This window comes from Amycolatopsis sp. NPDC051758, from assembly GCF_044453095.1.
Classification (GTDB): Bacteria; Actinomycetota; Actinomycetes; order Mycobacteriales; family Pseudonocardiaceae; genus Amycolatopsis.
The window spans coordinates 109,983-158,199 of sequence record NZ_JBITCJ010000013.1; the positions used below are offsets into that span (position 1 = coordinate 109,983).

Annotated in this window: 50 protein-coding genes; 30 read left to right on the forward strand and 20 right to left on the reverse strand. The window is 72.2% G+C overall.

Going from position 1 to position 48,217, the window contains the following annotated elements:
- Positions 1–160 precede the first annotated feature (160 nt).
- From ACIA5G_RS44090 to ACIA5G_RS44100, 3 genes are all read left to right on the forward strand, one after another.
- Entirely contained in the window at positions 161–1,225 is a 1,065-nt protein-coding gene (locus ACIA5G_RS44090; RefSeq protein ID WP_395934667.1) for a sensor histidine kinase, read from the forward strand.
- 149 nt (positions 1,226–1,374) lie between these two features.
- Positions 1,375–2,502, forward strand: coding sequence for a hypothetical protein (locus ACIA5G_RS44095; protein ID WP_395934669.1), 1,128 nt, complete (start codon positions 1,375–1,377; stop codon positions 2,500–2,502).
- The gene (locus ACIA5G_RS44100) at positions 2,487–3,137 is read left to right on the forward strand and encodes a response regulator (protein ID WP_395934671.1); all 651 of its coding nucleotides are present in this window, start codon (positions 2,487–2,489) and stop codon (positions 3,135–3,137) included. Before ACIA5G_RS44095 ends, ACIA5G_RS44100 begins: the two co-directional genes overlap by 16 nt.
- Before the next feature lie 46 nt (positions 3,138–3,183).
- Here the strand turns inward: ACIA5G_RS44100 and ACIA5G_RS44105 are convergent, their stop codons facing one another.
- Positions 3,184–3,309, reverse strand: a complete 126-nt coding sequence (locus ACIA5G_RS44105; RefSeq protein WP_395934673.1) for a hypothetical protein — start codon at positions 3,307–3,309, stop codon at positions 3,184–3,186.
- Between ACIA5G_RS44105 and ACIA5G_RS44110 the strand changes: the two genes are divergently transcribed.
- The 4 genes from ACIA5G_RS44110 (at position 3,308) to ACIA5G_RS44125 (ending at position 8,158) form a co-directional block, all read left to right on the forward strand.
- Positions 3,308–3,928 (forward strand): hypothetical protein, encoded by a 621-nt coding sequence (locus tag ACIA5G_RS44110; RefSeq protein WP_395934675.1) that lies wholly within the window; start codon positions 3,308–3,310, stop codon positions 3,926–3,928. The two genes, ACIA5G_RS44105 and ACIA5G_RS44110, sit on opposite strands and share 2 nt — an antisense overlap.
- A gap of 50 nt (positions 3,929–3,978) precedes the next feature.
- Positions 3,979–5,433: a phosphatidylserine/phosphatidylglycerophosphate/cardiolipin synthase family protein gene (locus ACIA5G_RS44115; RefSeq protein WP_395934677.1), complete on the forward strand. Its 1,455-nt coding sequence runs from the start codon at positions 3,979–3,981 to the stop codon at positions 5,431–5,433.
- Between the two features lie 131 nt (positions 5,434–5,564).
- A complete protein-coding gene (locus ACIA5G_RS44120) occupies positions 5,565–6,140 on the forward strand; it encodes a TetR/AcrR family transcriptional regulator (protein ID WP_395934679.1) in 576 nt (191 codons plus the stop codon).
- Positions 6,141–6,334: 194 nt separating this feature from the next.
- Positions 6,335–8,158: a glycoside hydrolase family 5 protein gene (locus ACIA5G_RS44125; protein ID WP_395934957.1), complete on the forward strand. Its 1,824-nt coding sequence runs from the start codon at positions 6,335–6,337 to the stop codon at positions 8,156–8,158.
- Here ACIA5G_RS44125 and ACIA5G_RS44130 read toward each other — a convergent pair.
- The gene (locus tag ACIA5G_RS44130) at positions 8,101–9,018 is read right to left on the reverse strand and encodes a LysR family transcriptional regulator (RefSeq protein ID WP_395934681.1); all 918 of its coding nucleotides are present in this window, start codon (positions 9,016–9,018) and stop codon (positions 8,101–8,103) included. The two genes, ACIA5G_RS44125 and ACIA5G_RS44130, sit on opposite strands and share 58 nt — an antisense overlap.
- A 71-nt stretch (positions 9,019–9,089) precedes the next feature.
- On the opposite strand from ACIA5G_RS44130, the gene ACIA5G_RS44135 reads away from it, so the two are divergent.
- Positions 9,090–9,917: an LLM class flavin-dependent oxidoreductase gene (locus ACIA5G_RS44135; protein WP_395934683.1), complete on the forward strand. Its 828-nt coding sequence runs from the start codon at positions 9,090–9,092 to the stop codon at positions 9,915–9,917.
- Here the strand turns inward: ACIA5G_RS44135 and ACIA5G_RS44140 are convergent.
- From ACIA5G_RS44140 to bglX, 5 genes are all read right to left on the reverse strand, one after another.
- Positions 9,892–11,466: a succinic semialdehyde dehydrogenase gene (locus tag ACIA5G_RS44140; protein WP_395934685.1), complete on the reverse strand. Its 1,575-nt coding sequence runs from the start codon at positions 11,464–11,466 to the stop codon at positions 9,892–9,894. The two genes, ACIA5G_RS44135 and ACIA5G_RS44140, sit on opposite strands and share 26 nt — an antisense overlap.
- A 13-nt stretch (positions 11,467–11,479) precedes the next feature.
- Positions 11,480–13,108 (reverse strand): GMC family oxidoreductase, encoded by a 1,629-nt coding sequence (locus ACIA5G_RS44145; protein ID WP_395934687.1) that lies wholly within the window; start codon positions 13,106–13,108, stop codon positions 11,480–11,482.
- A gap of 636 nt (positions 13,109–13,744) precedes the next feature.
- Positions 13,745–14,974 (reverse strand): DUF222 domain-containing protein, encoded by a 1,230-nt coding sequence (locus ACIA5G_RS44150; protein ID WP_395934689.1) that lies wholly within the window; start codon positions 14,972–14,974, stop codon positions 13,745–13,747.
- Between the two features lie 348 nt (positions 14,975–15,322).
- The gene (locus ACIA5G_RS44155) at positions 15,323–15,592 is read right to left on the reverse strand and encodes a hypothetical protein (RefSeq protein ID WP_395934691.1); all 270 of its coding nucleotides are present in this window, start codon (positions 15,590–15,592) and stop codon (positions 15,323–15,325) included.
- Positions 15,593–15,622: 30 nt separating this feature from the next.
- A complete protein-coding gene (bglX, locus tag ACIA5G_RS44160; RefSeq protein WP_395934693.1) occupies positions 15,623–17,893 on the reverse strand; it encodes a beta-glucosidase BglX in 2,271 nt (756 codons plus the stop codon).
- A 528-nt stretch (positions 17,894–18,421) separates the two neighbouring features.
- Here bglX and ACIA5G_RS44165 point away from each other — a divergent pair.
- Positions 18,422–19,807, forward strand: a complete 1,386-nt coding sequence (locus ACIA5G_RS44165) for an alpha/beta hydrolase (protein ID WP_395934695.1) — start codon at positions 18,422–18,424, stop codon at positions 19,805–19,807.
- On the opposite strand, the gene ACIA5G_RS44170 is transcribed toward ACIA5G_RS44165, so the two are convergent.
- A complete protein-coding gene (locus tag ACIA5G_RS44170) occupies positions 19,791–20,249 on the reverse strand; it encodes a hypothetical protein (RefSeq protein WP_395934697.1) in 459 nt (152 codons plus the stop codon). The genes ACIA5G_RS44165 and ACIA5G_RS44170 overlap by 17 nt on opposite strands.
- A 180-nt stretch (positions 20,250–20,429) precedes the next feature.
- Here ACIA5G_RS44170 and ACIA5G_RS44175 point away from each other — a divergent pair, with 180 nt between their 5' ends.
- On the forward strand, positions 20,430–21,599 hold the full coding sequence (locus ACIA5G_RS44175; protein ID WP_395934699.1) for a sensor histidine kinase: 1,170 nt from the start codon (positions 20,430–20,432) through the stop codon (positions 21,597–21,599).
- Positions 21,600–21,631: 32 nt separating this feature from the next.
- The gene (locus ACIA5G_RS44180) at positions 21,632–22,270 is read left to right on the forward strand and encodes a response regulator (RefSeq protein ID WP_395934959.1); all 639 of its coding nucleotides are present in this window, start codon (positions 21,632–21,634) and stop codon (positions 22,268–22,270) included.
- Here ACIA5G_RS44180 and ACIA5G_RS44185 read toward each other — a convergent pair.
- Positions 22,163–22,717 (reverse strand): RDD family protein, encoded by a 555-nt coding sequence (locus ACIA5G_RS44185; RefSeq protein ID WP_395934701.1) that lies wholly within the window; start codon positions 22,715–22,717, stop codon positions 22,163–22,165. The two genes, ACIA5G_RS44180 and ACIA5G_RS44185, sit on opposite strands and share 108 nt — an antisense overlap.
- 156 nt (positions 22,718–22,873) lie before the next feature.
- Between ACIA5G_RS44185 and ACIA5G_RS44190 the strand changes: the two genes are divergently transcribed.
- Positions 22,874–24,547: an alpha/beta fold hydrolase gene (locus ACIA5G_RS44190; RefSeq protein WP_395934703.1), complete on the forward strand. Its 1,674-nt coding sequence runs from the start codon at positions 22,874–22,876 to the stop codon at positions 24,545–24,547.
- On the opposite strand, the gene ACIA5G_RS44195 is transcribed toward ACIA5G_RS44190, so the two are convergent.
- From ACIA5G_RS44195 to ACIA5G_RS44205, 3 genes are all read right to left on the reverse strand, one after another.
- The gene (locus ACIA5G_RS44195; RefSeq protein WP_395934705.1) at positions 24,534–25,379 is read right to left on the reverse strand and encodes a sucrase ferredoxin; all 846 of its coding nucleotides are present in this window, start codon (positions 25,377–25,379) and stop codon (positions 24,534–24,536) included. The two genes, ACIA5G_RS44190 and ACIA5G_RS44195, sit on opposite strands and share 14 nt — an antisense overlap.
- Positions 25,380–25,515: 136 nt before the next feature.
- The gene (locus ACIA5G_RS44200; RefSeq protein WP_395934707.1) at positions 25,516–26,703 is read right to left on the reverse strand and encodes a cupin domain-containing protein; all 1,188 of its coding nucleotides are present in this window, start codon (positions 26,701–26,703) and stop codon (positions 25,516–25,518) included.
- A gap of 13 nt (positions 26,704–26,716) precedes the next feature.
- On the reverse strand, positions 26,717–26,845 hold the full coding sequence (locus ACIA5G_RS44205) for a hypothetical protein (protein ID WP_395934709.1): 129 nt from the start codon (positions 26,843–26,845) through the stop codon (positions 26,717–26,719).
- Between the two features lie 213 nt (positions 26,846–27,058).
- Between ACIA5G_RS44205 and ribB the strand changes: the two genes are divergently transcribed.
- Complete coding sequence (gene ribB / locus ACIA5G_RS44210; RefSeq protein WP_395934711.1) at positions 27,059–27,697, forward strand: 3,4-dihydroxy-2-butanone-4-phosphate synthase; 639 nt, start codon at positions 27,059–27,061, stop codon at positions 27,695–27,697.
- Positions 27,697–28,368 carry an HAD family hydrolase gene (locus ACIA5G_RS44215; protein WP_395934713.1) on the forward strand — a complete coding sequence of 224 codons (672 nt, stop codon included), beginning with the start codon at positions 27,697–27,699 and terminating at the stop codon, positions 28,366–28,368. The genes ribB and ACIA5G_RS44215 overlap by 1 nt, the downstream gene beginning before the upstream one ends.
- Positions 28,369–28,436: 68 nt before the next feature.
- Here ACIA5G_RS44215 and ACIA5G_RS44220 read toward each other — a convergent pair whose 3' ends face one another.
- A complete protein-coding gene (locus ACIA5G_RS44220; protein ID WP_395934715.1) occupies positions 28,437–28,997 on the reverse strand; it encodes a flavin reductase family protein in 561 nt (186 codons plus the stop codon).
- A 174-nt stretch (positions 28,998–29,171) separates the two neighbouring features.
- On the opposite strand from ACIA5G_RS44220, the gene ACIA5G_RS44225 reads away from it, so the two are divergent.
- Positions 29,172–29,327 (forward strand): hypothetical protein, encoded by a 156-nt coding sequence (locus tag ACIA5G_RS44225; protein ID WP_395934717.1) that lies wholly within the window; start codon positions 29,172–29,174, stop codon positions 29,325–29,327.
- Between the two features lie 43 nt (positions 29,328–29,370).
- On the opposite strand, the gene ACIA5G_RS44230 is transcribed toward ACIA5G_RS44225, so the two are convergent.
- Entirely contained in the window at positions 29,371–30,270 is a 900-nt protein-coding gene (locus tag ACIA5G_RS44230) for an aldo/keto reductase (protein ID WP_395934719.1), read from the reverse strand.
- A gap of 83 nt (positions 30,271–30,353) precedes the next feature.
- Between ACIA5G_RS44230 and ACIA5G_RS44235 the strand changes: the two genes are divergently transcribed.
- From ACIA5G_RS44235 to ACIA5G_RS44290, 12 genes are all read left to right on the forward strand, one after another.
- The gene (locus ACIA5G_RS44235; RefSeq protein WP_395934721.1) at positions 30,354–30,944 is read left to right on the forward strand and encodes a TetR/AcrR family transcriptional regulator; all 591 of its coding nucleotides are present in this window, start codon (positions 30,354–30,356) and stop codon (positions 30,942–30,944) included.
- An 82-nt stretch (positions 30,945–31,026) separates the two neighbouring features.
- A complete protein-coding gene (locus ACIA5G_RS44240) occupies positions 31,027–31,884 on the forward strand; it encodes an STAS domain-containing protein (protein WP_395934723.1) in 858 nt (285 codons plus the stop codon).
- The gene (locus ACIA5G_RS44245; protein WP_395934725.1) at positions 31,884–32,294 is read left to right on the forward strand and encodes an STAS domain-containing protein; all 411 of its coding nucleotides are present in this window, start codon (positions 31,884–31,886) and stop codon (positions 32,292–32,294) included. Before ACIA5G_RS44240 ends, ACIA5G_RS44245 begins: the two co-directional genes overlap by 1 nt.
- On the forward strand, positions 32,291–32,704 hold the full coding sequence (locus ACIA5G_RS44250) for an anti-sigma regulatory factor (RefSeq protein ID WP_395934727.1): 414 nt from the start codon (positions 32,291–32,293) through the stop codon (positions 32,702–32,704). Before ACIA5G_RS44245 ends, ACIA5G_RS44250 begins: the two co-directional genes overlap by 4 nt.
- Positions 32,701–33,732, forward strand: coding sequence for a SpoIIE family protein phosphatase (locus tag ACIA5G_RS44255; RefSeq protein WP_395934961.1), 1,032 nt, complete (start codon positions 32,701–32,703; stop codon positions 33,730–33,732). The genes ACIA5G_RS44250 and ACIA5G_RS44255 overlap by 4 nt, the downstream gene beginning before the upstream one ends.
- Positions 33,729–35,486, forward strand: coding sequence for an ATP-binding protein (locus ACIA5G_RS44260; protein ID WP_395934729.1), 1,758 nt, complete (start codon positions 33,729–33,731; stop codon positions 35,484–35,486). Before ACIA5G_RS44255 ends, ACIA5G_RS44260 begins: the two co-directional genes overlap by 4 nt.
- Positions 35,483–37,045, forward strand: a complete 1,563-nt coding sequence (locus ACIA5G_RS44265) for a SpoIIE family protein phosphatase (protein ID WP_395934731.1) — start codon at positions 35,483–35,485, stop codon at positions 37,043–37,045. The genes ACIA5G_RS44260 and ACIA5G_RS44265 overlap by 4 nt, the downstream gene beginning before the upstream one ends.
- A gap of 144 nt (positions 37,046–37,189) precedes the next feature.
- Positions 37,190–37,555, forward strand: a complete 366-nt coding sequence (locus ACIA5G_RS44270) for an STAS domain-containing protein (protein WP_395934733.1) — start codon at positions 37,190–37,192, stop codon at positions 37,553–37,555.
- Between the two features lie 133 nt (positions 37,556–37,688).
- Positions 37,689–38,126 (forward strand): ATP-binding protein, encoded by a 438-nt coding sequence (locus tag ACIA5G_RS44275; RefSeq protein WP_395934735.1) that lies wholly within the window; start codon positions 37,689–37,691, stop codon positions 38,124–38,126.
- Between the two features lie 121 nt (positions 38,127–38,247).
- Positions 38,248–38,676 (forward strand): hypothetical protein, encoded by a 429-nt coding sequence (locus ACIA5G_RS44280; protein WP_395934737.1) that lies wholly within the window; start codon positions 38,248–38,250, stop codon positions 38,674–38,676.
- Between the two features lie 97 nt (positions 38,677–38,773).
- Entirely contained in the window at positions 38,774–39,748 is a 975-nt protein-coding gene (locus ACIA5G_RS44285) for an acyl-CoA desaturase (protein WP_395934739.1), read from the forward strand.
- Positions 39,749–39,757: 9 nt separating this feature from the next.
- Positions 39,758–40,900, forward strand: coding sequence for an AI-2E family transporter (locus ACIA5G_RS44290; RefSeq protein WP_395934741.1), 1,143 nt, complete (start codon positions 39,758–39,760; stop codon positions 40,898–40,900).
- Between the two features lie 14 nt (positions 40,901–40,914).
- On the opposite strand, the gene ACIA5G_RS44295 is transcribed toward ACIA5G_RS44290, so the two are convergent.
- The gene (locus ACIA5G_RS44295; RefSeq protein ID WP_395934743.1) at positions 40,915–41,502 is read right to left on the reverse strand and encodes an NADPH-dependent FMN reductase; all 588 of its coding nucleotides are present in this window, start codon (positions 41,500–41,502) and stop codon (positions 40,915–40,917) included.
- An 87-nt stretch (positions 41,503–41,589) separates the two neighbouring features.
- On the opposite strand from ACIA5G_RS44295, the gene ACIA5G_RS44300 reads away from it, so the two are divergent.
- On the forward strand, positions 41,590–42,060 hold the full coding sequence (locus ACIA5G_RS44300; RefSeq protein ID WP_395934745.1) for a MarR family winged helix-turn-helix transcriptional regulator: 471 nt from the start codon (positions 41,590–41,592) through the stop codon (positions 42,058–42,060).
- A gap of 6 nt (positions 42,061–42,066) precedes the next feature.
- On the opposite strand, the gene ACIA5G_RS44305 is transcribed toward ACIA5G_RS44300, so the two are convergent.
- The gene (locus ACIA5G_RS44305; protein WP_395934747.1) at positions 42,067–42,891 is read right to left on the reverse strand and encodes a SigB/SigF/SigG family RNA polymerase sigma factor; all 825 of its coding nucleotides are present in this window, start codon (positions 42,889–42,891) and stop codon (positions 42,067–42,069) included.
- A 102-nt stretch (positions 42,892–42,993) separates the two neighbouring features.
- On the opposite strand from ACIA5G_RS44305, the gene ACIA5G_RS44310 reads away from it, so the two are divergent.
- The gene (locus tag ACIA5G_RS44310) at positions 42,994–43,371 is read left to right on the forward strand and encodes an STAS domain-containing protein (protein ID WP_395934749.1); all 378 of its coding nucleotides are present in this window, start codon (positions 42,994–42,996) and stop codon (positions 43,369–43,371) included.
- Between the two features lie 57 nt (positions 43,372–43,428).
- On the opposite strand, the gene ACIA5G_RS44315 is transcribed toward ACIA5G_RS44310, so the two are convergent.
- The 4 genes from ACIA5G_RS44315 to ACIA5G_RS44330 are packed head-to-tail and all read right to left on the reverse strand — an operon-like array spanning position 43,429 to position 46,882.
- Positions 43,429–45,117 carry a beta strand repeat-containing protein gene (locus tag ACIA5G_RS44315; RefSeq protein ID WP_395934751.1) on the reverse strand — a complete coding sequence of 563 codons (1,689 nt, stop codon included), beginning with the start codon at positions 45,115–45,117 and terminating at the stop codon, positions 43,429–43,431.
- A gap of 54 nt (positions 45,118–45,171) precedes the next feature.
- Positions 45,172–46,023, reverse strand: a complete 852-nt coding sequence (locus ACIA5G_RS44320; protein ID WP_395934753.1) for a hypothetical protein — start codon at positions 46,021–46,023, stop codon at positions 45,172–45,174.
- A gap of 38 nt (positions 46,024–46,061) precedes the next feature.
- Positions 46,062–46,217 (reverse strand): hypothetical protein, encoded by a 156-nt coding sequence (locus tag ACIA5G_RS44325; RefSeq protein ID WP_395934755.1) that lies wholly within the window; start codon positions 46,215–46,217, stop codon positions 46,062–46,064.
- Positions 46,214–46,882: a TetR family transcriptional regulator gene (locus ACIA5G_RS44330; RefSeq protein WP_395934757.1), complete on the reverse strand. Its 669-nt coding sequence runs from the start codon at positions 46,880–46,882 to the stop codon at positions 46,214–46,216. The genes ACIA5G_RS44325 and ACIA5G_RS44330 overlap by 4 nt, the downstream gene beginning before the upstream one ends.
- A gap of 130 nt (positions 46,883–47,012) precedes the next feature.
- On the opposite strand from ACIA5G_RS44330, the gene ACIA5G_RS44335 reads away from it, so the two are divergent.
- On the forward strand, positions 47,013–47,921 hold the full coding sequence (locus ACIA5G_RS44335; RefSeq protein ID WP_395934759.1) for an SDR family NAD(P)-dependent oxidoreductase: 909 nt from the start codon (positions 47,013–47,015) through the stop codon (positions 47,919–47,921).
- Positions 47,922–48,217: the final 296 nt, after the last annotated feature.

A 48,217-nucleotide genomic window follows, 5' to 3' on the forward strand; every position in this document is an offset into this window, starting at 1 on the left:
GTCGGGGGGGGGGGGGGGGGGGGGGTGGGGGGGGGCCGGGGGGGGGCGGGGGGGGGGGGGGGGCGCGGCGGGCCGCCCCCCCCCCCCCCCCCCCCCCCCCCCCACGGCCCTGGTAGAAACGGTTCGTCCGCTTTTCGCTCGAGGCCGTGCCGGGGGTGTGATGACCGCCGGGCCGGTCGAGGCGCAGTTCCGGGCCGCCGTCACGCGGTTCGCCGGGCCGGCGCGGGCCGTGGCCACCTCGATCGTCGGGATCTTCGGGGTGGTCGCCACGCCCGCGGGCGCGCTGCCGCTGGCTTTCGGGCTGCTCGCGCTCACCCTCGTCGCGAGTGCGGCCGACGTCTTCGCGAAGCGCTCCTTCGTCCTGTCGGTCCTCCGGGCCGGGGCGGTGTGCGTGTGCCAGCCGTGGATCACGTCGGTGCCCGGGGAGGCGAGCCTGTGGGCGCTCAACGTCCTCACGATCACCGCGATCACCTGGCAGTGGGAACATCCGCCGCGGGTGACCGGGCCGGCGCTGGCCGTGCTGCTGGCGGCCGGGATCGCCGCCGGGCCCGGGGAATGGCTGCCGGTCGTGCTGCGGGTGGTCGTGGAGACCGTGCTCGCGCGGCTGGCGTTCGTGCTGCTGATCCGGTCGACCGCGCGGACGGACGCGGTGCGCGCCGAACAGGCGGCCCTCGAGCAGGCCGAGGCCCTGGACCGGGACCGGCGCCGCCGGGAGCGCGAATACCTGGCGTTGCTGCACGACACGGCGTCGTCGACGTTCCTGGCGATCGCGTCCGGCACGGCGACCGACCCCGGCGCGGTGGCCGGCTACGCGGCCCGCGACCTGGCGATCCTCACCGGCGACACGCCGGTCGACCTCGAAGCGGGCCTGCGCGAGGTGCTGGCCAGGCGTGCGCTGCCGGTTTCGGCGGTGTGGGAGCCGGTGCCGCAGGTCCCGGCCTCGGCGGCGCTGGCCCTGGTGCGCGCGGCCGAGGAGGCGCTGCGCAACGCGGAACGCCACTCCGGCGCGGACACCGTTTCGGTGCGCCTGGGTGCGGCTCCGGGCGGAGTGGTGGTGACGGTCTCCGATGACGGCGCGGGCTTCGACCCGGCCCGGGTTCCGCCGGCCCGCCGGGGTGTCCGCGGTTCGGTGGTGGAGCGCATGAGCGCCGCCGGGGGCACGGCGGAGATCAGCTCGGCACCCGGTGCCGGGACGACCGTGACGCTGAGGTGGTCGCGTGACTGACTTCGCGGCAGCCGTCATGCCGATCCTCGCCGCCGGGGCCGTCCGATTCGGACTGGGTTACGCCTGCCCTGCTCCGCCGCGACTCGCTCACTGCTCCCCGCGACCGCCGCACCAAGGCGACCCCAGGACCGCGCCACCCGGGCGGACCCATGACTGAACCCGCCACCGCCGCACCGAGCAGCCCCCGGACCGACCCCGCGGTCCGGCTCGCCGCGGCCATCCGGATCGTGCTGGTCGGGGTCACCGTGACCATCCAGTTCGGACTCAGCCTCGTTCCCCTGCTGCAACACCACTCCGCCTACCGGCCACCACTCGCCGCCGATCTCGCCTTCGCCACCTTTGCCACCGTCACCGGGATCTGCGCGATCTGGCTGTTGCGCCGCAAGCCGCTGCCCACCGCCGTCGCCGCGGGTGGGACCCTGGTGGTGCTCGCCGCCTCCGTTGCCGCGACCGCCGCCCTCCCGCCCGACACCTTCTTCCGTGAAGCGCACTGGTCGTTCGGTCTCGCCGGGTGGCCCCTGCTGGTGCTGCTCGCCGACCGGACGCCGGCCCTGGTCACCGCGCTCGCCGCGCACACCGCCGCCACCGTCACCCAGTTCCTGCTCGACGGCACCCCGACCCGCACCGAGCTCGGCGACGCCGCGATCGTGCTGTTCGGCGTCACCACCTTCCAGCTCGTCATCGCCGGGCTGATCCGGCTGCTCGACCGGCGCGCGGGTGAGGCCGCCGTGGCCGCCGCCGAACGGGAGCGCCTGGCCACGCGCGCCGCCCTCGCCGCGCAAGCGGAGCACGACCTGCGGACCGGGTTCGCCGAACAGCTCGGCGCCACCCTGCCGTTGCTGGCCGGCCTCGCCGACGGCACCGTCGACCCCCGTTCCGCCGAAGCACGCGCCCGCTGTGCCCTCGCCGCCGCGCAGCTGCGGCGGCTGTTCGCGGAGCACGACGACGTGCCCGACCCGCTGGTGCACGAGGTCGGCGCCTGCCTCGACGTGGCCGAGCGGCGCGGGGTCACCGTGGCGCTCGCCGTGAGCGGCGACCCCGTCGACGTCCCGCCGCCGGCCCGCCGCGAGCTGACCGGGCCGGTGCTCACCGCGCTGACCGCCGCCCGCACCCGGGCTCGGGTGAGCGTGCTGCGCACCCCCGGCCTGGTCCGGGTGGCCGTCGTCGCGGACACTGCGGGCGGCGTCCCGGACTTCGCGGGATCCGCGGCGGTTCCCGTCACGTCCCAGTCCCGGGACGGACAGCTCTGGATGGAGGCGCGGTGGCGACCCGAGTGACGGCGGTGGTCGTCGACGACCACCCGGCGGTGCGGGCCGGCGTGGCGTACTGGCTGGCGGCCGGCGCGCCCCCGATCGACGTCGTCGCCGAGGGCGAGGACGTCAAAGCCGCCTGGATCGGCGCGGGCGCCACGGCCGACGTCGTGATCTTCGACCTGCACCTGGGCGGGCCCGCGCCGGCGTTCGGCGACCTACGGCGGCTCGCCGAGGCCGGGCGCCGGGTGGTCGTCTACTCGATGCGCGCCGACGACGACGTCGCCCTGCAGTGCCTCGAGCTCGGCGCGCTGAGCTACCTGACGAAGGCCGAAGGGGGCGAGCACCTCGTCGAGGCGACGCGGGCCGCCGCCGACGACCGGCCCTACACCCCGCCGTCGCTGGCCGGCGCGCTCGCCGGGGACCGGTCGGAGACCCGGCCCGCGCTGTCGGCGCGGGAGGCCGAGGTGCTCGTCGAGTGGTTCCAGTCGGAGTCGAAGGAGTTCGTCGCCCACCGGCTGGGGATCTCCGCGAGCACGGTGAACTCCCACCTCGAGCGCATCCGCGTCAAGTACGCGCGCATCGGCCGCGAAGCGCCGACGAAGGCCGCGCTCGTCGCGCGTGCCATCCAGGACGGCCTGATCGGCGTGGACGACTTGTGATCTCCGTGTGGTGCGAACGGCCCACACCGGTGCCCCGCCGAACGGGTTAGCTTCCGGCGAAGGTGCCGCGCGCGCGGGCGCCCGCGAACACCCTGGGGGTGTGGTCGCGGGGCCGCGGCGCGGTCGTCTCCCCCGCCGGAACTCCTCCGGCGGGCAGCACGAGGAGATCCATGAAGCACGTCCGCACCACCCTGCTCGCCGCCGGCGCCGCCACTTTCCTGCTTTCCGCGTGCGGCAGCGCCGAACCCGGCCAGTCGGTGCCCGCTCCGCCGTCGAGCTCGGCGGCCGCCCCGGCCGAGCCGAGCGCCACCGAGTCCTCGACCGGCGCCGCGCCCGCCGGTGACGTCACCAAGCCCGGCACCGAGCTGAAGCTCGGCGAGCGCGCGGTGGTCCCGTTCAAGTACGGCACGACGAAGAGCGGCACGATCGCGATCACCGTGACCGCGATCGAGAAGGGGGCCAACGCCGATCTCGCGAAGTACGGCGACAAGGCGAAGGGCATCACGCCCTACTACCTGCGCGCGACGATCGAAAACGTCGACGGCGCCGACCTGTCGTACTCGTCGGTGTCGCTGCGGGCCCTCGGCGAGGACGGCCGCTCGACCGGCGTGATCATCACCGGCAGCACCGACCAGTGCAAGTCCGGCACCTCCGGCAAGGACTTCTCCACGCCGGGCGCGAAGTTCGAAAGCTGCACGCTGCAGGGCGCGCGCGAAGGGTCCGCGGTCACGGCCGCGACCTTCGACAAGGGTGACGGTTACGACAAGTCGCCGTTGGTGTGGAAGGGCTGACACAGCGTCACTGCGCGGCGCGCGGCACCGATCTGTAGTGACATGGCAGGGTGACGACATTCCACTCCTTCCTGGACAAGGTGGACGAGCGGCTGGGCGATCGGCTCGAGCACGTCCTGTGCGCCCACCACCGGCGGCGACTGCGCAAGCTCGGCTGGGGTGACGTGCTCGAGCCGCGCGGACCGGAGGACCGGTTCGGCGGCCGTGCCCCGGTCCGCGACGGCAACCGCGTCGAAGTGCTGATCGACGGCGAAGAAGCGCTGCCGGTGATCGAGAACGCCATCCGCGGCGCGAAGTCCCACGTGCACATCGCCAACTGGCACGCGAGCGCGGACTTCCGGCTCACGCGTGAGCCCGGCGCGCCGACGTTGCGGGAGCTGCTGGCCGAGACCGCCGGGCGCGGGGTCGACGTGCGGATGCTGGTGTGGGCGGGGCCGCCGGTCCCGGCGTTCAAGCCGACGCGCGGCCTCGCTCAAGAAGAGCGGCGGAAGTTCACCGAGGGCACGACCGTGCGCTGCGTCCTCGACTCCCGTGAGCGGACCATGCACTGCCACCACGAAAAGCTCGTGGTGGTCGACGACGAGGTCGCGTTCGTCGGCGGGGTGGACTTCACCGCGCTCGAGGGCGACCGGCACGACAGCCCGGACCACCCGCCGCGCACGATCGGCTGGCACGACCTCGTGACCCGGCTCCACGGACCGGTGGTCGCCGACGTCGCGGAACACCTCCGGCGGCGGTGGATCGAGGTGGCGGGTGAGGACCTGCCGGAGCCGAAGGTGCCCGCGCCGGCCGGCAGCACCCGCGTCCAGCTGCTGCGGACCGTGCCGAACAGCACGTACGACTTCCTGCCGAAGGGCGAGTTCACCATCCTCGACGGCTACCTGCGCGCGTTGCGGTCGGCGCGGCGGCTGGTCTACCTGGAGAACCAGTTCCTGTGGTCACCGGAGATCGCCGAGGTGCTGATCGACAAGCTGAAGAACCCGCCGGACGACCGCTTCCGCGTGGTGCTCCTGCTGCCGCGCAAGCCGAGCAACGGCGCCGACACGACCCGCGGCCAGCTCGGCCGGCTGCTCGACGCCGACGACGGCAACCAGCGCCTGCTCGCCACGACGATCAGCGCGCACGACGGGGAATCCGCGTCACCCGTGTACGTCCACGCGAAGCTCGGCATCGTGGACGACGAATGGCTGACCATCGGGTCGGCGAACCTCAACGAGCATTCGCTGTTCAACGACACGGAAGTCAACATCGCGACCGACGATCCCGAGCTGGCCCGTTCCACCAGGCTGCGCCTGTGGGCCGAGCACCTGGGCCGCGACGTCTCGGAGGTGGACGGCGACCCGGCCGACGTCGTTGATCAGCTGTGGCGGCCGCTGGCCGAGGAGCAGGCGGAGCGGGAGCAGCGAGGCGAGCACCGCACGCACCGCCTGGTGCTGTTGCCCGGCGTGTCCCGCCGAGCCGGACGGCTGCAAGGCCCGCTTCGGGGTCTCCTGGTGGACGGCTGACGCCGTAGCGTCAGTTCGCCGGCGTGGCGGCGCGGTGCCGGTACGGGACGAACGCCGCGGCCGATGATCACGCTCACAGCCTGTTTGTGCTGGTCTACACTGCGGACATCCGACCGGGAGGGAGGCCGGTGATGGAAACCGCGGAACCGCGCGCCCGCCGTCGTGACGCGGCCGCGACCCGGGAAGCGCTGCTGGCCGCGGCCCGGACGCTGCTGGCCGAGCACGGCGTCGAAGGAACCAGCACCCGCGACGTCGCGGCGGCGGCCGGGGTGAACCAGGCGCTGGTCTACCGCTACTTCGGGTCGAAGGAGAAGCTGTTCGCGGAGGCGGCGGGCCGTGGCCTCGAGGCGGCGGACTCGATGACGGTGGAGACACCGCTGGCGAACCTCCCCCGGGCGTTGCTGGACCGCGCGCTGGACGTCGGCGCGGACCACCCGAGCCACCTGTCCGGCCTGGTGACGGCGGCAAACGACGACATGATCCGGGCGGTCGTCCGCGAGCGCATCGAGCGCGCGTTCGACGAGCAGCTGGCACCGCGCCTGACGGGCGCGGACCGCGAGCTGCGAGCGGAGCTCCTGGCGGCGGTGATCACCGGAATCGCCGTGCTGCGCGGGAAAGTCGGCACGCGGGCCCTGACCGCGGCGGACCGCGACACGATCGGCGAGTACGTCGACCGCATCGCCGCGGTCCTGCTCACCGGCCGATGACATCCATCCGCACGTCGGTCGACGCTGGAGCGCGTGAGTCCACAGTAGACCGATGAGCGCCAGGACAACGCGGATCAGCAGACCGGACCTTCGGCGGCGGACGGCACTGTCGGTTAACACCCGCATGTCTGTATACAGCGGGCGGAAAGATCAGCTAACTTCCGCGCGTGAAGTTCACGACTGCGCTGCTCACGATGGTGCTCACCGCCGGCGTCCTGGTCCCTCTCGCCCCGGCCGCCGCCCGGGCCGCGGCGGACCCGGCGCCCTGGGCCGGGCCGCTCAGCACGCGTGGCCGGTACATCGTCGACGCGAACGGTGACCGGTTCAAGCTGAAGGCCGCCAACTGGCACGGTGCGAGCGGGACGTGGACCGGCTCGGGTGACTTCGGCGACCCGGCCAATCACCACGCCGGCGAAATCGCCTACCAGACCCCGCTGGGGCTGGACCGCGTGCCGGTCCACACCGTCATCGACGGGCTCGCGCAGCTGGGCCTCAACAGCGTGCGGCTGCAGTTCTCCAACGCGATGATCCACGACCCGGCGCCGGTGCCCGACCTGCCGGCCAACCCGGACCTGCACGGCATGACGCCGTTGCAGGTCTACGACCGTGTGGTCGCCCGGCTGACCGCGCGCGGGTTCGCCGTGATCCTCAACAACCACACCACGACTTCGCGCTGGTGCTGCGGGCTCGACGGCAACGAGCGCTGGAACACCGCGCAGAGCGAGCAGCAGTGGCAGGACGACTGGCTGTTCATGGCCCGCCGTTACGCCGCGAACAAGCGCGTGGTCGGCGCGGACCTGTACAACGAGGTGCGCCGCAACACCTTCGACGACCCGAACTGGGGCTGGGGCAATGACAAGGACTGGCAGCGCGCGAGCCAGCAGGTGGCCGACCGCATCCTCGCCGAGGCCAACCGGGACCTGCTGATCATCGTCGAGGGCATCAACTGGACCGGCCTGCCCATCGACGGCTTCGCGCACGGCCGGCCCACGCTCGAACCGGCCCGCACGCTGTCGCACACGCTCGTCGAGTCCGGGAAGCTGGTTTACGCCGCGCACTTCTACGGCTACACCGGCCCGAACCACTCCGGCGCGACCGGCATCGGCGAGACCCACGACCCGCGTTACCGCGACCTCTCCCCGCAGGAGCTGCGCGACACCCTGTACCGGCAGGCGTTCTTCGTCGAGCAGGACACCGGCAAGCACTACACCGCGCCGCTGTGGATCAGCGAGTTCGGCGAGGGCCGCAACACCACCGACCCGGCGTCGCGCGCGTTCTTCGAGAATTTCGTGAACCACCTCGCCGAGACCGACACCGACTTCGCCTACTGGCCCGCGGTCGGCTTCCAGACCGGCGGCACGGGTGACGGCTGGTCGCTGCTCGCCTACGACAGCGCGGGCCGCCGCATCGACGTCCTGGACGGCACGGACTGGCGCGGCCCCGCCTGGCAGCGGCTGATCGGCGCCCCGTCCCGCACCGGGCAGATCCCGGCGGCCGACCACTGGTCCATGCTCAACCTCGACTACGCCGACTTCCCGGCGTCACGCACGGTCCGCGCGAAGCCGGACTGGGATCCGGGCGCGCGCAAGGGCGCCTGCCCCGACGGCCAGCGGCTCGCCGGTCTCGCGCACACCGGTGGCCGTGGCCTGTGCACCGGCACGCTCCCGGTTCCCGCCGAGTACACCGTCGTCCGTGACGAGTCGCATGTGGACACCGACTGGGCGTCCGGCTACACGAAGGTGCAGTGCCCGGCCGATTTCGCCGTGGTCGGTTACAGCGTCAAGGGTGCGGCGTTCTCCGCCGTGCTGTGCGGGAAGTCCGCCACCCCGTTGGGCCGGAACGGTCGCACGGTCTGGTTCGACCGCGGTGACAACCGGCCGGCCGGCGATCCCGGCGGCGACTTCGCCTCGGGCAACTACAAGGGACAGTGCGCGCCGAACGAGTACGTCGCCGGTGTCGCCTACACCGGCCGGATCGGCTCGAGCCGGACCCCGGACGCGGTGCTCTGCCGCTCCTGAGCCACCTCCTTGCTCAGCGCGAGAGCACGCTCGGCCAAGGGAGACAGCGTCCGGTTCGCCGGCCACGCCAGCCAGATCTCCCGCGGCGCCAGCGCGGGCTCGAGCGGGTGCGTGGCCAGGCCGTCGTCGTCCGGCCGGACGTCCAGCGCCAGCAGCGGCATGACCGCCACCCCGAGGCCCGCGCGCACCATCGCCGGCACACCCTGGTTGTCCGCCGTGCGGAACACGATCAGTGGCGCGACCCCGGACTCGGCGTACACCCGCTCCACCCGCGCCTGGTCGCAGATCGGCGGCTGGGCGACCATCGCCACCCCGTGCAGCGCGGTGAGCGGCACCGGGCCCGGCGGGAACGTCCCGCGGCGGGCGACCACGACGTACGGGTCGTCCAGCACCCGGATCTGCTCCACCTCGCCGCCGACCCTGCCGTCGAAGAACAGCAGGTCCAGCTCCCCGATCCGCGGCTCGTCCGCCTCCTCCTCGAACAGCCGGACGTCGGCCGCCGGGTGCTCGTCGCGCAGCCGCCGGACCACCGCGGGCAGCAGCACGTTCGTGACGCTCTGGAACGTGCCGATGTCCACCCGGCCGTCGCCGGCCTTGAACCGCTCGACCGCGTCTTCGGTGGCCGCGGCGCGCGCGACCAGCTCCCGCCCGTGCGCCAGCACCACCCCGCCGAGCGGGGTCAGGCGCACCGCCTTCGGCCCGCCCGGCCGGTCGAACACCGCGCCGCCCACGGACTTCTCCAGCGCGGCGATCTGCTGGCTGACGGCGGACTGCGTGTACCCGAGGCGCTCGGCGGCCCGGCCGAAGGTGCCTTCGGTCGCTACGGCGTCGAGGGTGACCAGGTGACGGAGATCCAACATCAGCTCAGCTTATCGAATCAGGCAGATTTCATCGCTTTTCTCGATCACCCGGACCACCTAGCGTTCTCTTCATGACCGCACAGCACGCACTCTGGCTCCCGTTGTTCGACGCCCTGGCCGACCCGGCGCTGATCGCCCGCCTCGCCGCCGAAGCGGAGGAAGCGGGCTGGGACGGCTTGTTCGTCTGGGACCACGTCCGCTGGCGCGAGCCGGTGGCCGCCGTCGCCGACCCCTGGATCACCCTGGCCGCCGTCGCCACCGCCACCTCGAAGCTGCGCTTCGGCCCGATGGTCAGCGCGATCACCCGCCGTCGCCCGGTCAAGCTCGCCCGCGAGACCGCCACCCTCGACCGCCTCGGCGACGGCCGCCTCGTCCTCGGTGTCGGCCTCGGCAGCGATCGGTTCGGCGAGGAGTTCTCGCGCACCGGTGAGGAGTGCGACGACCGGGTGCGCGGCCACATGCTGGACGAGGCCCTCGACGTCCTGACCGCGGCCTGGTCCGGCGAGGTCGTGCAGCACCGCGGAGAGCACTACACCGTGGACGGGATCCGGTTCCTGCCCACCCCGGCGAAGCGGATCCCGGTGTGGGCGGCCGGTTTCCCCGGCAAGCTCCGGCCGATGCGCCGGGCCGCGCGGCTCGACGGCTTCTTCCCGGTCAACCTCACCTCACCCGACCAGTTCGCCGAAGTGGTCGCCCAGGTCGACGCGCTGCGCACCACGACCGGGCCGTTCGACCACGTCGCCGAAATCGCCCTCGGCGACGACGGTTCGGCGTACGCGCGGGCGGGCGCGACCTGGCTGCTGACCAACTTCGACCCCGAGTCGCTGTCCGTCGACCACGTGCGCGGGGTGCTGCGGGACGGCCCGGCCCGAGCTACCGGATCCGCAGCTTCCGCATGAGCTTCAGCCCGGAAAGCATGCCCTCGACGTACTTCTCGTAACTCTGCCCGGCCCGCGGTCCCATGACCTGCTTCTTGAGCACGGCCCGGTTCTGCACGTCGGTGTACTTGAGCAGGCCCTGGTCGCCGTGGCGGGCGCCGACCCCGGAGCTCTTCACCCCGCCGGACGGTGTTCCCTTGGCGGCGTAGGCGGTGGCGAGGATGTCGTTGATGTTGACGTTGCCGGACTCGATGCGTGCGGCCACGGCGGACGCCGCGCCGAGGTCGGTGCCCCAGACCGAGGCGTTGAGGCCGTAGTCGGTGTCGTTGGCGAGCGCGACGGCTTCGTCGACGGTGCCGTACTCGTGCAGCGCCACCACGGGACCGAAGGTTTCGGTGACCCCGCAGTCCATCTCCTTCGTGACACCTTCGAGGATCGTCGGCTCGAAGAACGCCGGGCCGAGGTCGGGCCGGGGCTTGCCGCCGCAGAGCACGGTGGCGCCCTTGGCCACGGCGTCGTCGACGTGCGCCTTGACCCGGCGCATGTGGTCGACGGAGACGAGCGAGCCCATCTCGGGCCCGAAGTCGTAGGCGGCGCGGACGTCGAGCGCGTTCGCCTTGGCCACGAACGCGTTCTTGAACTCTTCGTACCGCGCCTCGGGCAGGTAGATCCGCTCGATGTGCATGCAGATCTGGCCGGTGTTGCCGAACGCGCCGAAGACCGCACCCTGCGCGGCCGCCTCGAAGTCGGCGTCCTCGAGCACGATCATCGGGTTCTTGCCGCCGAGCTCCAGGCAGCAGCCGATGAGGTTCCGGCCGGCGCGCTCGCCGATCACCCGGCCGGTGGCGGTGGAGCCGGTGAACATCACGTAGTCGGCGTGGTCGATGAGCGTCGGCCCGACGTCCGGGCCTTCGCCGCAGACCACCTGGAACAGGCCTTCGGGCAGGCCGGCCTCCTCCAGCAGCTGGATGCCGTAGAGCGGCGAGAGTGCCGTCTTGTTGTCAGGCTTCAGCACCACCGCGTTGCCGGCCATCAGCGCCGGGATCGCGTCGGAAATGCCGGTGGCGAACGGGAAGTTCCACGGCGCGATGATGCCGACGACCCCCTTGGGCTGCCGGACCTCGGTCGACGTCGTCAGCAGCGGCACCGGCCCGCCGCGCTTCGTCGGCGCGAGCAGCTTCGCGGCCCGCTTCAGGTAGTGGCTCATCACCATCGCCGGATCGCAGGTCTCTTCGATCGCCATCCGCCGGTTCTTGCCGCTCTCGACCTGGATCAGGTCGGCCACGGCCGGTGCGTTGCCGACGAAGAGCGTGTGCGCCCGCTTGAACACCGCCAGCCGCTGCTTGAGCGGCGTAGCGGCCCACTTCCGCTGCGCCGCGCGCGCGACGGCGAACGCCTGCTCGATGTCGGCCGGCGCCGACTGCGGCAGCTCGACGAGCGTCTCACCGGTGTAGACCTCGGTCAGCGGCCAGGGCGCACCGGACGAGCCCGGCACCCGGGCGACGAGCCGCCGCAGGACCGCGTCGGTCACCGACGCCGGGCGGGTGAGCTGGAGCGGGGTGAGGGTCATGGCCGGCTTCCCGTCAGTGGTCCGCGAGGACGAGGTGCGCGCCCATCTCGCCGATCATGATGCTGGGCGCGTTGGTGTTGCCGCCGGTGATCGACGGCATGATCGAGGCGTCGCAGACCCGCAGCCCGTCGATGCCGCGGACCTTGAGGTCGGGGCCGACGACCGCGAGCTCGTCCACACCCATCCGGCAGGTGCCGACCCCGTGGTAGACCGACGTCGCGCGGTTGAGGATCGCGTCGCGCAGCTCCTGGCCCTTCAGCCGCGTGCCCGGGTGGATCTCTTCCTTGACCGCGCCGTTGAACGCCTTCGACGCGAAGATCTCACGCACCAGCTCCGAGCCCTCGGCGAGCACCTCGAGGTCGGCCGGGTCGGCCAGGTACTGGAAGTCGATGAGCGGCGCCGCCTTCGGATCCGCCGAGGAGAGCCGGAGCGTGCCGCGGCTCTTCGGGTAGATCAGCGTCGACAGCACGGTGAGCGCGGTGCGCTTGTCGACGTCGTGCCGGATCGGCGCGTCTTGGTTGGGCGACACGTACGCCCACGGCAGGAGGTGCAGCTGGAGGTCCGGGACCGCCTCGGCCTGCGACGTCTTCAGGAACGCAACCGCTTCGAAGACCGAGTTCGCCAGGAACGTGGTGCCGGGCCGCATCAGCTCCCGGGCCAGCCCGCGCGCGAAGTAGGACGGCGTGCCCGAGTTCCGGCTCGACGACACGTGGAAGGTCAGCGCGTGGAACATGTGGTCGTGCAGGTTGTCCCCGACCGGCAGGTCCGCGAGCACGGTGATGCCGTGGTCTTTGAGGTGCTCGGCGTGGCCGATCCCGGAGAGCATGAGCAGCTGCGCGGAGCCGACGAACCCGGCGGAGAGGATGACTTCCTTGCCGGCGCGGACGGTGCGCCGCGTGCCGCCGGCGTCGACGACCTCGACCCCGGTCGCCCGGCCGTTCTCGACGACCACCTTCGTCACCAGCACCCCGGACTGCAGCTCGAGCGTCGCGGGCGCGAGGTGGTGGAGGTAACCGCGCGAGGCGCTGTAGCGCAGGCCGTCGGCGGCGTTCTGCTGCATCCGGCTGACGCCCTCTTGCGACTCGGCGTTGTAGTCGTCGAGGATCTTGCAGCCGGCGGCGTCGGCGGTGGCCTGGATGAACTGCAGGGTGCCCTCTTCCGGGCGCTTGTTGCGAGTGACCCGGATCGGCCCGCCCGCGCCCCGGAAGGTGTTCTCCCCGTCTTCGAAGTCCTCCATGCGCTTGTACGCGGCGTTCACGCTGTCGGCGTCCCAGCCGGTGTTGCCCTCGGCGGCCCAGGAGTCGAAGTTGGCACGGTTGCCGCGGACGTAGACCATGCCGTTGATGGAGCTGGAGCCGCCGACCACCTTGCCCCGCGGCACCGGCATCCGGCGATCTAGAACGTGTTTCTGCGGCACCGAGTAGTAGCCCCAGTCAAAGGGCTTCTTGAGCTGCGGCACGGCGTGCATCGGACCGACCAGCCCGGGCTTCTTGATCATCATCTTCTCATCGGACTTGCCGGCCTCGAGCACGATCACGCTGGCCCCCGCCGCAGCCAGCCGACCGGCAACCGCAGCACCCGAACTACCCGACCCGACGACCACGTAGTCGGCTTCATCGCCGCGCGGCGCCCTTTTCGCCATGTCCGCTCCTCGGTCGGCCCACGCCGGAAACTGTAACCTGTTCTAGTTCGGTCAACCGTATAGCGTCCGTGCCTGGTTTCGCAATGGTGTGGCCGGCGTGGGTGTGCGCTGGTTCGGCTCGAGCCGGATGGTGAGCGGTTCACGGCCGGTGCGGTGGGGAGCGCGACCCGGCGGCTGGCGGTTCTCGGCTCAGTCCAGCTGAACAAGGCGGAGACCGGGTGCCGCACGCTGACCCGGATCGGGATGAGCTGGATCGGGATCGGCCGGCGGGTCGCGGACGGTCGCGAACTCGTCGCCGGGCACTGTGGGTGCGGCGGGCCCGTGCGAGCGCGGACGTGGGGGCGGTACGAGCTGGACAGCATCGCAGCGAGACCGCCGGACCAGAGCAGCCGCGGCGCCAGCTCGAGCCGAACGACAGGCGGGTGATCGCGCCGGCCAGGGCTAGCGCGGGCCGGACGAGTCAAACGGTAACTGAGCGAGCGCGGCGGACTCGCGCGAGCGCGGGCCGGGTGCGCACTGGACAGTAGGTGCTCGTGGCCGATCGGGCCCATGATTCGACCCGGCTTGCTGGGGGCATGGGTGTGGGCCCGTAGCCGGTTGGCTGCGGGCCTTTCCCATCTTTGGTTGATTGGTTGATCAGGCCGCGAACGGCAACGGTTGATGCAGGTTGTTACGCCGAGGTTTTCGACGTTTGTCCAGGAAAACCGGCGGAAGGAACTCCGGCAACCCGTCAGGAGCGATGCGGACTTCCCAACCTGACCGGTGCAACAGCCGATGATGGTGGCCGCACATCAACACCAGGTTCCCGAGTTCGGTCGGGCCACCGTCGGCCCAGTGGCGCACGTGGTGACCCTGACAGTGCCGGGGCGGGCGATGACAGCCGGGGAAGGCGCAACCACGGTCACGCAGAAACAAGGCCCGGCGCATGCTCGAGGTGATCAAGCGGCAGCGACGGCCCAGGTCCAGCGGTTCGCTCTTCGTACCGAGGACCGCGGGGATGAGCGTGGCGTCGCAGGCGTGGAGGCGGGCTTCGGCCGCGCTCATCAGGCCGGTGTCGCCGAGGATCGCGGAGCCGAGGCCGGACTGCAGGTCACGCAGCGACACCGCGACCATCACGTGGGCGCGTTCACCGGCCTGGGTGGGTACCTCGGGTGCGTTGAGGGCCAGGTCGAGCACGTCGGAGAAGGCATCGCCGTAGCGTTCCTGCGGGGAGCGGAAGTCGGGGCCCTCGTCGCCGGTGCGGCGTTCGGCGAGAGCGTCGAGCAGGGCGCTGGCCCGGGTGCCGGTCTCGTCGTCGAACCGGCCATGCAATTCCCAAGTGCCGGATCTCTTGCGACGCAGCGAGAGTTCGCGGCTGGGCGTGGTCGGTTCGGTGCTGTCGGGTTCGGAACCGTCGGGGTCGAGGTGAGCCAGAATCCGAGTGCCGAGAGCCGCGACCTGCTTGTGGCCGGCATCGGCGGCGAAGTCGAGCAGGTGCTGCTCAGCCTCCTCCCGCTCTCCAGGCGGAACCTGGGTGAGCACACCAACGATGGTGTCGATCATCGGGTTGCTCAACCGCCCGTTCTGGGCAGCGACCCCGGTCGCGGGCGCGAGCGCGGCAACCGGGCTGCCGTCAAGGGCACGGCCCGGACGCAAAGCCCGGGCCCGCTTCATGACCGTCTCAGCAGCAGACTTCGGAATGTCGGCGAGATGTTCGAGCAGCCGCGCAACAGAGCGGTAGCCGAACAATTCCATGACACCCCGCCCCTCAATTTCCACAAGAAGGGCACCAAGCTCAGCTTCAGCAGACCGCATAGACGCAAGCAGCACACCAACACGGTCGGCGAGTGCCACCGCATCAGCCTGCCAAACCGCGTTGTCGGTCATAACTGAATACTACCGAGATTCGAACACCCGTTCATCACACGATCGGGGCAACTATTCATGTCATTTCGAGGTTTGTTGGCAGCCAAGGGTTTGCGGGCGGTGGAGATGTAGCCGCGGACGCGCAACCACGCGTAGGCGCCGTGCACTCCGGGCGCGCCGGGTTGCTTGCCCGGTTTGCGTCCGGACTTGCCACGCAGCGACTTGGGGCCGTCGCTTGAGCGCAGCAACTTCGGCCCGCAACGCAGTGATCTCCTCCCGCGCACGAGCGAGCTCCACAGCCGACACCGCGAACAAAAGAGGAAACGAAAACGAGCCCGGGCGGGACCACACAGCCCCGCCCGGGCCCGCTCAGCTTCGGGCGTTCGGATCGACTACGTCGCCGGCCAGGCCGGTTGCGGCGTCGCCGAGTGGGCCGGTGGAGTCGAGGATCTCCTGCCCCTGCGTGGTGGCCGTCTCGACGGCGGCCTGCCCGGACTCGGTCACCTGGGTGGCGGACTCCGTGACCTGGTCGGCCGTTTCGCCGATCGGCAGGTCGACGCCGGTCAGCTCGCTGACCTTCTCCCCCGCTCCGCCCAGCAGTTCAGTGGCCTTCTCCTTGATCATGTCGAACAGGCTCATAAAACCACCATACCGGACAAAACGCCACACTCAGCCGACGGTGAAGCTCGACATCAGCGTCGCCGCCGAGCTGTTGCCGACGTAGACCTCGATCTTTCCCGGCTCGACGCGGAACTTGGCGCCGTTGTCGTAGAAGCCGACGTCGTCGGGTGTGAGGGTGAACGAGACCGTCTTCGACGCGCCCGCGTCCAGCGTTACCCGCTGGAAGCCGCACAGCCGCCGGACCGGCTGGACGATCGAGGCGACCGGGTCGCGCAGATACAGCTGGACGACCTCGTCACCCGCGCGGCCGCCGGTGTTGGTCACCTGCACACTCACGTCGACGCGGCCGCCGCGCACCGGCATCCGGGTGCTGGACAGGCGCAGGCCGTCGATGCGGAACGTCGTGTACGACAGGCCGTGGCCGAACTCGTAGAGCGGGCCGGATTCCAGGTCGAGGTACTTGGACGTGTACTTGTTGGCCGGGTCGGCCGGGCGGCCGGTGTTCTCGTGGTTGTAGTAGATCGGGACCTGCCCGACCGCGCGCGGGAAGCTCACCGGCAGCTTGCCGCCCGGGTTCACCGTGCCGAAGAGGACGTCGGCGACCGCGTGCCCGCCCTGCACGCCCGGCGCCCACGCCTCGAGGATCGCCGGGGCGTTGTCGTGCAGGTACGGGATCGTCAGCGGCCGGCCGTTGACCAGGACCACCACGAACGGCTTGCCGGTCGCCTTGATCGCGGCCACCAGCTGCTGCTGCACGCCGGGGAGGTCGATGTTGCTGCGCGCCGCCGCCTCGCCGCTCATCGCGGCGGTCTCGCCGACCACCACGACGGTCACGTCGGCCGCACGAGCCGCCTGCTGCGCGGCGGCGAACCCGCTGGTGTCGGCGCCGTCGACGGTGCAGCCGGCGGTGTAGGTCACCGTGGCTCCGGGCGCCGCGGCCTTGATCCCGTCGACCACGGTCACCGACGGGGTGGTGCCCGCGCCGGTGCCCAGGCCCGACCAGGTGCCGTTGAGGTCGTAGGTCGCGGTGCCGAGCGGGCCGACGACGGCCACCGAGCGCACGGTCTTCGCCAGCGGCAGCACCGGTCCGTCGTTCTTCAGCAGCACCATGCACCGCCCGGCGGCCTGGCGCGACGCCGCGAGCGCGGCCGGGGAAGGCGCTTTCACCTCGCCGGCTTCGTCGACGTACGGGCGCTCGAACAGGCCCAGCTTCACCTTCACCAGCAGGATCCGGCGGACGGCGTCGTCGATCTGGCCGCGGGTGATCCGGCGCGTGTCCAGCAGCCGCTGGCCGAACCGCACGTAGTTGGTGCTGACCATCTCCATGTCGACGCCCGCCGGGAGCGCGGCCGCCGCCGCGTCCGCGCCGTCGCCGGCGAGGCCGTGCAGGATCAGCTCCTCGATGCCCGTGTAGTCGCTGACGACGAAGCCGCGGAAGCCGTAGGCGCCCTTGAGGACGTCGTGCAGGACGTAGCCGTTGCCGTGGGCGGGCACCCCGCTGATGGTGTTGAAGCTGGCCATCACCGTCGCGACGCCGGCCTCGACACTCGCCTTGAACGGCGGGAGGTAGAAGTTGTGCAGCCGCTGCAGCGAGACGTCGACGGTGTTGTAGTCGCGGCCGCCTTCCGCTCCCCCGTAAGCGACGAAGTGCTTGGCGCACGCAGCGAGACGGTCCGGTGACGAGTAGTCGGCACCCTGGTAACCGTGGACCTTCGACACGGCGAATTTCGTGGCGAGGTAAGGGTCTTCGCCGTACCCCTCGGCGATGCGCCCCCAGCGCGGCTCGTGGGTGACGTCCATCATCGGGGCATAGGTCCAGTGGATGCCGCTGCGTCGGGCCTCCTTCGCCGACACCGTCGCGTCGGCGCCCGCCACGGCCGGGTCGAAGCTCGATCCCTGGGCCAGCGGGATCGGGAAGTTGGTGGTGTACCCGTGGATCACGTCCAGGCCGAAGATCAACGGGATCCGCAGCCGCGTCTGCTCCACGGCGATGCGCTGCAGGGCGTTGAGCTTCGCCGCGCCCACCACCGAGAAGACGCCGCCGAGCTGCCCGGTCGCGAGCGCCGCCCGCGCGTCGGTCTCGTTGCCGAGCAGCTGGAGCTGGCCGAGCTTCTCGGCGAGGGTCATCTTCCTGAGCAGCGACTCGACCCGTTCGTCGCGGTCCGGCCGGGCAGCGACGGGGTCCGCGGCCGCGGCGGCCGGGGCGAGCAGGCCCACCCCGCCCGCGGTGATGAGGCCGCCGACGCCGGCGAGCAGGCTCCGCCGGTTGACGCCGTCGGCGGGGGGTTGATCGGCTGCGTGGCTCTCGGGCTGTGCCATGGCGGGGACCCTTTCGCGAGAGAACTCGGGTCGCACAGAATAGGCGCGAACGGCGCCGGACGCCGTACTCGCCGGACGCGGCGCCGGGCCTCTGAGCGGGTGATCCGGCTCTCACCCGGCGCAGGTCGCGGCGGAGCCGGCCGGCCCGCTCCCCCTACGGTCGGAGGGTCTCCGCGCCGACCGGCGCCCGAATCACGTCAGGTCGTTCCTTTTGTCTCGCACCCGGCCGGCGTGGCTGTCGCCGAAGGTCGCCCGCACCGAGGTCCTCGGCGGCGTGCCCTGGGCGAACATCCGGGCGCAATCCTGCCGCCGAGGAGATCGAGGACGACCTCGACCGGCTCCTCGACGACTCCTGGCGGGAGGTGGTCACCCTGTCGTGGGAGTCGCCCGACGCCGGACGCGTTCACCTTCCGGCGATCCTTTGCGCCCACCACCGAACCTCGGGTCTCCTGACGACGTCCGCACCTTGTGGTCCGGACCGGTGAGCCCCTACCGTCGGGAAGTCACGAGCGACGAGGGGGAAGAGCCGTGCGGGTGCCCGGAGCCGTCCTGGTAAGCGCTTTCCTCCTGGCCGGTGTCACCCCGGCGATGGCCGGCGCCGCTTGGTCGCCGTCCCCGATCGCCTGGACCGCCTGCCCGGACGACCAGGACGGCGAGTGCGGCACGCTGCGGGTGCCGCTGGACTGGGACCGGCCGCGCGGGCCGTCGATCACCCTCGCGGTGGCCCGGCACCGGGCGACCGATCCGGCCCACCGCGTCGGGGTGCTGCTGGCCGACGCCGGCGGGCCCGGGTCGTCCGGCGCGGAGTTCGCGCTGGCGCCGGACTACTTCAGCCCGGCGGTGCGGGCGCGATTCGACGTGGTGGGCTTCGACCTGCGGGGCACCGGCGGCAGCGAGTTCATCCGCTGCGAAACGGCGGCCGACGCGCCCGGCAACGAGCCCACCGACCCGGCGGAGTTCGAAACCTTGCGGCAGTACAACCAGCGGGCGGTCGCGGACTGCCGCGCCCGGAACCTGCCGGTCTTCGACCACGCCGACACCGCTGTCAACGCCCAGGACCTGGACGCCGTCCGCCGTGCCCTCGGGGAAACCGAGATCAGCTTCCACGGCATCTCCTACGGCACGCTGCTCGGCCAGCAGTACGCCGAGAAGTTCGGCGGCCACGTCCGCGCGATGGTGCTGGACAGCACCATCGACCACAGCGTCGACACGCGGCACTTCGTGGCCGACCGGGCCACCGCCGCCGACGAGCTGTTCCGGCAGTTCGCCGCCTGGTGCGACCGGACGGCCGCCTGCGCGCTGCACGGCCAGGACGTCCTGACGACCTGGGAGCAGGCCCTCATCGCCGCCGACCGGCTGCCGTTGCCGCACAACTGGTTGCGCGACCGGGTGTTCGGGGACATGTACGGCCCGGACTGGGACGACGCCGCGCAGGTCATCGCCGACACTGTCGCCGGCCGGCCCCCGGTGACCACCCGGTTCGAGTACAACTACCGGTCGATCCGCCTCGCCGTCGTCTGCCAGGACTTCGACCTCCGGATCAGGAACTTCGCGCAGTACTCGGCCTTGCGCGCCGAAGAGCTGCGCCGGGGGCCGATCATGCGCGGCAGCATGCTGGGCCACGACGAAGCCCTCGCGTGCCTCGGCATCCCGGGCCCGCCCGCGAACCCGCCGCACCGGCTGGACGTCCGGCGGGCGCCGCGGATCCTGCTGCTGAACTCCCGCTACGACCCGGCGACCCCGTACGCCTGGGCGCTCGGCATCCACCGCCAGGCGCCGGCGAACACCACACTGGTCACCTACGAAGGCTCGGGACACGCCGTCTACCAGCGCACTCCGTGCACCCGGGCGGTCGTGGACGGCTACCTGCTGACACCGCAGGCACTCCGGCACGACGTCAGCTGCCCGGCCTGACGGCGGCGTCCCGGTTCACCACGCGCAGGATGAGCCACTGGTCGAACCAGGCCCCCGCCGTGGTGACGACCAGCATCACCAGGCCGATGATCAGGTGCGTGTAACTGTGCAGCGGCGCCGCGCCGTCGGTCAGCTTCGTGAGCCCGAACTGCAGCAGCAGCCGCAGCACGAACAGGATCGCGACGAGGGCGAGCGCCTGCTTGCTGCGCCACACCGCGCGCAGGTACTTGCGGCGCCGGGACAGCAGGGTGAACCAGAGCGTCAGGTGCACCGCCACGAGCACGAGCGGCAGCAGCGCGACCCACTCGTACCGGTCGCTGAACTGCCGGGTCAGGTCGTTGCTCGCGACCAGCAGCCCGACGAGCACGAAGTACCAGCCCGGCAAGCCTTCGACCGGCCCTTCGACGGGCCGCGTGCCGGTCATGAAGTCTGCCTCCCGCATGGGAATCCTCCGTTGTGGTCGTCCGTCGTCCCGAGTCTTGCCGCCAGCGCGGCCGCCGCGATCAACCGCCGGTACGAGATCCCCGCGGCGGTCTCGTACCCGGGTATGAAAGCCGGGCGCGCACCCGGCGCGGTGGCACTTCGTGCGGCACCATCGGCAGATGACCTACGCAGGCCCGCCGTGATCGCGCGGATCCCGTGGAGCGGCCGCCGCGGCCCGCTGGTGGCCGAGGCGGTGGTGCTCGGCGTGCTGGTGGTGCTCGACTCGGTGCTCGCGATCCGGTCCGGTCCGGTGCGGGGTGAGCTCGCCACGGTCGCCCTCGAGTTCGCGCCCGGCGTCGGCCCGGTCGTGGCGCTGCTGGCCGTGCTCCGCCGCCGGTTCCCCGACCACGTCGCCGTCCTGGCCACCGCCGTCTCGGGACTTTCGCTGCTGGGTTCGGTGATCACCGCCGCGATCGCCGCGACGGGTTCGCGGCTCCCGCCGCAGCCCGGCGCCGCCGAGACCTTGGCGATCGGGCTGGTGGTCGGGGCCTGCTGCCACCGGCTCTCCCCCCGATCGGCCACCGCACAGGCGGTTCTCGGTGGCTTTGCCGCCACGCTCGCGCCGATCCTGCGCTACGGCGCCGACACCCCGGCCGGGCTCTACGCCGCCGGGGCGGCCGTGGTCTGGGGCGCCGCGCTGGCCGGCGGCCTGGTGCTGCGCGACGCCGAAGTCCGCGCCCGCGTGGACGTCCTCGAAGTGCGCAACACCGAGCGGCTGCGCCTGGCCCGCGAGCTGCACGACCTCGTCGCCCACCAGATCACCGGGATCGTCGTGCGGGTCCAGGCCGCGCACCGCGTCGCTGAGCGGACCGGCGGGGACACCGGGACGTTCGCCGAGCTCGAAACCGCGGGTGCGGCGGCGCTCGGGGCCATGCGCCGGCTGGTGGGCGCGCTGCGGACCGGCGAGGAGGACCTCTTCGTGCCGCCCGCCGACCTCGCCACCGCCGTTGATCGCGCGGTCCCGGATGACGACGGCATCCACCTCGACGTCAGCCCGGATCTCGCCGACGTCCGCGTCGCCCCCGAGGTGGTCACCACCGCGCACCGGCTGCTCACCGAGTCGCTCACCAACGTCCGCCGGCACGCGCCCGGCGCCGCCGAGGTCCGGGTGCTCGTCCGGCACGAGCAGGGCGGTGAGCTGCGGATCGAAGTGGTCAACGACGGCGCCGGCCGCCCCGCCCGCCGCGGTGGCTACGGCCTGCTCGGGATGGCCGAGCGGGTGGCGGCGGTGGGCGGTACGGTGCAAGCCGGACCGGCGGACGGGCAGCGCTGGCGCGTCGTCGCGCGGCTGCCGCTCGACCCGGGCTGACCGCCGAAGAGGGGAACCAGGTGCCGACGCGTGTGCTGATCGCCGACGACCAGGCGATGGTCCGCGCGGGGTTCCGGCTGATCCTCGAAGGCGAACCGGACATCGAGGTGGTCGGCGAGGCCGCCGACGGCGACCAGGCGGTGCGGCTGGCCCGGGAGCTGCGGCCGGACGTCACGCTGATGGACATCCGGATGCCCGGTGTGGACGGGTTGCGGGCGACGGAACTGCTCGCCGGCCCGGACGTCCCCGACCCGCTGCACGTCGTGATGGTCACGACGTTCGGATTGGACGAAAACGTGCACGCGGCCCTGCGCGCCGGCGCCTGCGGCTTCCTGCTCAAGGACGCCGGGCCGAGCCTGCTCATCGAGGCCGTGCACGCGGCGGCGCACGGCGAAGCGCTCGTCTCCCCCGCGATCACGACCCGGCTGCTGGCGCACTTCGCGCGCCGCGATCCCGGGCGCGCCACCCAGCTCGCCAGCCCGCTCACCCCGCGCGAGCTCGACGTCGTCCGCGCGGTCGCCCGCGGCGAGACGAACGACGAGATCTGCCGCTCGCTGGTGGTTTCACTGCCCACCGTCAAGACGCACATCGGTGCGGCCAAGCGCAAGCTCGGGGCGCGCAACCGCACCGAGATCGCCATCTGGGCCTGGGAAAGCGGCCTGGCCCGCTGATTTCGGCACCCGCTCGACGACCGTGCGCGCCACGACGTCGCCGAACCGCTGCCGGCGGCGGGTCACGAGCATCACCACGATCCCGACCAGCCCCCACGCGAAGCCGTCGACCATCATCATCAGCTCCCGGACCAGGAACACCGACAGCGGCGGGTGCCTGCCGTCGACGGTGACCACGCGCAGGCGCAGCCAGCGCATCGCCGGGGTCTGGCCGCCGTGCCGGTACGGCCACCAGGTGTTGACGAACCACAGCCCGACGAAGTCGAGCGCCAGCATGGTGTAGACCACGACCTTCAGGAACCCCAGCAGCGCCACGCCGCGCGGGTGGAACAGCCAGATCACCGCGATCGCCAGCAGCAGCATGGGCACCATGACGAGCATCTCGTCGAGCACGGCTTGCACGACGCGGCGCCCGACGATGCCGCGTCCGGTCCCGGAACCGCTCATGAGCCCATGATCTCCACCTTCCCGGCGGTCCGCGCGCTGAGCGCGTCTCATACCCGGGGCCGAGGCGGACGCGGCGAGTTCGTCCCCCGGGCTGATCTCCGGCGGGCGCCGGCGGGCCAGGCTCGGCGCGACGACCCGCCGACGGAAGGACACCCGGTGCGCACCACCCGGACAGGATTGGCCGCCGTGGCGGTCGCGCTCGTCGCGGCCGCCACGCCCGCCGCGGCCGCGGATCCGCTGACGCCGTACACGACGCAACAGCTCACCTGGGGCGACTGCCCGTTCAAGCCGGGCGCGGACGACGCGCCGGTGCAGTGCGCCCGGGTCGTCGTCCCGCGCGACTGGGCGGATCCGGCCGCGGGCCCGGACCTCCAGGTGTCGATCAGCCGGGCCGCGGCGACCGGCGAACGGCGGGGCGCGCTCCTGCTGAACCCCGGCGGGCCCGGCGGCCAGGGCACCCCGCTGGCGGGTTCACTGGCCGCGCTGGAGCCGTCGGTGCACGAGCTGTACGACTTCGTCGGCATGGACCCGCGCGGCACCGGCCAGGCGGGCACCGACAACCACGGTTTCCAGTGCCAGGTCCCGGTCGGCCGGCTCCCGCGAGGCAGCCTCGACGCCCGCGACCGCTCGGCGGCGAGCATCGCGGCCCACCAGCAGGTTCCCCGCGCGGTCGCCGAGGCCTGCCAGAGTGACGCGCTCGCGCCCTACGTCACCACGTGGCAGACGGCGCACGACATGGACCTGATCCGCGGCCTGCTCGGTGACGAGAAGCTCAACTACCTCGGTTATTCCTACGGCACCTGGCTCGGCGCGAAGTACGCCTCACTGTTCCCGGCGCACACGGGCAAGACCGTGCTCGACTCCAGCGTCGACTTCGAAGGCCGGCTGCAGGCCGACTTCGAGGCTTTCCCGGTCATCGACCAGCGGCAGTTCGACGACGTCTACCTCCCGTGGCTTGCCCGCACTTTCCCGGAGCAGCTGGGCGGCACGGTCGCCGAGGTGAAGGCGAAGTGGGAGCGTGTCCGCGCCTACTACGGCACCCAAGGCGTCTCTCCCGACACGTACGACAGCATCTTCGTCGGCAACGGCAGCACCCTGCGGTGGCTGCTCGGCGCCGTGGTGTTCCTCGGCGGCGCGGCCGCGCTCGACGGGACGGCCACCACACCCCCGCCCGCGTTGGCGGGAGATCTGGACGCCGCCGCACGGACGACGTTCGGGGTGCCCGCCGCCGAGCTGACCCCGGCCCGCATCGCCGCGCTCGCCCCCGATTACCAGCAGGTGCCGGGCACCCGGTACTCGGTCGCGTGCGGCGACCAGCCCACCCGCAGCGCGGCCTGGTACCAGCGGCTCAGTGACCGGCAAGGCCCGCAGTACCCGCTGTTCGGCTGGGCGTACGGCCTCGGCGAAACGTGCGGCTTCTGGTCGGACGCGCCGCAGCACGAACTTCCCGGCGTTCCCGCGGAAGCCGCGTCGAACATCCTTGTGGTTCAAGGGGAATTCGACCCGCAGACCGGGTACGAGCAAGCGAAGTCGGGAGCGCGCGCGGCGGGTGTTCCGCTGGTTTCGGTGGACGATTCGCCGTTCCACGGCCAGTACGCGCTGGCGGGCAACCCGTGTGTCGACGGTCTGGTGAACGTGTTCCTGACCAAGAACTCCCGGCCTGGGGCCACTACCTGTCCCGGGGTTCCGCTGCCGGGCGAGGACAAAGTGTACCCGGTCGCCGGGCCGGTGCGGGGCGGCGCATCGTCCGTCCACACGCGACTCTCGGACGGGCTTGCGGCGTTGCGCACACGGGTTCAGGACGAGGTCAGCGCGCTCAACCGCCGATGAACTCGTGGCTCTGTTCGCGAACCGACTCCACGGTGAACCCGGACAGCACCACGCGCGCCGAACACCGGCTCACACCAGCCCCCGCCGCGGGCACCCGGCGCAGGACCACCTCGAACCGGCGCTCGCGGGCGGCCACCACCACGGTGCGGGTCTCGCCGTTCGAGTGTTCCTCGACCGCCAGCACCGCGTCGAGGCCGCGGAGACCCGTGTGGTTGCGGACCGCGATCTCGGCGTACTGCGCCCACGGGCTCTCCGCCGACGTGCGGCCGCGGAGGTGGTCCAGGCGGACGTTGCCGTGCAACGCCTCCTTGGCCACCAGCTCGGCCTCCGCCGCGCCGAGGCCGCCGTGGAGGAAGCCGTCCGGGACGGTCAGGAGGTTGCCCGCCCAGCGGTCGCCGCCGACGTGGCTGACCTCCCACACCAGACCCGGGTGGTTCTGCGCCAGGCCGGTCGCCACCGGCCGGCCGAAGACCGCGCAGCACATGTCCTTGCTGCCGTGCGTGCAGACCAGGAACAGCGGCCCGGTCACCGGGGTGCCGTGGCCGCGGCGCCCGGCGGCCACCGCGTCGACGTCGAGGCCGGCGAGCTCCGCGAGATCGTTTACTTCGAGCCGCTCGAGCCAGCGTTTCCCCGGCCGGCCGCTGGCGACGAACACCGTGACGGGCGAACCCGGCACCCGCGCGTGCCGGCCCGGCTTCCGGATGAGCAGCGGGCGCAGGCCGGCCTCCCGGGCGGCGTCGAGCCGCCGCCCGGGGAACACTTCGGCGAGCGTGGTCTCGAGGGCGTCCGGCGCCCACGCCCCGGGCTGCTCGATCAGCAGGAAGGACGTCATGTGTCCGGCGGTTCCGGCGGGCTCGCCACCCAGCGCGCGCGTCAGCGCGGCACATCCCGGCGCCGCACCTGACTGTCCGGCGCAAGCTCCCCCTGGTAACCCGGAGCTCGACTTAGGCATGCCTAAGCGTACCTGACTACGTCTGCGCGAGCAGCCCTTGTGTGACCAACTCCCCGAGCAACGCCCGCAACGTGACCCCGTCGAGCGCCGGGGCGGCCTCGGCCAGCGCGCCGAACGAGCGCGGTGCACCACTCACCAGAGCGTCGAGCACCGGCCGCGCGACCGAGGCGAAGACCAGCCGTTTCCCGGCCGCGAGCAGGGCGACGGTGCCGTCGCCGTCCTCGAGTGCGGCCCGCGGGGTGAGCAGCCGGACCTCGAAGTCCTCCCCCGGCGGGAGCAGGTCACCGGTCGCCGACCACGGCAGGCCGATGCGCGGGTGCGCGGGCGCCTGGGCGTCCCGATCGGCGAGGAACCGGTCGACGAGGTCGTCGGTCATCAGCTCGGCGACCCGCTGCCGCAGCTCGGCCGCCCGTTTCGTCCGGTCTTCCGGGGCGGCGAACCGCGGCAGGTCTTCGCGGAAGACGTCGTCCGCGCGCACCTGGTCGGCGAGCCACGCCACGAGGTCGACACCGGTGGCCGCGTTGAAGCCGATGGTCAGGTGCAGCGACTCCTCACCCACGGCGGAGACGTCGTGCCAGTGCCCGCGCGGCACGTAGAGCACGTCGCCGTCTTCCAGCAGGAAGTCCTCGAGGGGCTCGCCTTCCGGCTTCGGCGGCAGCTCGACGTCGCGCTGCAGCGGCGACGGCCGGGTGAGCCCGTGCAGCCGCCAGCGCTTCCGGCCGGAGATCTGGATGATGAACGCGTCGTGGTCGTCCCAGTGCACGTCGAAGCCGTGGGTGGTCCCCCAGCCGGCGTACAGGTTCACCTGGATGCGTTCACGCAGGTCGTGTTCGAGCCGGGCCGCCAGGTCGCCGACCTGGTCGACGAGCTCGTTGACCGAGTCGAGCACGAGGGTGGCCCCGGCCCGCAGGTGCTCGGCGAACGGGGCGGACAGCACGCGGGGCACCAGTCCGGTGCGCCGGGTCGGCACCATCTCGGTGTAGGTGTGCGCGGGCACGACCTCGCCGTCGAGGGCGAGGCGCAGGCGCGGGAAGTCCAGGCGGTGCTGCCGCAGCACGCGGTCGAGGTCCCGCCACGGGAGCAGGCCGGCGAAGCGGCCCTTCTCCCCCGGGAACCGCCGCGGCGACTTCCCCAGCACTTCGTCGAAGAACTGGCCGGCCTCGAGGGGTGCCACGAGGCCGGCCAGTCCGGGGATCTCCGTCACGACTGCCCGTCGGCTAGTCGTTGCCGTCGTTGTCGGCGACCGCGCCGTTGGCCTTGCCGCGGTCCACCGCTGCGGGCAGCGGCTCGACGCTGATCAGCAAGCCGCTGGCCTGGTTGTCAGGTGTCGTGTGTTCCTGCGCCATCCGGGACCTCCCATACATCGACGACTGGATTTCCCACGCTACGTGAGAGGAGCGTGACGGTCATCGATCATTTGAGTAGTCCTCCGGCGGCCGATGATCACCCGACGTTCACTGCTTCGGGTCAGGACAACGGGTTCGAGGTGCGGCGGCGCACCGGCGTCTTGATCATGGATGCGCGCCACCCGGCGCTTCCCTCCCTCGGAAGGACAGTGCATGAGCCTCGCCGTTCCCGGACAGCTCCGCCGCGACAGATCGGCCGGCCTCGACACCGTGGCCGCCGCGGTGCTGGACCTCCGCGCCGGGCGGCCGGTGATCGTCGTCGACGACGAGGACCGCGAGAACGAAGGCGACCTGATCATGGCCGCCGAGCACGCCACCCCGCAGGCACTCGCCTTCTTCATGCGCCACACCAGCGGCCTGATCTGCGCGCCCATGGCCCCCGAGATCGCCGACCGGCTGTGCCTGCCGCCGATGGTGCAGGTCAGCGAAGACCCCGCCGAGACGGCGTACACGGTGTCGGTCGACGCCGCGCACGGCATCGAGTCCGGCATCTCCGCCGCGGACCGCGCCCACACCCTCCGGCTGCTCGCCGATCCCGCCACCACGCCGGGCGCGCTGTGCCGGCCGGGGCACGTCTTCCCGCTGCGGGCCCGCGCCGGCGGCCTCGCCGAGCGGCGCGGCCACACCGAAGCGGCCGTCGAGCTGATGCGCCGCTGCGGCCTCGCGCCGGTCGCCGTGATCAGCGAGGTGTGCAACGACGACGGCAGTGTCGCCCGGCTGGCCCAACTGCGTGCGCTCGCCGACCGGCAGTGGCTGAAGATCGTGTCCATCGAGCAGCTCGCCGCGCGCTGATGCTCGAAGCGACCGTCTTCGACCTCGACGAGACCCTGGTCGACAGCGCCGCGACGTGGAACCACGTCATCGGCGCGGTCGCGGCGTGCCACGGCCACCCGTGGTCGCCGGGCGACTGGGCCGCCATCCAGGGCACCAGCACCGCGCACTGGAGCGCCTACCTCGCGCACCGCTGTCCGGACCTCACGCCCGAAAGCGCCGTGACCGCCTGCGTCGACGGCATGGTCGCCGCCCTCGGCCACGGCCGGTTCGGGCTGCTCCCCGGCGCGGCCGGCCTGGTCGCCACCGCGGCCGGCCGGGGTCCGGTCGCCCTGGTCTCGGCCTCACCCGGCCGGTACGTCCGGGCCGCGGCCGCCGCGTGCGGGCTGGTCTTCCCGACGATCGTGACCGGGGACGACGTCGCGCGCGGCAAGCCCGCGCCGGACCCGTACCTCCTCGCCGCCCACCGGCTCGGCATCGCTCCGGAGCGGTGCCTCGCGGTCGAGGACTCCGGGTCCGGCATCCGCTCGGCCCACGCCGCCGGGATGACGGTGCTGGCCATCCCCAACACCACGACCGCCCGCGACTTCGCCGTGCTGGAGCTCGCCGTCCACCGGGCCGCCGACGCCCGCGTCGCGGCCGGGCTCCTCCCGTCGCTGGTCGGCGCCGCGCTGGGAGCCGGCGCCAGGTGACCGGCGCCGGGATCGCGGTGTGGCCGCCCGAGCGGAAAAGCCGGTCGCAGCAACGCAAGACACTCCGGTCAAGCGGCGCGGGACCGCCCGGCGACGTCGTGGTAGGGGCCGCCGTTGAAGACGAGTGCGTGCTCACCGGCGCCGCGGCCGGCGGCGACCACCCGGCCCAGGAAGATCGAGTGGTCACCGCCGGCCAGCACCTGGTCGAGCTCGCACTCCAGCCACGCCAGCGCGCCGGTGAGCAGGGGCGCGCCGGTCTTCGGCCCGATCTCGTGGGCGACGGAAGCGAACTGCGCCATCCCGTCCGGACGCCGCCAGTCGGCGAAGTGCTCCGCCAGCTCCTGCTGGTCCGCCGCGAGGACGTTCACCGCGAACGAGCCCGCGGTGACGATCGCGGCGTGCGTCCGGGCCGCCTTCGCCACGCAGCACAACACCATCGGCGGGTCCTGGGAGACCGGCGTGAACGCGTTCGCGGTCATCCCGTGCGGATCTTCGCCGCCGGCCGTCAGCACCGTCACCCCGGTCGCGAACCGCGCCATGACCTGCCGCAGCCCGGGCTGGGGCGTGAGACCGCGGCGAGCCTGCGACGTCGGCAGCCGGCGCACCACACGAGCTTCTCCGGTGGCCATGACGCACCTCTTTCCCGGACGGCGAAAACTGGCTGCCTCCAGTGCAGCCCGCGCGCCGCGCACCGGCTACTCGTGCGCTGCGCACCCCCCGGCCATGACCGTTCCACGTCCGTTCCTCGACCCCGGGGGCGCATCGTGGGGCATCGAGTACGGCAGCGGAACGGAGGAACCACCATGGAAGCGACGGCGACCACGGCCGACCGGCGGGCGGAAGCGGTGCCCGCGCAGCGGCGCGAGCAGCAGTGGATCGAGGTGCCGGCACCGCGCAACGGCACCGCTCCGGCGGAACGCGAGTACCTCCGCGAGCACATCGTCCTCGGGTACAACTGAGCCCGCCCGGCCCCGGCGGCAGGACGTCGCCGCGGGCCGGCGCTCAGCCGAGCGCGACGTCCATCGAGCGTGTCCGGACGGCGTCCAGCGTGGCGAGCGTCGAGTCGTCGAGCACGATTCCCCCCGCGGCGATGTTCGCTTCGAGGTGCGCGGTGTCCGCGGTGCCGGGGATGAGGTGCACGTGGGGCGCGTGGTGCAGCAGCCAGGCGAGGCCGACCTGCGACGGCGTGCAGCCGAGGGCCTCCGCCGCGGCGTGCACGGCCGGCTCGCCGGTCACCTTCGGCATGCCCGGGAAGGCGCCGCCGAGCGGGAAGAACGGCACCCAGGCGATGCCTTCGGCCCGGCAGAGCTCGAGCATGTCCTCGTCGCCGCGGCCGACCAGGCTGTAGGCGTTCTGCACACACGCGATGCCCGCCGGGAGCGCCCGGCGCAGGATGCCGGTCGTCACGGCGCTGAGCCCGATCGCGCCGATCTTGCCCTCGTCGCGCAGGGCCGTCATCACCTCGAGCTGGTCGTCGAGGTCCACCACCTGGTCACCCTCGGCGGTCACGCCGGGCCGGAGGTCCGCCCGGCGCAGGTTCACCAGCGGGATGCGGTCCGTGCCGAGGCTGACGAGGTTGCTCTCGACGCTCGCCCGCAGCTGTTCCGGCCGCTGCGCCAGCCGCAGCGGGATCGGGCCGTCCGGGTCGGGGTCGGCGCCGACCTTGGTGGCGACGAGGACGTCGTCACCGGACCCCACCACTTCGCGGATGACGCCGTTGACAAAGCCGTTCCCGTAGAACTGCGCGGTGTCGACGTGGTCGACCCCGAGCTCGACGGCGCGGCGCAGGAGCGCGACCGCCGCGGCGCGGTCGTCACGCAGCCGTTCGAGCTGCATCGCCCCGTAACCGACGCGGGAGACGGTGCGGCCGGCGAGCGGAGCGGTCGTAGCGGTGGAGGACATGGGCATCCCGCCTTCGTGCGATGATGGTGAAGCGGAGGGACCTCCGCTAAGCCGACCGTAGCACAACCGGAGGTGCCTCCGCTTTGACTCCGCCCGACTCCGCCGACGCCGCGCGCCCGGTTCGCTCCGACGCGCGCCGCAACCGCGAGAAGCTCGTGACGGTCGCGCGAGCCACCTTCGCGGCCACCGACGCCGACGGCACGGTTTCGCTGGAGGCCATCGCCCGCGACGCCGGCGTCGGGATCGGCACGCTCTACCGGCACTTCCCCACCCGCGAGGCGCTCGTCGAAGCCGTCTACGCCGCCGAACTCGACGACGTCGCCACCAGCGCCGCGACGCTGCTGGAACAGCTCCCGCCCGAAGCCGCCCTCCGCGCCTGGATGGACCGCTACGCGGCGTTCGTCGAAACCAAGCGCGGGATGGCCGACGTCCTGCGGGCCGGCTGGGCGTCCGGCCGGATCGCGACCCCGATGACGCGGCAGCGCATCACCGCCGCGGTCGGCTCGCTCCTCACCGCCGGCGCGGAGGCGGGCGCCTTCCGCGCGGACGCCGACCCCGACGACGTCACGACCCTGCTGCTCGGCATCTTCCTCGCCACCACGACCGGGCCCGACCCGGCGCGGATCGGCCGGCTGCTCGACCTCGTCGTCGACGCGTTGCGCCCCAACCGATGAGCGGTCCGGTCCCGCGTTTCGCCGCTCCCCCGGGACGACCCGCTAGGGTCACTCCCACAACTGAACGTCGCGAGGAGACAGAGTGGTAGCCGAAAGCGGGCAGCCCCATCGGCTGGCTGAGGTGCTCGATGCGGAGCGTGAACGACTGATCGGCCGGTGGACGGAGCTGGCCGGCTCGGCGTTGCGCGGCCGGCTGACCACCGTCGAGCTCGAACGCGACCTGCGTGACCTCTACGGCGCGCTGCTCCCGGTCGTCACCCTGGACGGCGACCTGAACCAGGCCGAGTCCGCCGACCTCAAGGCCCAGCTGGCCGACCTTTCGCGCTCCCGGGCCCGCCAGGGCTTCAGCCCGACCGAGACCGCCTCGGGCATCTTCGCGCTCAAGCAGGCCGTCTCCGAGCTGACCGCGAAGGACGACAGCCCCGAGACGTTCCGGGAGGTGCTGGCCTTCTCCGCGCTGCTGGACACGCTGGGGCTGTGGACGTTCGAGACCTACGCCGCCGCCCGCGAGGAGCTCATCAAGGAGCAGTCCGAGCAGCTGCTCGAGCTGACGACCCCGGTGGTGAAGCTCTGGGAGGGCGTGCTGGCGGTGCCGCTGGTGGGCACCCTCGACTCGGCGCGCACCCAGGTCGTGATGGAGAAGCTGCTGGAGGCTCTGGTCGAGACCGGCTCGGAGCACGCGATCATCGACATCACCGGTGTGCTGGCCGTCGACACGCAGGTCGCGCAGCACCTGCTCAAGACCGTCGTCGCGGCGCGGCTGATGGGCGCCGAGTGCATCATCTCCGGCATCCGGCCGCAGATCGCGCAGACCATCGTCGCGCTCGGGATCGAGTTCGGCGACATCACCACCAAGGCCACCCTGGCCGACGCACTCCGGCACGCGTTGCAGCGTGAAGGCGTCGTCGTCAGCCGCGGCGCCCGCGATCGGACCCGCTGATGGACCGCGTCCCCATCCTCAAGATCGGCGACATGCTGCTGGTGTCGATCCAGATCGACCTGCAGGACCAGAGCGTGCTCGCGCTGCAGGAGGACCTCGCGGAGAAGATCAGCACGACCGGGGCGTCCGGCGTGGTCATCGACATCTCCGCGGTGGAGATCGTCGACTCGTTCATCGGCCGGATGTTCGCGACCATCGCGTCGCTGTCGAAGCTGTTCGACGCCGAGACGGTCGTGGTCGGCATGCGGCCCGCGGTGGCGATCACGCTGGTCGAGCTAGGCCTGACGCTCGGCGACGTCCGCACGGCCCTGGACCTCGACCGCGGGATCGCGGTCCTGCAGTCCCTCACCGCGCGAAGGAGGGGCGAGTCGGTCGGCCAGGACGATGAATCCGTCCGGGTCACCGGATGACCGGCGACGCGGGCAGACCCGACGAAATCGTGATCCGCGCCGACGAAGACGTCGTCCGGGTCCGGCAGCTGGTCCGCGCCCACGCCCTGCGGCTCAAGCTGTCGCTGGTGGACCAGACCAAGCTGGTCACCGCCACCAGTGAGCTCGCCCGCAACACCCTGATCTACGGCGGCGGCGGGACGGCCCGCGTCGAAGAGGTCGCCAACGGCCACCGCAAGGGCGTGCGGGCCACCTTCCACGACGACGGCCCGGGCATCCCGGACGTCACCGTCGCGCTGGCCGACGGCTGGAGCAGCGGTACCGGCCTCGGGCTCGGCCTCGGCGGCGCCAAGCGGCTGGTGGACCAGTTCGACCTGGACACCGAGGTCGGCCGCGGCACCGAGATCACCGTCGTGAAGTGGGCACGATGACCGCCGCCGGCTGCCTGCCGGTCACCGAGGACGTCGCCTGGGTCCGGATCGAGGACGGCACCGCGCACGGCCAGGCCCGGCGGGCCGCGGCCGGGCTCGCCGCCCGGCTCGGGTTCGGCGAGGTCCGGGCCGCCGAGGTCGGGCTCGCGGTCACCGAGCTGGAGACGAACCTCGCCAAGCACGCCACCGAAGGCGTGCTCGTCGTCCGTGCCGTCCGCGCGGTCACCGAGGCCGCCGTCGAGGTCGTCGCGATCGACCGCGGGCCCGGCATGGCCGACGTCGACCTGTCCCGCCGGGACGGCGAGTCCACCACCGGCACGCTCGGGGTCGGGCTGGGCACCGTGGCGCGGCTCGCGGACGCGACGTCGGTGCTCTCCGAGCTAGGCCGCGGCACGGTCGTGACGGCGCGCTTCCACCCGCGGCGGGCGCCGCTGGCCGAGCTGCCCGGCGAACCCGCTTCCGGGATCACGCGGCCGATCCGCGGTGAAGACGTCTGCGGTGACGCTTACGCCGTGCACCAGGAGCCCGGCCGGCTGCGGCTGATGATGTGCGACGGCTCAGGACACGGGCCGCTCGCGGCCGCCGCGGCCCGCACCGCGGTGGACACCTTCTGCGCCCACGCGACCGAACGACCGGAGGCAGTGGTGAAGCACATCCACGAGGCCCTGCGCCGGACCCGGGGCGGCGCGATCGGGATCGCCGACGTCGACGTCGCCGCGGGCACGATCCGCTACGCCGGCCTGGGGAACATCGCCGCCGGTGTGGTCGCCGACGGCCGCAAGCAGGGCATGATCTCGATGCCGGGCGTCGCCGGGCACCAGGCCCGCACGATCCGCGCCTTCGACTACCCGCTGCCCCCCGGCGCGGTCGTGGTCCTGCATTCCGACGGCCTCACCGAGCGCTGGAGCGCCGAGGGCCGCGAGCGGCAGTTCGCCGCCGCCCCGCTCGGCATCGCGGCCTGCTTGCTGCGTGACGCCGGGACCCGCAACGACGACGCCGGCGTCCTCGTCGGCAGACCACGGCCATGACCGGCCGGCGCGACGAGCTGATCCGGCTGCCGATCGCCGCGGAGCCCGACGTGTTCACCGTTCGCCGCTGCGGCCGGGAAGTGGCCGCGGCGGTGGGCCTGGAGGGCCAGGACCAGGTCCGCGTCGCCACCGTGCTCAGCGACGTCGGCCGGGACCTGGTCCGCGCCGGAGTGAAGGCCACGGTGCGGTTCGTCCTCGCCGGTGAGCCCCCCGCGCTCGTCGCCGAGTTCAGCTGGCGCGGCAGCGGCGCCGAGACGGTGCTCGACACCGGCCGCGACACCGCGGACCGGCTGATGGACGGGGTGCACGTCACCTGCGAGGCCGGCCAGAACGTGCTCTCGCTGCGCAAGCTGCGGTCCCCCGCGGCCCGGATGCCCGCGGCCGCCGATCTCGCGCGGCTGCGCGACCTCCTGGAGAGCCGCGGGGTGAGCACCCCGATGGACGAGCTGCGGGCGCAGAACCAGGAACTGCTCGAAACCTTGGAAACCCTCGAAGCGAAGAGCCAGGAGCTGATGCGGCTCAACGAAGAGCTCGAGGAGACCAACCACGGCGTTGTCGCGCTCTACAAAGAACTTTCCGAAGAGCTCGAAGAAACGAACCGTGGGGTCGTCGCGCTCTACGCCGAGCTGAACGAGAAGACCAGCCAGCTCAAGGCGGCCAGCGAAGCGAAGACGCGGTTCTGGTCGAACATCAGCCACGAGCTGCGCGCCCCGATCAACTCCGTGATCGGGCTCGCCCGGCTGCTGACCGGACCGGGCGCCGATCCGCTCACCGAGGAGCAACGGCGTCAGGTGGGGCTGGTCAACGACGCCGGCTCGACCCTGCTGTCCCTGGTCAACGAACTGCTCGACACCGCGAAGGCCGAGTCCGGGCGGCTGGTCCCGCAACCGGCCCAGGTCGACCTGATCGCCGTCGTCCTCCAGCTGCGGGGCGCCCTGCGCTCCACCATGACCTCCCCCGACGTCGAGCTGGTGATCGAGGTCCCCGAGCCGGCGCCGCAGCTGATCACCGACGAGACGATGCTCGTGCGGATCCTGCGCAACCTGCTGTCCAACAGCGTCAAGTTCACCGAACGCGGCCAGGTCCGGCTGACCGTGGACACCGACGACACCGACGTCCGGTTCACCGTCGCGGACACCGGCATCGGCATCCCGGCCGACCAGCAGGAGAAGGTCTTCGAAGAGTTCCACCAGGTGCACAACGACCTGCAGGCGCGTGCGCCGGGCACCGGGCTGGGCCTGCCGTACGCCCGGCGGCTCGCGGAGATCCTGGGTGGCGGCCTGACGCTGTCCAGCGAGCACGGGCGGAGCACGACGGTCGTGCTGCGCCTGCCCCGCCCCGACCCGCGCCGGGCCACGCCCGCCCGCGTCGAGTCGCTGCTGATCGTCGACGACGACGCGGACTTCCGCCACCGGCTCGCCCGGATGGTCCACGACCTCGCCGCCGACGTCCGGCACGCCGCGGACGGGCGGGAGGCGATCGAGGTGTTCGAGGACCACCGGCCGGACCTCGTCTTCCTCGACCTCTTCATGCCCGGCATGAACGGCCGGGAGGTGCTCCAGGTGCTGCGGGAAAAGCCCGCGCTGCAGGACATCCCGGTGGTCGTCGTGTCTTCGTCGGCCCCGGAAGGGATGGACCTGACCGGCGCCGGGCTCCGCGCGGGCCTGCTGCTCAAGTCGCAGGTCTCCCCCGAAACCCTCAGACTGGCCGTCGGTGAAGCCTTCGCGGTCGTGGCCAGGACGGTGCCGAGATGAGTACTCCCGAGGAGACCGCGCGAGCGAGCATCCTGGTCGTCGACGACCTCGAGGCCAGCCGGTACCTGACCAGCAGCTGGCTGCGCCGCAACGGTTACCGCGTCACCGAGGCCAGCACCGGCCGGGCCGCGCTGGCCGCGCTCGCCACCGAAGCGCTCGACCTCGTCCTGCTGGACGTCAACCTGCCGGACATGAGCGGCTTCGACATCTGCGAGCGGGTCAAGGGTGATCCCCGGACCGCGGCGATGCCGGTCATCCACATCTCCGCCACCGCCATCGAGGTCGAGGACCGCACCACCGGGCTCGACCGCGGCGCCGACGGATACCTCGTCGAGCCGGTCGACCCGGGCGAGCTGGTGGCCACCGTCGAAGCCGCGCTGCGGTACTACCGGGCCCGGTTGCGGGCCGAACGGCTGGCGCTGCGGCTGGGCAGGCTGACCCGCGCCACCCTCGCCATGAACAGCGCCCGCACGTTCGACGACGTGCTCACCGCGGCCGCGGCCGGCGCCGCGACGATCTTCGAAGGCCCGGCTTCGGTCCTCAGCTCGGACCACCGCGGCCTGGTGCGCTCGGCCGCCGCCGACGGCCCCGGCGAGACCCCGCTCGTGCGAGCCGGCACCCTGCGGGAGCTGGAGGAGGTCACCAAGGCGGTGATCGAGGCGAACCCCGGCACCGAGGCGTCTTCGGCGCACCTGGTGACGTCGCCGGACGGGACGTCGACCATCGCGCTGGCCCACGCGAACCCGTCACGGGTGCCCGTCGCGATCACCGTCGAGCCGGGCGCGATCCGGTCCGAGGACGACCGGAACCTCTTGGTGCAGCTGGGGCAGGCGACCGCGCTCGCGTGTGAAGCGATGCGCACGTTGACCGAAGAGCAGCAGCTCGCCCTCACCCTGCAGCGCAGCCTGCTGCCGCAGGAGCTGCCGGTGCGGCCCGGGCTGGACATGTCCGCCCGGTACGCCCCGGCGAGTGCCAACGCGGAGATCGGCGGCGACTTCTACGAGGTTTCCGACGTCGGCGGCCGCCTGCTCATCGCCGTCGGCGACGTCGTCGGGCACTCCCTCGAAGCGGCCACGGTGATGGGTGAGGTCCGGCACGCCCTGCGGGCCTACGCCGTCGAAGGGCACGGGCCGGTCGGGATCCTCGAGCGGCTGGACGCCATGCTGCGCCGCTACCACCCGCGCGGGCTCACGACGGTCAGCCTCGTCGCGCTCGACCCCGTCTCGGGCGCCGCGGAGATCGCGAACGCCGGGCACATCCCGCCCCTGCTCGCCGACGCGTCCGGCGCGCACTACCTCGACATCGCCGGGCCGCTGCTGGGCCTCGGGCTGCCGCGGCCACCGGCCACGGCGCTCACCCTCGAGCCCGGCACACTGCTGCTGCTCGTCACCGACGGGCTGGTCGAGCGGCGGGGCAGCACCGTCGACGACGGCATGGAGCTGCTGCGGACCGCGGTCACCTGCGACGCCGATCTGGAGTCGCTGTGCGACACCTTGCTCGCGCGCTTCGGCGCGGCCGCGGACGACGACATCGCGCTGCTGGCCCTCCGCCGCCACTGAGCCGGCCCGCGTTCGCGGGCGGTTCGGCGGCACTGCCCGGGCCGAAGCGTGCTGCTACCGTCCTGGAGATGCGGTTGAGAACGCAGCCGTGGTTCTTCGCCGTGTGGTCCCTGCCGGCACCCGCTGACCCGGAGGAGCACACCCTTGGCGGCCCCACCCACCTTCGCCGTCGCCGTGACGTCGACCGACCGCGAAACCCTGCTCAGCGGAACCGGGGAGATCGACTCGGCCGTCTCCGAGGACCTGCGGACCCGGCTGACGTCCGCGGTCGAGGCCGGCAAACCCGTGATCCTCGACCTCTCGGCCGTGACCTTCTGCGACTCCAGCGGCTTGACCGCGCTGATCCACGGGCACACCACCGCCGAGGCGGCCGGGACGGAGTTCGTGCTCGTCACCGCGCAGCGCGCCATCCTCCGGCCCATCACCCTGCTGGGGCTCGCCGACCTGCTGCGGATCCACCCGGACCTCGAATCGGCCCGCGCCGCGCTCGGCCCGGGCGGAGCGGCCTGAACCCCCCGGTCCGGCTCCGTGCGCGCGAAACGCGAGTAAGGGTCACGAACCTGGGTATTCTCGGCAGGAAGACGATCACGGCCGGGTGGTCTCGGACCGCCGACCGATCGTCGGGAGGAGTCTCATCGTGCCGGTGACCTGGGATGAAGACGACCAGGACGGCTGGCAGAGCTTGGACCTGGGCGGTGTGGACCTGGCCGACCTGGCGGCCGCCCGGCACTGGGCCGGCGCCGGCCTCGCCACCCTCGGGGAAGCACACCGGATCGACACCCTGCTGGTCGTCGCCGAGCTGCTGGACAACGCCTACCGGCACGCCGGCGGACCGGTCCGGCTGCGCCTGCGCCGGACCGACGACCCGTGCGAGATCACCGTGGCCGTCACGGACACCGGCGCCGGCGCGCCGCGGCTGCGTTCCCCCGACGGCCAGGGCGGGCGCGGGCTGCTGCTGGTCGACCAGGTCTGCTCGGCCTGGGGCGTGAGCCACCACGACAACGGCAAGGTCGTGTGGGGCCGCCTCTCGTGCGCGGACTCCGACCTCGTCTGCCCACCGGCGTCGAGCGGCTCGCCCTAGCGTCGCAAGTTGTTCGATGGTCGGGCCGAGCGCCCCACCAGCGACCTCGTGTCCTTTGTGGACTCTCGCTCGATGTGGTGAACGGCCGTACCGCGCCGCGGTTCGTGGGTACCCCTCGGGCATGGGCGACCACGATCTCCTGGGATTCCTGCTCATCGGCCTGGTCTTCGTGCTGGCCGACGGCCAGTTCCTGTACCGCGACGGCCGCCGCTACCTCGGCGGTCGCGGCGGCGGCGCGATCGCGTCGCTGGTGGTGACGGTCTTCCACCTCGTCGCGTTCGGGGTGCTGGCCCTGCTGTCGGTGCTCGGCCCGGCGTGGTCGGGCTCGGCCACCGCGCTGGTCGGCCGGGTCGGGGTGTTCTTGCTGCTGCTCGCGGTGGCCCACGCGCTCACCCTGTCCGAGCTGACCCGTCGTCGGCAGGACCGGCGTCTCGGGCAGCGCGGGCTCGGCTCCACCGAAGGCGAGCCCGCGGTCACCCCGGTGCCCGGTCAGCCGGGCCGGCACCCGCACGTCAGCCCGGACCTCGGCGACCACGGCCCCTTGGCCTGACCGCCTCTTCCGGTTTCGAACCGCTCCCCCGCGGGAAACCGCCGATCGACCGCCCCGGACCCCGGCGACCCGGCAACTCCCCGGAGAGGGCGATCACATGGCACCAACTTCCGCACCACCGCGAACACCCGCGGCGCCGTTGCTCGCCGGCGAAAAGACCCGCACCGAAACCTTCCTGGTCAAGCTGTTCGCGGTGGTGCCGCTGCTCGCCTTGGCCGCCGCGGTGCCGTTCGCCTGGGGCTGGGGCCTCGGCTGGACCGACGTCGCGCTGACCGCCGGCTTCTACTTCCTGACCGGGCTGGGCGTGACGGTCGGCTTCCACCGCTACTTCACCCACGGCGCGTTCAAGGCCCGCCGCGGCCTGCGGATCGCGCTCGCCGTCGCCGGCAGCATGGCCATGCAGGGCCCGGTGATCGGCTGGGTCGCCGACCACCGCCGTCACCACGCCTATGCCGACCGCGAAGGCGACCCGCATTCCCCGTGGCGCTACGGCACTTCCGCGGCCGCGCTGGCCAAGGGGTTCTGGCACGCCCACATGGGCTGGCTGTTCGACCGGGAGAAGACCAACGCGCAACGGTTCGCGCCCGACCTGCTCGCCGACCGCGACCTGACCCGGATCGACCGCTGGTTCCCCGGCCTCACCCTGGTCACGCTGCTCACCCCGGCGCTGCTCGGCGGGCTGGTCACGCTGTCGTGGTGGGGCGCGGTGACCGCGTTCTTCTGGGCGAGCCTGGTGCGCGTGGCCGTGCTGCACCACGTCACGTGGTCGGTGAACTCCCTGTGTCACATGATCGGCGAGCGCCCCTACGCCGCCCGCGACCGGTCGGCGAACTTCTGGCCGCTCGCGATCGCGTCCATGGGCGAGTCCTGGCACAACTCCCACCACGCCGACCCCACCGGCGCCCGCCACGGTGTCCGCCGCGGCCAGCTCGACGTGTCCGCGCGCCTCATCTGGGTCTTCGAGAAGCTGGGCTGGGCCACCGACGTCCGCTGGCCGAAGCCCGAACGCTTCGCGCGCAAGCTCAACCCCGGTTACGCCGCGAGCCGGCGCGACGCAGCACGGGAGTGGTGACGGCCGCACATGCCCACCCCCGAAGAACGTCCTGCCGAGGAAAACCCTGCCGAGCGCGGCTCGTTCGCCGACGCCGAGGCCGCCGCGGCCGAGCTCAGCACCACCGCGGAACCGCTGGGAGCCACGGGAAAAGTCTTCAACCGCCGGTCGCCGTTCGTGATCGGCATGGCCGGCGCCGCCGGGGTGGCCGTCGTCTACGGTCTGGTGCAGGTGATCGTCGGCCTCGAGGACGTCCTGGTCCTCATCGGGCTCGCGCTGTTCCTCGCCATCGGCATCGAACCCGCCGTCGCCTGGCTGACCCGGCGCCGCTTCCCCCGCTGGCTCGCCGTCACGACCGTCTTCGTCGTCGGCCTGCTCGCCCTCGGCGGTTTCCTGACCGCCGCGATCCCCGCGTTGGTCGAGCAAGCCACCCAGTTCGTCGCCAGAGCGCCCGGCTACCTGCGCGACGCCCAGAACCACAACACCGTCCTCGGCGGGCTCAACGAACGCTTCCACCTGCAACAGCAGCTCGAGGCCCTGATCAGCGGCCCCGGCCTCGGCGGCGGCCTGCTCGGCGCCGGGCGGGCCGTCTTCAGCGCGCTGACCAACGTGCTGATCCTGATCGTGCTGACGGTGTACTTCGTCGCGGATCTGCCCCGCATCCGCGCCGGCGGCTACCGGCTCATCCCCCACTCCCGGCGCCCGCGGGCGATCCTCATCGGCGACGAGATCTTCACCAAGGTCGGCGGCTACGTGCTCGGCAACCTGGCGATCTCCGTCATCGCCGGGGTGCTCACGCTGATCTGGCTGCTGATCTTCGGCGTCCCCTACGCCGCCCTGCTGGCGATCACCGTGGCGATCCTCGACCTCGTCCCGGTCGTCGGCTCCGTCGTCGCCGGCGTGGTCGTCAGCCTGGTCGCGCTCACCGTGTCGCTGCCGGTCTTCCTGGCCACCATCGGTTTCTTCGTCGGCTACCGGCTCGTGGAGGACTACCTCCTGGTGCCGCGGATCATCGGCGGCGCGGTCAAGGTCCCCGCGATCGTCACGGTGATCGCCGTCATCGTCGGCGGCGCGCTCCTGGGCGTCGTCGGCGCCCTCGTGGCCATCCCGGTCGCCGCCGCCCTGCTCCTGCTCGTCCGGGAGATCCTCTACCCGCGGCTCGACCGCACCTAGCGGATGCGCGGGCCTCAGGCAGCCGTGTCGGCCTGCGTCCTGGCCTCGCGCACCCCGCGCAGCGCGCCGGACCAGGCGATCACCTGGTCGAGCAGGCCGCTTACCGCGGTGTCGAGGCCCTCCTGGGGAGCAAAGGCGCCGGTGGCGAACGAGGCGCGCGTCGAGATGGTGGGCTGGGCGCGGACCGTGGCCACCTGCAGCTCGGCCAGGACGAGCCGCAGCGCTTCGGCGGCCCGGACCCCGGCGGCCCACCCGCCGTAGCTGATGATCCCGGCGGCCTTGTCGTTCCACTCCCGGTAGACGTAGTCCAGGGCGTTCTTCAGGGCGCCGGGAAAGGAGTGGTTGTACTCGGGGACGAGGAAGACGAAGCCGTCGAAGCCGTCGACGAGTTCGCCCCAGGCGCGGGTGTGGTCGTGCTGGTACTGCTGGAAGTTCGGGTTGCCCGGCTCGTCGAGGTTGCCGAGGTTGTGGTCGGCGAGGTCGACGAGCTCGTAGTCGGCGCCGCCGTGGACGCGGGCGGTGTCGAGCGCCCAGGCGGCGATCTGGTCGCCGCGGCGTCCGGGGCGGGTGCTTCCGAGGACGAGTGCGATGCGAAGTGCCATGGTCTTCCTTCCACTGGAGTTGTCACGTCAACTCTAGACCTGACTGAGTTGAAGTGACAACTCCGCTGGTGGCGGTATTCTCGCCCGATGACGGAGACTCGATCGCTGGAACCTGAGGAGTGGGAGTTCTGGGACATCTGGATGCGCGCGCAGCGCCTGCTCACCAGGGAGCTGGAGCGCGGCCTGCAGCGTGACTGCGGGATTTCGAAGGCCGAGTTCAGCGTGCTGGTGACGCTGTGGCGGGCTTCCGGGCGCGAGATGCGCGTCGGCGAGCTTTCCGAATCGCTCGACTGGGACAAGAGCCGCGTCTCCCACCAGCTGACGCGCATGGAAAAGCGCGGCTTCGTCAAGCGCACCCAGTACGGGGCCGACGGTCGGCGCGCGGGGATCGGGCTGACCACCGAGGGACTTCGCTCCGCCCGCAGCGCCATCCTCGAGCACGGCGGCAACGTCCGTCGGCACTTCCTCGACTCACTCACTCCCGAGCAGGCCTCGGTCATCCGGGCCTGGAGCGAGCAGGCGGTCGACCGCCTCGAGCCGCGTCACGACGAGGCCTAGCGGCCGCTATTCGCCGAGCTGGGCGCGCAACTGGTGCAGGATCTTGGTGAGCAGCCGCGAAATCTGCATCTGCGAGAGGCCGACGCGGGCGGCGATCTGCGACTGCGACAGCCCTTCGAAGAACCGCATCTCGAGGATGGCCCGGTCCCGCGGCGGCAGCCGCTTCAGCATCGGAGCCAGGGTCTGGTGGTCGTCGACGAGGGCCATGCTGTCGTCCGGCTCGCCCATCGTGTCGGCCAGCGACAGCCCGCCGTCGTCGATCGGACGGTCCAGGGACGACGTCTCGTAGCAGTTCGCGGCGAGCAGGCCTTCGCGCACGGTCTCGACGTCGATGCCGAGGTGGCTCGCGAGTTCGCTGGGGGTCGGCGCGCGGCCGAGGCTCTGGGCGAGCTGCGTCGTGCCGCGGGCGAGCCGGCCCTGCAGCTCCTGCAGCCCGCGCGGCACGCGAACGGCCCAGCCGGTGTCACGGAAGAAGCGGCGCACCTCACCCATCACCGTCGGCACGGCGAACGAGAGGAAGTCGGCACCCTTGCCGGGCTCGAACCGGTCCACCGCCTTGACCAGGCCCATCCGGGCCACCTGGATCAGGTCGTCGCGGGACTGGCCGCGCCCGCTGAAGCGCACCGCGACGTGTTCGGCGAGCGGGAGGAACTCGATGATCAGCCGCTCGCGCAGGCGTTCCCGGCCGGGGTCGTGCTCGGGCAGTGCGGCCAGCTGGTCGAACAGCGGGCGGCAGTGCGAATAGTCGTCACGCTTGCGGGGACGGGGCGCCGGGCGCTCGCGCGGCGGGGCGGTGTCCACAGTGACCGGCTCACTGACGCACGCTGGCATGCGATCTCCCGTCTTCGGCCGGGTAGTACCCACGACCAGGGGCTCGCAAACCGAGGGCGGCACCACGCTGCGAACACCGCCCGGTCCGGGGAAACTGGACCGGTGTCCGGCAACCAACCCCCCGAAGTCCCCGACGACTCGTCGACGTTCCGCTGCAGCGTCAGCCGTCGCGGCGACGCCGTTGTGCTCGCCGTGCAGGACGAGCTCGACCTGCTGACCGTCCCCGAGTTCGGCCGCACCCTGACCGCCGTCCAAGCCGCCGCGACGGGCCCCGTCGTGCTGGACCTGACCGGCGTGACGTTCCTCGACTCGAGCGGCATCAACGCCATCGTGCTCGCCGGCCGGGCCCCCGAAGACGCCTCCCCGCGGCTGCGCGTGGTCGCCACCGGTCCGACCGTCCTCAGAACCATCCAGCTCGCCGGCGCGCACGAGCTGCTCGTGCTCGCCCCGACCGTGGACGAAGCTCTGGCCATGTCGTGACGAGAAGGGCGGGGACACCGGAATCCGGTGCCCCCGCCCCTGTTCTTCCCCTGGCCGTCAGACGGTGTGCGGGGTGTGCGCGACGGTGTTCCAGCCCGTGGCGATGACGGTGGCGTCGCCACCGTGGCCCGCCCAGCCGGAGTTCCCGCCGGTGGTGGTGCTGGTGTTCCCGGCGTTGCCGGTGTCACCGGTCGCGCCGGTGGTGCCGGAGCCGCCCGAGGTGACCGTGGTGCTCGAGTGGTCACCCTGGTTGTTCCAGCCGCCCTGGTGGCTGCCGCGGTTCGACTGGACGGCGCTGTTGCCGCCGGTCGAGCCCGAGTCACCGGAGTTGCCGGACTTGCCGCTCACCGCGGTGTTCTTGCTGGTGGCATTCCCGGCGTCACCGGAATTGCCACCCTTGCCGCCGGTCGCGGTGCCGGTCACCTGGCCCAGGACGCTCGTCTTGCCGCCCTGGTCGTGCTGCTTCCAGCCGTGCCCACCGGAGTTCTGACCGGTGCTCACGACGGTGGCGTCGCCACCGTGGCCCGCCCAGCCGGAGTTCCCACCGGTGGTGCTGCTGGTGTTCCACGCGTCACCGGTCGAGCCGGTGGCGCCCGTGTCACCCGAGTTGCCCGAAGTCACCGTGGTGGCCGACTTCGTGCCGTCCTCGTGCTTCCAGCCGCCGTGGTTCCAGCCGCTGTGGTTCCAGCCGCAGTTGTGCTTCCCGCCGTTGTGGTGGCCACGGCCGTTGTCCTGGCCGCCGACGGTCCACACGATCGCGCTGTTGCCGCCGGTGGAACCCGAGTCACCCGAGCCGCCGGAGTTCCCGGTCACCGCGTTGTTGTGGCTGGTGGCGTTCCCGGCATCGCCGGAGTTGCCACCGTTGCCGCCCTTCGCGGTACCGGTGACCGTGCCCAGGACGCCTGTCTTGCCGCCCTGGTCGTGACGGTGCCAACCCCAGCCGTTGTTAGTGGCGGAGTTCCGGCCACTGCCGACGGCGGTGGCGTCGCCACCGTTGCCCGCGGTGCCCGAGTTCCCGCCGGTGGTGCTGCTGGTGTTGGTCGCGTCACCGGTCGATCCGGTGGCGCCGGTGTTCCCGGAGTCACCCGAGGTCACCGCTGTTTCGCACTTCGCCAGCACGCACAGGCCGTAGGCGCTGTTGCCCCCGGTGGCCCCGGAGTCACCCGAGGTGCCGGAGTTCCCGCTGACGGCGGTGTTGCCGCTGGTGGCGTTCCCGGCATCACCGGAGTCGCCACCGTTGCCGCCCTTCGCGGCGCCGGTCACCGAGCCGAGGACGCCGCGGGCGCCCCGCGAGTCCGCGGTGTTCTGGCCCGACGTCACCGTCGAGCCGGTGCCGCCGTGACCGGCGTTCCCGGAGTTGCCCCCGGTGGTGGTGCTGGTGTTCGAGGCGTTCCCGGTCGAGCCGGTTGCGCCCGTGTTCCCGGAGTTGCCCGAGGACACCGAGGTGGTGCACTCGGCCAGCACACAGACGCCGTAGGCGCTGTTGCCGCCGGTGGCGCCGGAGTTGCCCGAGTCGCCGGAATTCCCGCTGACCGCGTTGTTGCTGCTGGTCGCGTTCCCGCCGGTGCCCGAGGTCCCGCCGCTGCCGCCGTCGGCGGTGCCGGCCACGACCGAATGCAGTGTGTCGCCGAGCCCGCCGAGCGGGCCCGAACTCCCGGTGTCCGCACTGGCCACCGCTCCGCCCAGCAGGACGAACCCGCCGGAGATGAACGCGGCGGTCAGGCCGCGTCGCACGTACTTGTGCATGACTTCCCTTTCCTACTCTCTGTCCATTGTGGAATTGAGGGTGGAAAGGGAACGTCAGCTCGGATGGTCGTTGCCGTAGCAGACCAGCCAGTACAGCGACGGCGGACCACCCGGCGGAGCCCGCCAGGCGCGGTCCGTGCCGGGAAGGGGCGAACCGGACGTCGTCACGGCGTACTCACCACCGTGCTGACCACCCGGCCCCGCCGACATCGCACCGCTCACGCCGTGCACGTCCGCGGGCGACCCGCCGCCGCCGGACCCGGGCACGTCCCGGATCTCTGATCCGGCCACGCGCCGGATGTCCGGTTCGTGGCCTCGATGTGCGAGCGCCGGGCCGGCCCGGTCGGCCGGAACAGCCGCTGCCGGTGAGGAAATCGTGTCCGCACGCGGTTCTGGCGGTGTCGGCTGACCCGACACTGCCGGGACCACGCTCTCGGCTGCGGGCGCGATCACCGGAGCTACGGCGTGCCGCACCGGTGAGGTCACCGGGGACAGCGCGTGCAGCACCGGTGCAGTCACCGGAGACAGCGCGTGCAGCACCGGCCGGGTGACCGGGCGAAGAGCCGACAGCACCGGCTCGATCGCACGAACGACCGGCTGTGTCACCGGCTCGACCGCACGAACGACCGGCTCCACCACCGGAGCCACTTGTGCCGACACCGTGTACACCGCACCCGTGACCGGCTTCAGCACCGGCTCGGCGGGCGCGAGGCCACTGTGCACGGCGTCGCCGACGTGATCGAGCAGACCCGGCCGGGCCGGCGGCGGCGCACCTTCGGAGGCGTGCGCAGCACCCGACACCAGCAAAGCCAGCACCGTGAACCCGAACAACGCACCGGCTACAACGAGCACCCGGAGTACCAGGGGGTGCCCCACCAGTGCGTCATCCGACTGGGAAGTATCCATCCATCTCACCCCCCTTCGAGTCTGGACTTCACCGTCAGTCAGCTTTCGGGGCGCACGGCATCACCAGATTGGGGGTAACTCGATGTTTTTTTCTTTTCCTCAAAGAGGTTTCGACCGCCGATCAGCGGGTATTCGGCTGCGTTTTCGGCCGCCGCTTCGGCTCGATATTCGCCAACACGTCCGACACCGATCAACCGGCGCGCACCACCGCGCCCGCGATCAGCGTCGCGAGGGCGTGCTCCAGCGCGGGGGCCATGTCCAGCCGGAAGCCGAGCAGGCCCGGGTCCGCCTCGTAGGCGGCGAGCGCGCTGGCCGAAGGCTGGGTGTGCGTCCACAGCCCGCCGGCCAGGATCATCGCCAGCAGGCACACGGACTCCGCCTCGGCCCCGAGCTCCGGCACGTACCGGCGCATCAGCCCGGTCATCGCCTCGAGCCCGGTGAGCGCGGATCGCTTGTAGCGCACGACGACGTCCACCGACACGTTGTGCTCCAGCACGGCGGCCTGCGCCGCGATCAGGTCGCACAACACCCTCCGCGGAGCCAGCGACCGCGCCACGACGGCCGCGAACCGGTCACCCCGGTCCCTGACCGGCAGGCCGGAGTCGACGCCGTCGGCCAGCTCCTCCGTCACTGCGGCGAGCCAGTCCGCGAGGGCCTGCTGCAGCAGTTCGAGCAGCACCGCCTCGCGGGATTCGAAGTAGCGCAACACGTTCGACTTGGCCAGGCCGACCCGGCGGCTCAGCTCGGTCAGGCTCACGTCGGCCACCGGCATCTCGTCGAGCATCGCCAGCGCGGTGTCGAGGATCTTGCGGCGCCGCTCCTCCCGCTGCTCGGCGCTGCGCGCCCGCTGGAACGTCATGAGACCAGCGTAACGCCCGGTGCCGCCGATTACAGACCCGCGGTCTCTTGACAATAGACCGATGGTTCCTTAACGTCGGTCGTAACAGACCGCCGGTCCGCAAGGACTGACACCGAACAGGGGAACCGCCATGAGCAAGCAGTGGACCGACCGCGACATCCCGGACCAGAAGGGCCGCGTCGCCGTCGTGACCGGCGCCAACACCGGCCTCGGCTTCGACACCGCGAAGGTGCTCGCCGACCACGGGGCGACGGTGGTGCTGGCCGTCCGCGACGTCGAGAAGGGCAAGCAGGCGGCCGCGCGCTTCGGGGCGGGCGCCGACGTCACCGTGCAGGAGCTGGACCTGGCGTCACTGGACTCCGTCCGCGCCACCGCGGCCGACCTGCACACGACGTTGCCGAAGATCGACCTGCTGATCAACAACGCCGGCGTCATGTACCCGCCGCGGCAGACCACCCGCGACGGGTTCGAGCTGCAGTTCGGCACCAACCACCTCGGGCACTTCGCGTTCACCGGCCTGGTGCTGGACCTGCTGCTGCCGGCCGCCGGCTCCCGGGTGGTGACGGTCGCGAGCGTCGCCCACCGCATCCGCGCGGCAATCCACTTCGACGACCTGCAGTGGGAGAACTCCTACGACCGCGTCGCGGCGTACGGGCAGGCGAAGCTGGCCAACCTGATGTTCAGCTACGAGCTCCAACGCCGCCTGGCCCCGCACGGCACCACGGCGGCCATCGCGGCCCACCCGGGCGTGGCGCGCACGGAGCTGATGCGCAACTCCCCCGCCATCGCCCGCGCACTGTTCCCGGCGGTGGCGCCCCTGATCAGCCAGAGCTCGGCGATGGGCGCCCTCCCGATCCTGCGCGCGGCCACCGACCCGGCCGCACTGGGTGGCCAGTACTACGGGCCCGCGGGCCCGGGCGGGTACCGGGGACGGCCGGAGGTGGTGGCGTCGAGCCCGCAGTCGTACGACCTGGCGACCCAGCGGCGGCTGTGGGCGGTTTCGGAGGACTTGACCGGCGTGAAGTTCCCGGTCGGCTGAGGCAGAGACTTCACGACGAGCGGCCACCGCACGGACGGCGGTGGTCGCTTCGGCATCTCGGCCTTGGCGACGCGAGCGGGATCATGGCTCGGCGTGGATGAAGCCGGGCGACTGGCGTTGGCCCGGCTCCGCGATCCGGCGCCGATTCCGCCCGGCCATCAGCGTTAACCCGGCTCCGCGATCCGGCGCCGATTCCGCCCGGCCATCAGCGTTAACCCGGCTCCGCGATCCGGCGCCGATTCCGCCCGGCCATCAGCGTTAACCCGGCTCCGCGATCCGGCGCCGATTCCGCCCGG

Coding starts and splice junctions, on each gene's coding strand:
- ACIA5G_RS44090 (WP_395934667.1), top strand. CDS start 161: ATGACCGCCGGGCCGGTCGAGGCGCAGTTCCGGGCCGCCGTCACGCGG.
- ACIA5G_RS44095 (WP_395934669.1), top strand. CDS start 1,375: ATGACTGAACCCGCCACCGCCGCACCGAGCAGCCCCCGGACCGACCCC.
- ACIA5G_RS44110 (WP_395934675.1), top strand. CDS start 3,308: ATGAAGCACGTCCGCACCACCCTGCTCGCCGCCGGCGCCGCCACTTTC.
- ACIA5G_RS44105 (WP_395934673.1), bottom strand. CDS start 3,309: ATGGATCTCCTCGTGCTGCCCGCCGGAGGAGTTCCGGCGGGGGAGACG.
- ACIA5G_RS44120 (WP_395934679.1), top strand. CDS start 5,565: ATGGAAACCGCGGAACCGCGCGCCCGCCGTCGTGACGCGGCCGCGACC.
- ACIA5G_RS44125 (WP_395934957.1), top strand. CDS start 6,335: ATGGTGCTCACCGCCGGCGTCCTGGTCCCTCTCGCCCCGGCCGCCGCC.
- ACIA5G_RS44130 (WP_395934681.1), bottom strand. CDS start 9,018: ATGTTGGATCTCCGTCACCTGGTCACCCTCGACGCCGTAGCGACCGAA.
- ACIA5G_RS44135 (WP_395934683.1), top strand. CDS start 9,090: ATGACCGCACAGCACGCACTCTGGCTCCCGTTGTTCGACGCCCTGGCC.
- ACIA5G_RS44140 (WP_395934685.1), bottom strand. CDS start 11,466: ATGACCCTCACCCCGCTCCAGCTCACCCGCCCGGCGTCGGTGACCGAC.
- ACIA5G_RS44145 (WP_395934687.1), bottom strand. CDS start 13,108: ATGGCGAAAAGGGCGCCGCGCGGCGATGAAGCCGACTACGTGGTCGTC.
- ACIA5G_RS44150 (WP_395934689.1), bottom strand. CDS start 14,974: ATGACCGACAACGCGGTTTGGCAGGCTGATGCGGTGGCACTCGCCGAC.
- ACIA5G_RS44155 (WP_395934691.1), bottom strand. CDS start 15,592: ATGAGCCTGTTCGACATGATCAAGGAGAAGGCCACTGAACTGCTGGGC.
- bglX (WP_395934693.1), bottom strand. CDS start 17,893: ATGGCACAGCCCGAGAGCCACGCAGCCGATCAACCCCCCGCCGACGGC.
- ACIA5G_RS44170 (WP_395934697.1), bottom strand. CDS start 20,249: ATGCGGGAGGCAGACTTCATGACCGGCACGCGGCCCGTCGAAGGGCCG.
- ACIA5G_RS44185 (WP_395934701.1), bottom strand. CDS start 22,717: ATGAGCGGTTCCGGGACCGGACGCGGCATCGTCGGGCGCCGCGTCGTG.
- ACIA5G_RS44195 (WP_395934705.1), bottom strand. CDS start 25,379: ATGACGTCCTTCCTGCTGATCGAGCAGCCCGGGGCGTGGGCGCCGGAC.
- ACIA5G_RS44205 (WP_395934709.1), bottom strand. CDS start 26,845: ATGGCGCAGGAACACACGACACCTGACAACCAGGCCAGCGGCTTGCTG.
- ribB (WP_395934711.1), top strand. CDS start 27,059: ATGAGCCTCGCCGTTCCCGGACAGCTCCGCCGCGACAGATCGGCCGGC.
- ACIA5G_RS44215 (WP_395934713.1), top strand. CDS start 27,697: ATGCTCGAAGCGACCGTCTTCGACCTCGACGAGACCCTGGTCGACAGC.
- ACIA5G_RS44220 (WP_395934715.1), bottom strand. CDS start 28,997: ATGGCCACCGGAGAAGCTCGTGTGGTGCGCCGGCTGCCGACGTCGCAG.
- ACIA5G_RS44225 (WP_395934717.1), top strand. CDS start 29,172: ATGGAAGCGACGGCGACCACGGCCGACCGGCGGGCGGAAGCGGTGCCC.
- ACIA5G_RS44230 (WP_395934719.1), bottom strand. CDS start 30,270: ATGTCCTCCACCGCTACGACCGCTCCGCTCGCCGGCCGCACCGTCTCC.
- ACIA5G_RS44245 (WP_395934725.1), top strand. CDS start 31,884: ATGGACCGCGTCCCCATCCTCAAGATCGGCGACATGCTGCTGGTGTCG.
- ACIA5G_RS44250 (WP_395934727.1), top strand. CDS start 32,291: ATGACCGGCGACGCGGGCAGACCCGACGAAATCGTGATCCGCGCCGAC.
- ACIA5G_RS44255 (WP_395934961.1), top strand. CDS start 32,701: ATGACCGCCGCCGGCTGCCTGCCGGTCACCGAGGACGTCGCCTGGGTC.
- ACIA5G_RS44260 (WP_395934729.1), top strand. CDS start 33,729: ATGACCGGCCGGCGCGACGAGCTGATCCGGCTGCCGATCGCCGCGGAG.
- ACIA5G_RS44265 (WP_395934731.1), top strand. CDS start 35,483: ATGAGTACTCCCGAGGAGACCGCGCGAGCGAGCATCCTGGTCGTCGAC.
- ACIA5G_RS44280 (WP_395934737.1), top strand. CDS start 38,248: ATGGGCGACCACGATCTCCTGGGATTCCTGCTCATCGGCCTGGTCTTC.
- ACIA5G_RS44285 (WP_395934739.1), top strand. CDS start 38,774: ATGGCACCAACTTCCGCACCACCGCGAACACCCGCGGCGCCGTTGCTC.
- ACIA5G_RS44290 (WP_395934741.1), top strand. CDS start 39,758: ATGCCCACCCCCGAAGAACGTCCTGCCGAGGAAAACCCTGCCGAGCGC.
- ACIA5G_RS44295 (WP_395934743.1), bottom strand. CDS start 41,502: ATGGCACTTCGCATCGCACTCGTCCTCGGAAGCACCCGCCCCGGACGC.
- ACIA5G_RS44300 (WP_395934745.1), top strand. CDS start 41,590: ATGACGGAGACTCGATCGCTGGAACCTGAGGAGTGGGAGTTCTGGGAC.
- ACIA5G_RS44305 (WP_395934747.1), bottom strand. CDS start 42,891: ATGCCAGCGTGCGTCAGTGAGCCGGTCACTGTGGACACCGCCCCGCCG.
- ACIA5G_RS44315 (WP_395934751.1), bottom strand. CDS start 45,117: ATGCACAAGTACGTGCGACGCGGCCTGACCGCCGCGTTCATCTCCGGC.
- ACIA5G_RS44320 (WP_395934753.1), bottom strand. CDS start 46,023: ATGGATACTTCCCAGTCGGATGACGCACTGGTGGGGCACCCCCTGGTA.
- ACIA5G_RS44330 (WP_395934757.1), bottom strand. CDS start 46,882: ATGACGTTCCAGCGGGCGCGCAGCGCCGAGCAGCGGGAGGAGCGGCGC.
- ACIA5G_RS44335 (WP_395934759.1), top strand. CDS start 47,013: ATGAGCAAGCAGTGGACCGACCGCGACATCCCGGACCAGAAGGGCCGC.